This window comes from Bacillus sp. JAS24-2 (assembly GCF_008274905.1).
GTDB lineage: Bacteria > Bacillota > Bacilli > Bacillales > Bacillaceae_G > Bacillus_A > Bacillus_A cereus.
Window position 1 is genome coordinate 415,344 of sequence record NZ_CP031068.1, and the last position, 57,671, is coordinate 473,014.

Here is a 57,671-nt window from a genome sequence, read left to right on the forward strand (position 1 = left end):
TAATGAATTACCACTTACACCTAATAAAAAGATTGATGTTAAGAAGTTAGCTCAGTTAGAAGAAAAGTATGAACCGGTTCGGCTACAAGAATATGTTGCACCTTCTAATAAAGCAGAAAAACAAATAGCGAACGCCTGGGCGGAAGTATTAGGAATTTCAAAAGTTGGAGTGCATGATGATTTCTTTACAATTGGTGGACATTCATTAAAAGTATTACGAGTCTTAACATTGTTAAAAGAAGATTTCTCACATTTAACAATTCAAGATTTCTTTAAAGAAAGAACGATATATGGATTAGCTCGAATTGAGCGAGAAGTAAAAGTAGAGAAAGAAGAAGTATTTCGTGAATATAAAGTGATTCACGAGCCAGATACTATCACGTATGCAAACGTTTTGGAAGAAACCCAGATTTCAAATGTCTTTTTAACAGGAGCTACTGGTTATTTAGGATCACACATATTATATGAATTGTTGAGAGATACATCTGCTACTATTTATTGTTTAGTAAGACCAACCAAAGATGTGCAGCAAAGAATTATAGATACATTAACAGGCTACTTTAATGATATATGTGAAGAATGGTTACAGCGTATACAGGCCGTAGCTGGTGATCTGGGAGAAGAGTATCTTGGGATGAGCGAAGAAGAATTTATGTTCATCAGTTCTAAGATGGATACGATAATTCATTGCGGTGCAGATGTAAGACATTTTGGAGATGTAAAACAATTTGAAAATATAAATGTCCAAGGAACTAGCCGTATGCTAGCATTAGCGGAGAAAGGTGCTACATTCCATTTTATTTCTACAATTGGTATCCCGTTAGAATTAGCGGTAGATCAATGGGATACATACATGAAAACTGGTGATTTTAATTACAGTGTAGACTTAGAGAATGTATATTCAAATAGTAAACTACAAGCGGAAAACATTGTTCGTGAAGCAATGAAAAATGGTTTGCGCGGAAATATTTATCGTGCAGGTAATTTAGCATGTCATTCAGAAACAGGTTCGTTCCAACAAAATATTGAAGGAAACGCATTTTATCGTCTTATTAAAACAATGCTATTAATTGGGAAAGCACCAAATGTGAAGTGGAAAGTTGATTTCACACCAATTGATTTTGCTAGTAAATCAATTGTATCGTATTTACAAGATGCGCAAATTGTAGGAGAGACGTTACATATTTGTCATCCACATCAAATTGAGTTTGAACAATTTATACAGCTAATTGGAGAGTGTGGATACAATCTTGAAATGGTTCCACTTTCAGAATATGTAAATACCGGACTTGCATTAGCGAAGGGAAATGAAGTAATAGCAGAGTTAATTGCTTCTCAAGTTGCAGGAGATGGAGCACAGCAATCTGAAATTGTAATGGGTACGCGTAGAACGAATGAATGGATTAAGAAAAAAGAATTGATAGTACCAGCAATTAATAAAGAATTTATACAGCAGTTATTAGCTCATGGTGAAAAAGTTGGTTATTTTCCAAAAATAATGAAATGATTATGCATGCTTTTGTTTGTTCAATAAAATAAATCATGCTACAATGAAAACGAATTAAGGACCGGGGAGCCAATTGGCTGAGAGGATGTAAGTAAACATCGACCCTCAACCTGATCTGGATAATGCCAGCGTAGGGAGTTACTTAAAGTGATGTAGCATATGTTATTCTGTAATAACTTGCATACAAGGCTTTCCTACGCAGTAGGAAAGCCTTTTCTTATTTTTGAAATTTAATTTTATAAGGGGGATTTTATTATGTCACAACAAGTTACAATGTCATTTTCAGTAGTACCACAAGCGAAAACGAAAGATGTATATTCTGTTGTCGATAAAGCAATTGAAGTTGTGCAACAATCGGGAGTTCGTTATGAAGTAGGGGCAATGGAAACAACTTTGGAAGGAGAATTAGATGTACTTCTTGATGTCGTTAAACGTGCGCAACAAGCTTGCGTCGATGCTGGAGCAGAAGAGGTGATTACTTCTATTAAAATCCATTATCGTCCAAGCACTGGTGTAACGATAGATGAAAAGGTTTGGAAGTACCGTGATGAATATGCAAAACCAGAAGCAATCTAAACTTATTACAACTATTTGGCTTATCCTTCTCATTGCGATATGGGAAGGATCTGTTTCATTATTTAAAATCGAACCGTGGATTTTACCAAAGCCTTCTGCCATTGTTCAAGAATTAATTGGGATGAAAGATTTACTATTACCAAATACGATGCAAACACTGCAGGAAGTTATAATTGGACTATTCTTTGCAATTTTATTGGGGACGAGTATCGCAATTATTATGGACGTTATACCGTTATTTCGTATTTTAATAAATCCATTGCTCGTTATTTCGCAAACAATTCCAATTGTTGTACTTGCACCGCTATTTATTATTTGGTTTGGATATGGGATGTTGCCGAAAGTAATGGTCGTAATACTCGTTTGTTTCTTCCCAATTGCGCTTAGTATTTTAGAAGGTTTTCAAACAGTAGATAAAAATATGCTGAAACTGTTACAAACAATGAAGGCGACGAAATGGCAAGTTTACCAGAAGGTAAAATTTCCAGCAGTGCTCCCATACTTTTTCTCAGGTTTAAAAATTGCAGTTACATATAGCGTAATGGGGGCAATTATCGGAGAATGGCTCGGTGCAAGTGAAGGATTAGGCGTTATGCTTACGAGGGCTACAAAATCCTTTTTGACTGCCCGAGTATTTGGTGTTGCAGCAATCATCGTTATGGTCACATTATGCCTGTATTTTATCGTAGAGTTTATGGCAAGAATAACAGCACCATGGATATATAGAAAGGACGGCAGAAAATGAAAAAAGGTTTGAAAGTTATGTTAGCTGCCTTAGTAGCGGTAGGTGTGGCTGGATGTAATCCGGCGAAGAAAGAAGAAAGTGCAAGTAAAGATCAAAAAGTAAAAGTAGTATTAGATTGGTTTCCAAATACGAATCATACTGGCTTGTATGTAGCGAAAACGAAAGATTATTACAAAAAGCAAGGATTAGATGTAGAAATTATTCAACCAGGTGACAATGTAACAGCAGAGCAAATGATAGCATCAGGAAAAGCAGACTTCGCAATAAGTGCACAAGAAAATGTAACGTTAGCTCGTGTAGAAGGAATTCCTGTTGTATCTGTAGGAGCGATTATTCAGCATAACACTTCAGCGTTTGCATCGCTTAAGAAAGACAATATGACGTCACCAAAAGATTTTGAAGGTAAACGTTACGGCGGCTGGGGAGGACCAGCAGAAGAAGCGACATTAAAGACGATTATGGATAAACATCAAGCTGATTTTAATAAAGTTGAAAAAATCATCTTAGGACAAACAGATTTCTTTAAATCAATTGGCCGTGATGCAGATTTCGAATGGATTTATTACGGTTGGGATGGTATTGAAGCGAAGCGTCAAGGAAAAGAGTTAAATACGATTATGGTGAAGGACTTAGATCCAGCGCTTGATTTCTATAGTCCTGTTATTATTACGAGTGAAAAACATACGAAGCAAGATAAAGACTTTGTGAAAAAGTTTATGAGTGCAACGACAGAAGGTTATAATTTTGCAATTAAGGAACCGAAAGAGGCTGCTGATATTTTAATTAAAGCTGTTCCAGATGTGAATAAAGATTTAGTTCAAGAAAGCCAAAAATGGTTAAGTACGAAGTATCAAGATGATGCTAAAGCATGGGGAGTACAGAAGGAAGAAATTTGGACGAATTACATGAATTTCTTATATGACAACAAAGTTATTAAAAAGAAAATCGATGTAAAAGATGCTTTTACAAATGAATTCCTTCCAAGTGAAAAATGAGCGGATTACAAATAAAAAATATAGTGAAATCTTTCGACGGAAAGAATGTATTAGAGAATATTAGTGCCTCTATACAAGAGGGAGAGTTTGTTTCCTTTGTAGGACCGAGTGGTTGCGGGAAAAGCACATTATTAAACATGATTGCAAATGTTGAAAAACCAACAAGCGGGAACGTAACGTATAACGATAAGCAAGTACAAGAGCAAGATGTTGTTAGTTATATGCCACAACAAGATTTATTACTACCGTGGCGATCAGCTTTGCAAAATATCGTTCTTCCGTTAGAAATTGAAGGAAAGCCGAAAAAACAAAGGCTGACAGAAGGAATGGAAGCATTAAAGCAGTTCGAACTAGATGAATATGCAAACCATTATCCAGATGAATTGTCTGGTGGTATGCGTCAAAGAATTAGTTTTCTGCGCACATATTTATGTGAAAAGCCAATTATGCTGCTTGATGAGCCTTTTGGTAAATTAGATGCATTTACAAAAATGGAAGTACATAGCTGGCTTTTAAACTCTTGGCATCAAGAGAAGCAAACAATCGTTATGGTTACACATGACTTAGATGAGGCAATCTTGCTTTCAGATCGCGTATTTATTTTATCTCAAAGACCAGCGTCAATAGTTGGCGAGGTACAAGTGAAATTACCTAGGCCGAGAACGATGGATATGTTAACATCACTCGAATTAAAAAAGGATAAAGAAGAGATTTTAGGTGTGTTAGCTCCTTATATGAAAAAATAGAAAAAGCTGATGTTTTAATTTTAGACGAACCGACTAATCATTTGGATGTAGAAACTAAGATGGCTTTACAGGAAGCGTTACAACAATACAAAGGAACAGTTTTAATTGTCTCACATGAACCTTCTTTCTATGAATCGTGGATAACAAAAGTATGGAATATAGAAGATTGGAATGCTGAACAATATGAATAAAGAAAAGGCATTAGCTTTTATGAGCTAATGCCTTTTCTTTATGATTAACATGATTTTCGAGAACTCTTACATGAGAATTGTATGAAGAAGCACTCTTATGGTGCGCTTATAAGCGTGCTTTTTCTTTTGTTATATTTATAATACGAAAGCCTTTCCCTAACAGGTGACTATCTTTCTTTATATATATAGATAGTTCAAAATGGAATAAAAATAATTCCTTTATGTAAAGGATAATATGGATATTATAGGAAGACAATAGAAATTAAAGGAAATTCATGTAAAATTCAAATGAACTCCATATAAACTTCATATTAGAAATTAAATATAATTATAATAGGTTATTGTGATATTTTTGATTTTTCATAAAATTAAAAGTTTGAATTTAGGAGGTATTGCTCAAACCTAAATTCAAACTTTATTGAAGTAATTAATGGATATTACGTCTAGTTTTCGCTAATGACGGCATTTAAAAGTTCGGCAGGATTACCTGTTCCTGCACCGCCAATTGTAATAGATCCACCAGGAGGAATTTCACCATTCCATCCTGCGTTCGTAATTACATAATGATTATTTGTTTTACTACTAATTTTAGAATCCCAAACTTGTGTTAAATTGCCGCTATAATCAAATTCTAATTTCCAATTTTTAATAGGAGTCGTTCCATTATTTTTGATTATAATCGAGAAGTTATAACCGCTGCCCCAATTCGAAGTGACTGAAAATGTAGCAGTACCATTTCCATCAGGAGGTGTCGTATTAGCTTCATCCGTTTTGACAGTAAGAGCGGTAGGTTGTGATTTATTTCCAGCAGCATCTTTGGCAATTACCGAAAATTTGTATTCCGTATTAGGTTTTAAGTTTTTAATTGTAATGCTATTTGTTGTTGTACTCCATTTCTCTTCTCCAGCAGTAATTTCATATTCCGTAACTCCTACGTTATCAGTAGATACAGTCCAGTTTAATTGAACTGAGTTTGAATTTTTATTCGTAACTACAATGTTTTTAACATTCGTTGGTGGCTCAGTATCTTTTTGACTAATAGGTCCACCAAGTAATTCTTTTACTAGCGTATCAAGTAATTTCGGACCACTGCAACTATATTTTGGACTTGTACGGCAATCTCCGCTTAGTTCCCAAAACATTGCTCCACTTAAACCTTTCGTCTTTATATAGTCTGTTTTGTATTTCATAGATTCATTGTCATCGTAGCTAATAAATGTGCCTGTAGTTGCATTATATAAGTAAGGTACTTTAGCTGTGTCATTCCAGTAGCGTACAAAACCATTTTTATTAACGTAATTGGCTGCTAAATCACCGTAATCATACACACCTGTGTCACCGGTAGAGTAATCATCCCAAGTACCTTTAGAAGCAAGTTTCCCATCACTACCTGGTTTGCAAGGTTGATATTGTCCGTTATTTTCTTTGCCACAACTTTTCCAGCCACGTCCGTAAAAGGGTACGCCTAATACTAGTTTATCGACTGGAACACCTTCATTTGTATAAACATTTATAGCACCATCTACGTAAAAATTCGTATTTGCTGCTGGGTCATTTGGATCCTTATATAGAGCTGCATTATGATTAGAAGTAGCTTCCCATCCGCCGTGGAAATCATATGTCATAATATTAATCCAATCGAGTATTTGAGAAATTTTCTTTAGTTCTGTATGATCAGCGTAGCGTTGACTTGCACCTGAAGCGATTGTTAGTAAATATTGTTTGCCATCTTCAGCACCTGCTTTATTCAAAGCATTTCGGACGTCTTGAAGAAGGAGAGTGAAATTTTGTTTATCTTCAGGACGATAACTACCACCAGGAATCGTTTCAACGCCCGGATATTCCCAGTCTAAATCTACGCCATCAAACCCATATGCGCGAAGAAAAGCTACTGTAGATTCAGCAAATACTTTTCTTGTTTTTTCATCAGCGGCCATATCAGAAAAGCGGTTAGACCAAGTCCAGCCACCAACGGAAATAATTGTTTTTAAGTGAGGATATTTAGCTTTTAATCGTTTTAGTTCCCCGAAATTTCCGCAACGGGCATATTTATCGCAATCTTCCCAAGTTGTCCCTGAGCCAGGATACGATTTGGTAACATCAGCCCATGGTTCACCGAGTACGAGAGTACCATTAGGAACCTCTTTATTTTGCAATGGTACACCAGATTCTTTACAGTTCCACGTTTGTTTATTTGGATTATCAGGATGAGTAGAAGGGTTTCCATGTTTTCCGTTCCAACAAATATCCGCGAAAGCATAGTTAAGGTGAGTAAGTTTTGATGCATCAATGTCAGCAACTTGATAATTACGTCCGTAAACGCCCCACGAAGGAAAGTATCCAACAATTTTTTGACTTTGCTTTTGTGAATCTGCTAATGCGAGATTTGGATTAATAAAATTTGTGAGAAAAAGAGGTAAGAAAAGTAGTAGAGATAGTAATAACAGTGTGAATTTTTGAGACCTCATAGCCATTTCTCCTTTCAAAATAAAAGATATATTTAAAGGCATACGCCAATAAATCAAAATGAATCTAGACGTATAAAACGTCTAGATAAAATGATCAGACATCACGAAGTCTATACAAGGGAGCTGGGGGTGATTAAATCGTAACAAATGTAAGATTTAGTGTAAACGCTTTATTAAATTGAAAAAGACTTTCTCAATACAAAAAGGCTTGAATACAAACTGTATATGAAAACGAAAGATCGGTATGGGAGGAAAAAGCTCATTATAAATAAATTTGAGAAAAAATTGTATGGAGCCAATTATTAAAGGCATAGAAAGATAAGGAAATATCATGTAAAATAATAGTAAAAATATGTAAAGGAGGGAATGGTGTGGATGTGTTTTTGAACATTGCTGAAGAAAAAATTCGACAAGCAATACGGAATGGTGATCTTGATTATCTTCCGGGAAAAGGAAAACCACTACAATTAGAAGATCTTTCAATGGTACCTCCAGAACTTAGAATGAGTTATAAAATTTTAAAAAATGCGGGAATGATTCCACCAGAAATGGAACTACAAAAAGATATATTAAAAATAGAGGATCTAATTGCTTGCTGTTATGATGAAGAAGAGAGAAAGAGATTACGAGAAGAGTTAACAGCAAAAACGCTTCGTTTTCAGCAGGTAATGGAAAAGAGAAAGATTAAAGATAGTTCAGCTTTTCGTATGTATCAAGACAAAGTATTTCGTAAATTACGCTAAGAGGGATAAGATGACTACATTTAAAACGATAGAAGAATTAGCGACCTATATCGAAGAACAACAATTGGTACTTCTGTTTATTAAAACGGAAAATTGTGGTGTTTGTGATGTTATGCTAAGAAAAGTAAATTGCGTATTAGAGAATTATGATTACGTAGAGAAAATAGAGATATTACTACAAGACATGCAGGAGATTGCGGGGCGATATGGAGTATTTACAGGGCCAACAATTTTATTATTTCATAATGGAAAAGAAATTCTTCGTGAATCACGCTTCATTTCACTTGAAAATCTAGAGAGAACCATTCAATTATTCGAGGAATAAGGGAGGCTTTTAAATGGAATTTATTATTGTCATACTATTATTTGTTGTAGTTGGAACAATCGTAACAGCAGTTCGATCGAACAAAAAGAAGGTAAATCTTACAAAACAAAATAACATTCATAATTCATCTAACAGCTCATCACCGTTATTTTTCTTTGCTGGATCTGATAATGATAGCTCGCATGATGGCGGCTCACATGATTGTGGAGGATCTTTTGGGGGAGATAGCGGAGGAAGCTGTGGTGGCGGTGGTGATTGATAAAAATGCGCCTTATATAGGCGTATTTCTTTTTAAACAAACGTTTGATTAGTCGGCTTACATATGCATAAACACAGTTAAACAAACGTTTGTTTAATATTTTTAACATACTAAGGGGAATGGAAATGAAAAGGGAACCGAAAGTGAAAAATAAGGGGAAAGTAGTGTTATTTTTATTAGCTGCGGGAGGCGTATTTCTTGTTAAATTAGCATTTAAATTTGGAACCATACATATGATTCGAACTTGGTTTGAAAGTACGTTTTCTTAAATAAGGAATATAGCCTCTTGCGATAGAGGTTTTTGATTTGTTATTATTAGACTGAACGGTCGGTTTAAAGAGGTGTGAATATGAGAAGAAGCGCAGAAGAGATAAAGAAAGAAATTGCATATAAAGCAGAAAGTCTATTTTCACAGAAGGGCTACGCAGCTACATCTATGGAAGAGATTTGTGAAATTACAGAGCGAAGTAAAGGAAGTATTTATTATCACTTTAAAAGTAAAGAAGAATTATTTTTATTTGTAGTGAAACAGCATACGTATGATTGGATTGAAAAATGGAATGAAAAAGAGAAGTTGTATAGCACTAGTACTGAAAAACTATATGGTCTCGCGGAATATCATGTAGAGGACATACAGCAACCAATTTCAAATGCAATAGAGGAATTCTCTATGAGCCAAGTTGTAAGTAAAGAGATTCTGGATGAACTGTTAGCTTTAACTAGAGAATCATATGTTATGTTTGAGAAATTAATTGAAGTAGGTATACAGTCTGGAGAGTTCCGTGAAGATAATACTCGTGATCTTATGTATATTGTAAACGGATTATTATCAGGACTTGGAGTGCTTTACTACGAATTAGATTATAAAGAGCTGAAACGTATTTATAAAAAGGCAATAGATGTATTGTTAAAAGGAATGGCAGCTGAATAATAGGTCAGTTGCTTTTCTTACAAAATAAATTAGACCGAACGGTCGGTTTATGAAAGGGGAATGAAAATGAACGCTTTATTTAAAAACCGAGCATTTATGCTCGTTATGGCGTCTGATATTTTACAACAATTTGCAATTTGGATCAGAAATATGGCTCTTTTGTATTTTATAATGGAGCGAACGAATAATGATCCAGTTTCTGTTTCATTGTTATCAGTTATGGAATATGCACCTATTTTTATTTTCTCGTTTATCGGTGGTGCGCTAGCTGATCGCTGGAATCCGAAAAGAACAATGGTCGCTGGAGATGTATTAAGTGTACTGTCTATTATAGGAATTGTCTTGTTGTTAAAGCTGGATTATTGGCAGGCTATATTTTTTGCAACACTCATTTCCGCGATTGTAGGTCAGTTTTCTCAGCCCTCATCTTCGCGTATATTTAAGCGCTATGTAAAAGAAGGAGAGGTAGCAAATGCGATTGCATTTAACCAAACATTACAGTCATTATTTCTGATTTTTGGACCAGTGGTAGGATCGCTTGTGTATACACAACTTGGTTTATTTACATCACTATATAGCTTAATCATTTTATTTTTGTTATCTGCTATCGCCCTTTCATTCTTACCAAAATGGGTTGAAAAAGAGCAGGTGGCGAGAGACTCATTAAAAAATGATATAAAAGAAGGTTGGAAGTATGTTCTTCATACGAAAAATTTACGTATGATTACGATCACTTTTACAATTATGGGTTTAGCTGTTGGATTAACGAATCCATTAGAAGTATTCCTTGTAATTGAACGTTTAGGTATGGAAAAAGAAGCTGTTCAATATTTAGCGGCAGCTGACGGAATAGGTATGTTACTCGGTGGTATTGTTGCTGCAGTTTTCGCTTCAAAAGTGAATCCGAAAAAGATGTTTGTATTCGGTATGGGTATATTAGCCATTTCATTTTTAGTAGAAGGGCTATCTACATCATTTTGGATTACTAGTTTCATGAGATTTGGAACAGGTATTTGTTTAGCTTGTGTTAATATTGTTGTCGGTACGCTTATGATTCAACTTGTACCAGAAAATATGGTTGGAAGAGTAAATGGAACGATTTTACCACTGTTTATGGGGGCAATGCTAATTGGAACTTCATTAGCTGGAGGATTAAAGGAACTAACTTCACTAGTTACTGTGTTTTGTATAGCGATGGCACTTATTTTATTAGCGATAGGGCCAGTTGTACGTATGCAAATAAAGAAAGAAGATATCGCTAACAAAGAGGCACTAACAAATTCATTAGCTTCAAAATAACTATTGTAAGGGAGCAATATTGCTCCTTTTTTCTTTGAGGAACTTTTGACAACTATATGAGCCAATTATATACTGATGTTGTAAAAACGATTTTACAGGTTAGGAGCAATGGTGTGAAAAATCAAATCTATGAATTACGCACTGAAAATAATATTTCACAAGGCGCATTAGCTGATAAATGTAAGGTTTCTAGACAAACGATAAATGCAATTGAGAATAATAAATATGATCCAAGCTTAGCGTTAGCGTTCCGTTTAGCTGAAGTATTAGGAACAACTGTTGATAAATTATTTTTGTACAAGCAGTAGAGTCGTTCATTATAAGGCGCACCTTTAAAAATAAAAAAGATCCTCTTCTTATGAGAAGAGGATCTTTTCTTATAGCGTTTTAGTCTTTGGACTAGGTGGTGTAACGGATGTATTATTTTCTGGAACTCTAGTTAGTAAGAATCCTCCGATAATAAATAGAACAATAATACTAAGAACACCAGCGTTTGTTTTTCCTGTTAATTGCGTTGTAACACCGACTAATACCGGACCCATAATTGCGGCAAACTTCCCAAATATATTATAAAATCCGAAGAATTCATTAGCAGATTCTTTTGGTACTAGTTTTGCAAAGTATGAACGACTTAGTGCTTGAATACCACCTTGAGATGTAGCAACTAACATTGCTAAAATCCAAAAATCAAGTGTCGTTTTTAAAAAATAAGCATATGTGCAAATAATGATATAAATAATGATACCGACATATAGCATTTTTTTGCCAGTAAATGTTTCAGATAATTTTCCGTATAGTAAAGCAAATGGACAAGCGACAATTTGTGTTACAAATAATATGATTAATAGATTCGTTGCACTAATACCGAGATCGGTTCCGTAAGCAGTAGACATAGTAATAATTGTATCGACTCCGTCAATATAGAAAAAGTAAGCGATTAGAAACATAAATACAGTTTTATATTCTTTAATATTTTTAAAAGTATCAGCAAGACGTTTGAAGCTCATTCTAATAGGTCTTGGATGACGCTCAATATAGTGTGTTTGCTCTACGTTTTTTAGCATTGGAATTGTAAATAACCCCCACCAAAGAGCTGTTATTGCAAAGGAAATTTGACTAGCAATGCCGACCGATAAGGGAATAGTTCCTTTTTGAGAAAGAATAATAAGAGCGATACAACCGATAAAAGGAATTGTACTCCCGATATAACCTAATGCAAATCCTCTTGTAGAAATTCGGTCCATTCTATCTTCAGAAGTGACGTCTACTAAAAATGCATCATAGAAAATGTTTGCTCCAGCAAAGCCGATTAAGGCGAGCATATAGCACCCTAGCAATAAGTACCACTGAGAGGTTGGAACGACTGCTAACATACTTGTAAATACGATACCGAGTCCAAAGAAGAATGTGAAAAAACGTTTTTTAAATCCTTTATAATCAGCAACTGTGCCAAGAATAGGAGCAAGTATAGAAATTAAAAGTGTTGCGAATGAGTTTGCATATCCCCAATATGCTGTTGAAGTTGCCCCAGATAGTCCAGCTTCTTTTGCAGCTGCTTTAAAGTAAATTGGAAATAATGCAGTTGTAATGACGAGCGAGTATACAGAGTTCGCCCAATCGTATAATATCCAGCTTTTTTCTTGTCTGGACATTTTTTTCATATAATGTTCCCCCTTAAATTTGTTTTACTAACAGTGTACAAAAATAAAAATTATAAAAAGAGAAACAGTGATGAATTTTACATAACTTTTACATATATACACAGTTCTTTACAATTGGAGTAAATCCTCTACAATTGCTCCGTCTGTTTCACCTAAGTGTAAACCGAGTAGTCTAGCGATAGTTGGACCTTCATCAATAAGTCTCATATACGGGACGGTAAAGCCACTTTTTATTCCTTTCCCAGCAGCGATAAAAATTGTTTCATAGTTAGGTTTTGTTGGAGAGTATCCATGCGTACCAAATGTATATTTTTTACTAGGCGTAACATCTTTTTCAGTAATTTCTTTTATAAAATCTCCTGTATAGTTTTCAGTGAAATAATACCCTTCTCGTGCTTCTAACATGAATAAACAATTACCGTCTGCACCGCAGTCTTTGGCAGCTTCATCATGAAGTATAAATTCAATTCCGTTTTGTTTATTTTGAAGTAGTTCTTCAAGGAGTAGTTGTACCTCCCGGATTGTATCCGTATCATTTTTGTCCTTTACATATACATAGGCAGAGCCGTCGCAACTTTGGCAATAGGCTTTCCAGTCTACTAATTTTCCTTTTTTATTAAGAGATATAAGTCTTCTTTGATGGAATAGCACATTTAATTGGATGGATTTGTTTTCACTTAAAGCGCTATGATCACCAAGGGCAATAATTGTACTTTCTTCGTATAGGTCACTTTCTTTTAGTGCTTGAATAATTTTCCCTAGACGTTCGTCGTGTCTCTGGATAGCAGCTGTTGTTTCGTTAGATTCAAAGCCGTGATAGTGTCTTTGTGTGTCTAGATCGGTGAAATGTACGAACATGACATTAGGCTTTTTCGTCTGGATTGTATGCACAGCAGAGGCGAGGACGAAATCATCCAGCTCTGGTTGTGATAAACCATTTCTTATATGGCCGAAACGACGATTTAAATCTAATTGGTATAGTGGGCTACCGCTAAATAAGGAAACTAACACTTGATTTTGCCAAGGTCTATTGGGGAAAATTTCTGGTAAATTGTAATCGATGTTCGCTCTTCCAGTAACAGGCCATAGAAGGGCAGCTGTCGTTAAATTTGCTTTGCGCGCTTCATCATACAATGTTGTTCCTTTTATTGATTTTCGGTACCAATGCCAATCAGGTGATTCACGCCCTGGTTGAAGTAACGTATTGCTAACAACACCGTGCTTGTTAGGGTAATTACCAGTTACGATTGTTGAGTGGCTTGGATATGTTACAGAAGGATAAATTGGTTCTACTTTTTCGACAACCGTGCCCTTTTTTATTAGAGATTGGAAATGAGGTAGTTTTTGTAGTATAGGAAAATCTAAAGCTGATAAACAGTCGAATGATAAAATGATGACGTGGTTTGTTAATGCTTTATCCATAAAGTTCCCTCCTGATTATATAAAACCTATTATTATATATTACTATTAACACCTAGTAATAAATATATATATTTAGGTGAAAGTTTATTATTTATTTTCAGAAAAATTAAACATATAATTAAGTATAAGGGAATCTATGGAGGGAGGGAACACTATGGATTGGTTAGATGGATTTGGTATTTTTTACATCATTGGCGGAATCACGATTATCCTTGTATTTACTATTTCATATTTACTAAAGAAACGGTTTCCAGACAAACAGTTTGATATTATATTTGCACTTAGTTTAATACTTCTTTGCTTAGCGTCCTTTCCCGTTACAATGATGGTTATTGGTGGGTGGGAAGGAATGGGATATGGATTTATTGGTTTCTTCGTCCTAATTGGTACACTTATCGGTATGATTGCACATCAACTTGTGAAAATTACGCGGAAAAGCTACGTATAAAACTGCAAAAAATGAAAAGGATATATAAAAATAAGAAAATTAGCTATTGTTTTAAAAAAGAATTTGTATTATGATAATCAACAAATTTATTTCGTTATAACGATGAAAAAGGACTAGTACATGTTCAACCTTTTTAGCAGAGAGAGAATCCGTCAGGCTGAAAGATTCTTAAAAAGGCAATATGGAACCTGCCTTTGAGTTCTGCATATGCAGCGGGAATTTCCCGTTATCAAAAAGAGAGCATGCGCAATTTTTGTGCATGAATCAGGGTGGTAACGCCGGCAAAGCTCGGTCCCTATTTAGGGACGCGGGCTTTTTTGTATTTTCTAGAAGGAGGAAGACTGACTATGGCAAAAGAACAAGTGCAAGCCATTACGAAGATGGAAGAGGACTTTGCGCAGTGGTATACCGATATTGTAAAAAAAGCCGAACTTGTTGATTATTCAAGTGTAAAAGGGTGCATGATTTTACGTCCGTATGGTTATGCCTTATGGGAGAATATGCAGAAGGTGATGGATGAGAAGTTAAAAGGAACTGGCCATGAAAATGTATATATGCCAATGTTTATCCCAGAGAGTTTATTGCAAAAAGAGAAGGATCATGTTGAAGGATTTGCTCCTGAAGTAGCATGGGTTACGCATGGTGGAGATGAAAAGTTAGCGGAAAGACTTTGTGTACGTCCTACATCTGAAACTTTGTTCTGTGAGCACTTTTCAAAAATTGTGCAATCCTATAATGATTTGCCAAAGTTATATAATCAGTGGTGTTCAGTAGTTCGTTGGGAGAAGACAACTAGGCCATTCCTTCGTACGACTGAATTTTTATGGCAAGAGGGTCATACAATCCATGAAACGGCAGAAGAATCGCAGACTGAAACATTAAATATTTTAAACTTATATGCTTCTTTTTGTGAGGATTATTTAGCGATACCAGTTATTAAAGGGCAAAAAACAGAAAAGGAGAAGTTTGCTGGAGCAAAGGCAACTTATACAATTGAAAGTTTAATGCATGATGGAAAAGCGCTTCAAACAGGAACCTCTCATAACTTTGGAACGAATTTCTCTGAAGCATTTGATATTAAGTTTTTAGATCGTAACGGTAAGTGGCAATATGTGCACCAAACATCTTGGGGTGTATCAACAAGAATGATAGGCGGGCTAATAATGGTTCATAGTGATAATAATGGACTTGTAATGCCACCAAAAGTCGCTCCAGTGCAAGTTGTTATTGTACCGATTGCTCAGCATAAAGAAGGAGTTTTAGCAAAAGCAACAGAGTTACAAGGACATATTCAAAAGGTTGCACGAGTAAAAATAGATGCTAGTAATAAAACACCAGGCTGGAAATTTAATGAGTATGAAATGAAGGGGATTCCAATTCGATTAGAAGTTGGCCCTAAAGATATTGAAAAGAATCAAGTTGTACTTGTAAGAAGAGACACGAAGGAAAAAGAGTTTGTACCAATGGATCAATTAGAAGAACGTATTCCAGCATTACTTGAAGAAATTCATATTGCTTTATTTGATAAAGCAAAAGCATTTCGCGATGAGAATACGTATGTTGCGACAAATTTCGAAGAGATGAAAAAAATAGCTGACGAAAAGCAAGGCTTTATTAAGGCAATGTGGTGCGGGGAATTAGCTTGTGAAGAAAAACTAAAAGAAGAAGTTGGAGTATCTTCACGTTGTATGCCTTTTGAGCAAGAGCATTTAGCTGATGAATGTATTTGTTGTGGTAAAGAAGCTAAACAAATGGTGTATTGGGGAAAAGCGTATTAATACTTTTTCTGATAGGTGATAAAAAGGACTTTGGGCTGCATAATAAAATGCAATCCAAAGTCCTTTTTAGTTTTATAAAGTATTTCATGTATTCTTTAGATGGAAGTATGTTGCTCTTATTTTACGTTTTTACGACGAATAAACAGTAACATACCAATTAGGAATATTGAAAGACCCATTAAAATAGATATAGGGTAATGCGTTGCGGTATTCGGTAATTTATCACCTTGTTTTTTCGTATTATCTTTTACATTACCCCCTTGAGAACCGTTGCCCTCCTGAGAATTGCTATCGCCTTTAACACGATTGCCACCTTGAGAGCCATTACCGCCGTGTGAGCCACTGCCACCAGAACCATCGCCACCAGAACGGTTACCACCAGAACGGTTACCACCAGAACCGTTACCGCCAGAACCGCTGCCACCAGAGCCGTTGCTACCAGAACGGTTACCACCAGAACCGTTACCGCCAGAACCGCTGCCACCAGAGCCGTTGCTACCAGAGCCAGAGCCACCAGAACCGTTATCGCCGGAACCACTGCCACCAGAGTCATTGCCACCAGAACCACTGCCACCGGAACCATTACCGCCGGAACCGTTGCCGCCAGAGCCGCCAGAACCACTGCCGCTAGAACCGTTGCCACCAGAACCGTTACCGCCAGAACCACTGCCACCAGAGTCATTGCCACCAGAACCGTTACCGCCAGAACCACTGCCACCGGAACCATTACCGCCGGAACCGTTGCCGCCATCGCCACCAGAACCACTGCCGCTAGAACCGTTGCCACCAGAACCATTACCGCCGGAACCGTTGCCGCCATCGCCACCAGAACCACTGCCGCTAGAACCGTTGCCACCAGAACCGTTATCGCCGGAACCATTGCCGCCAGAGCCACTGCCATCAGAACCGTTACCGCCGGAACCATTGCCGCCAGAGCCATCGCCACCAGAACCGTTTTCACCAGAACCGTTTTCACCAGAGCCGCTGCCACCGGAACCACTATCGTCCTGAGAACCGTTATTTCCTGGAGGTTTATTATTATCCTTTGAGTTTCCTTCTGCAAAATGATCGCTATTTTGTACAATAGCGTTTGTTAATGGTTGGAAGTTTTCAGTTGCAGCATTACCGATATTTAAACCGCTAAAAAAAGATAGAGAGAGTGTTGATGCTAAAATGAAGATTTTCGTCATGGTTTTCCTCCTAAGAAATGAATGTTCCATCTAAAATACATCCCTTTGTAATATTTCTTAGGAAAAAGAGTTTTATGCAAAAAAAACTATATATAGAAAAAGGTAGTATATTTGTCAAAGCAGAAAAGAGTTAATGTAGATTTCCTACAAATAGGTGGAGAATTTACATTCATAACGGTAGAGGAAGTGGCAGTAGATGAAAGAGTATATAGCGTTTGATATTGGCGGTACGCAAATTAAGTATGGCATTATTTCAGAAGCAGGGAGAGTATTAAAGCGTAAAACAGTTGCAACAGAAATTCACTTAGGCGGAGAACAAATTATTCAAAAACTCATTCTTTTATCAAAAAAATTAATGAATGAACATACTATTGCCGGAATTGGTATTAGCACTGCGGGAATTGTTGATATTAATAAGGGAATTGTGACGGGAGGCGCGGATCATATTCCGGGATATAGTACTATTCCTATTATTGATAGATTGCAAGAGATATTAAAAGTTCCAGTATCGATTGACAATGATGTGAATTGTGCAGCGTTTGGAGAAAAGTGGAATGGTAGTGTAAGAGAGAAAGAGAACTTTATTATGCTCACCATTGGAACAGGAGTTGGGGGAGCAATTTTTATAGATGGAGAATTGTACCGAGGACATTCATTTAGTGCTGGTGAATGGGGGAATATGCTAATAGAAGGAAAAACGTTTGAAGAGGTTGCTTCGATTTCAGGATTAATTCGGCTTGTAAGAAAATATAAAGGCAAAGGCGAGTGGAATGGGAGAACAATTTTTGAGTTGTATGATAAAGGAGATAGAGAAGTTGCTCAAGCAGTTGGGATTTTCTTTAAACATTTGGCAATCGGAATTAGTAATCTTGCTTATATTTTTAATCCAGAAACAATTATTATTGGGGGAGGAATTACCGATAGAGGAAATGAGTTTTTAAAAGAAGTAAAAGAAGAGGTCAGTAAATACTTAAATCAAGAGATTTATAATAATTGTGAGATTGAACTTGCACAAAACGGTAATTGTGCAGGAATGATTGGTGCTATTTACCACTTATTACATCATCATAAGTAAATTATATGAATGTTTTCATATAACTGAGAATTTATCCTTTTTATCAATAGGTAAATAATGCTACAATATAAGAGAAGAATACAATATTTTCCGATATGGAAAATGCTTTGTAGAAAGGGAGAAACTTCATGCCTATTATTTTAGAAAAAGGTCAAAAGATCGATTTAACGAAAGGACAACCAAAAGTAGCAAAACTACAGGTTGGCTTAGGCTGGGATCCAATTGGGCAATCAGGTGGATTTCTGTCTTCATTATTTGGAAGTAAACCAAATATAGATTGTGATGCATCTGTTGTTATGTTAGAAGGAGATCGTTTTTTAAACAAAAATGATTTAGTTTACTTCGGAAACAAACTTTCTACTTGTGGTAGTATTATTCATTCAGGAGATAATTTAACAGGTGAAGGCGAAGGTGACGATGAAACAATCTTTGTAGAATTACATAAAGTCCCAAGTCGTATTAACCGTTTAGTATTCGTTGTAAATATTTATGACTGTGTAAACAGACGTCAAGACTTTGGTATGATTCGTAACGCTTATATTCGTATTCAAAATCCTCATACAGGTGAGGAATTAGCACGTTATAATTTATCAGAAAACTATGCTAGTAAAACAACTTTAATTGCAGGAGAAATGTATCGCTACGAAAATGAGTGGAAGTTTTCAGCAGTTGGAGAAGGCACGCAAGATAAAAACTTAAGTGAGATTGTATCACGTTATCAATAGGATAAACTAAGGAGGAATTTTTAAATGGCATCTATTTCTTTAAAAAAGGGACAAAAGGTAGATTTAACAAAAACAAATCCAGGTTTATCAAAGGTACTTGTAGGGCTTGGCTGGGATACAAATCGTTATGATGGACAAGCTGATTTCGATTTAGATGTTAGTATCTTTTTAGTAGGTGCGAACGGTAAAGTTTCAGGAGCAGAAGATTTCGTTTTCTATAATAATCCCAAAGGTGCGAATGGTGCTGTAGAGCATTTAGGAGATAACCGAACTGGTGAAGGCGAAGGCGATGATGAAGCGATTAAAATCGATTTAAAAAATGTTCCTGCTCACATCGAACGTATTTGTTTCACAATTACAATTTATGATGGAGAAGGCCGCAGCCAAAACTTTGGTCAAGTTTCTAACTCATTCGTACGTATTCTCGATGAAGAAAAGAATGCAGAGTTAATTCGTTACGATTTAGGAGAAGATTTCTCTATTGAAACAGCGGTAGTAGTAGGTGAATTATACCGCCATGCAGGTGATTGGAAGTTCAATGCAATCGGAAGTGGATTCCAAGGTGGGTTAGCGTCTCTATGTAATAACTTTGGTTTAGATGTAGAGTAATAGATTCAATTTATATATCCATTGGTGAAATGCATGTTTACTGATGGGTATATTTTTAAAGATAAAAATATAGAGGTGAATATAAATGGCTATTCAGTTACAAAAAGGACAGAAGATTGATTTAGGTAAGACGAGTCCTGGTTTAACAAAAGCAGTAATTGGTCTTGGATGGGATATTAAATCTTATGATGGCGGAGACGATTTCGATTTAGATGCATCTGCTTTTTTATTAGATGCGAACGGGAAATGTACGAAGGAAACTGATTTTATCTTCTATAATAATTTAAAGTCTCCTTGTGGATCAGTTTTACATACTGGCGATAACAGAACAGGTGAAGGCGAAGGCGACGATGAGCAACTTGTTGTAGATTTGAAAAAGGTTCCAGCAGACGTTCATAAAATTGCTATTACAGTTACAATTTATGATGCGGAAGGCCGTAATCAAAACTTTGGACAAGTAGGAAACGCATTCGTTCGTTTAGCGAATGAAGAGACGAACGAAGAAGTTCTTCGTTTTGATTTAGGGGAAGACTTCTCTATCGAAACAGCAGTTGTCTTTTGTGAATTATACCGTCATAATGGACAGTGGAAGTTTAATGCAGTAGGAAGTGGATTCCAAGGTGGTTTAGGTGCGCTTGTAAGAGCGTATGGCTTGGATGCATAGAAAGGAAACGATATTCGTTTCCTTTTTTTGACCTTTCTATAAATCTAGCAAAGAATAGGGGATAAAGGTAAGATGAGTATTTTGCAAGGAATCCTTGATACGTATGCTCAGTTTTTCGACTTGGACATGTGGATTAAAGTGTTGCAAGATCCAGTATCTTGGGGATTAATTGGTACACTTGTTGTACTTGAAGGGTTGTTATCTGCTGATAACGCACTTGTGTTAGCGGTAATGGTAAAACACCTTCCTGAAGAGAAACGTAAAAAAGCATTATTCTATGGACTTATTGGAGCTTATATATTCCGCTTTATTGCAATTGGAATCGGAATGTTCTTGATTAAATTATGGTGGGTAAAACTTCTTGGTGCACTTTACCTTGCTTGGTTATCAGTAAAATACTTTATTGATAAGCGTAAAGGTGCAGGTGAAGAAGAGGAAGCTCATGGTATGAACCAAAACAGTATTTTCTTCAGAATGTTCGGTGTCTTCTGGGGAACAGTTGCAATGGTCGAATTAATGGATATCGCATTCTCTGTAGATAGTGTACTTGCTGCATTTGGTGTATCTAATGAAGTTTGGATTTTATTATTAGGCGGAATGCTAGGTATTTTAATGATGCGTGGTATTGCCGGTGTATTCTTGAAATTATTAGAGCGTATTCCAGAGCTTGAAACGACAGCATACATTTTAATCTTAATTATTGCATCGAAAATGTTACTGTCTTTAATCGAGATTGAGATTAGTCATACACTATTCTTTATTATTTTAGTTGTAGCATTTGGAGCAACATTTATAATTCACTACATGAAGAATTCTGGACAAGCTAAAGAAGAAGTTGCAGCTACTAAAGAAGATAATAAATAATTGAAATGGGTTTGCTCGTTTTGCGAGCGCCCATTTTTTATAACAAAAAATAGTTTATAATAGAAGAAGGACTTAGAAAAAACGTAACTGTTTTTGGAGGTGAACTGTTGTGTTTTCACGTTTTACACTTCAACCATATGCATTAAAAGATGAATCAGATTTAAAGCAATTTGAAACGCTTTTAGAAAAACGTCCACAATATGAACTGACAGAGAATGAGATGAAATTTAGTTATATAGCATGTCGAATCCTTGGCGTTCCTAATGATGTAGATGAATATTTTAATGAACTGTTTGATTATAGTGAAGCGAAAGGAATCGAAGTTTTACACGAACAAAATTTAAACAAAGTGATTGATTCGGAAAAGCTTCGTCATATTCAAGAAGTGTTCGGATTACATCAAGAAGCACCAAATGGTCTGACAGTAAATAGGTTAGTTGCACACTTATCTGGGAAACAACTTTTACCGAAAGTAGACAATCCTGATTTACAGCATTACATACATACGACGTTTATTTCACTATTGAAATTATATGAGAAACAACATAATCAGTCGTTAAAGACAGAAGGCTTCCGTCGTTTCTTAATCGACATAATTAAACTAAGCGAAAATTATGTAGCGAAGTGGTTTTCTACGATTAATTATAAGAAACAGATGCCGCGTATCGTTTGGTATGGTGATGCACAGGAAAGCCGTATATATTTCTTATACTTTCTTATTATGCTCGGTTGTGATGTGCTTTATTATCACCCAGAAGGAAAAGATGGATTTGAGAATGTTGATGAAGAGGGAAGGACCTTTATTGTGTCTCATCCAGGCCGTATTTCTCTTGAACCATTTCCAGATCGCCGCCGCGAGCGTGTGGCAACAGTAGCGTATCAAGCTTCAAAAGAAATTGAGCAAGTACTTCACCACGATAATTCACTGCTGTACAAGCCGTGGCAATTCCGTTCCTATACGCCTGTAGCTCGTACACTAAAAACAACATATGATGAGCTCTTTTTAATTACGAAAGAAAAGGCGTTTGTACGCCCGACATTCTTTGTTGAAAATAAACATATTTATATCCCTTCTTTATTTGCGAAAATATCAGGCGTTTCAAAGAATGATAAAGAGTATTTTCAACGATTAAAGGCTGTTACATCATTTGATAACAGTATACTAGTTAATACATTCCCATTTACGAAAGAGCAAAAAGCAAACTTCCAATATCATTATCGAGATGCATTAGACCGTGGGGGGAAATTACATCCTGATCTAATTATGAATAGCCATTGGTGGCCGCATAAGCGTTTACCGGAAGGTTTACAACATGGGATTGCAGAAGCGATTATCCATACGTGTGAAAGTGAAATGTGCAAACCAATTGCGAAAGAGACAAAACAAGATGTAGCGCTATATGTTTTCGCGCAACTTTCTCAAATACCACCGAATATTTTAGAACAGCTTGAGAAATTTGATTATTCACAAGATGTGCCGAAAATTGTTATATTTAATAATGAGAAGAGTGGAGAGTTAACTCGTTCTGATGCTGTTTTATTACTATTTTTAAATCAAATTGGAGTAGATGTATTCCATTTCAATCCAACGGGAAGAAACGATATTGAACCGTATATTGAAGCGGGGGCATTTGATTCCCATTGGCTTGAAGAGGTTAATTTCGATCTTGAGTTTCATGGTTCATCAGCCTATAAAAATTTATCACAAACAATAAAAGGACTATTTCGTCCATTTTTATAAGGAAAGGGAGAATACCATATGAATAACCCAGTCGTACTAGATCCGAAAACAGAATTAAATGAGCAAACAGCACAAGATGTTCGCTTGCAACTTAGACAAGATGTGGATGTACAACGTATTTATAATGCGGTAGATATTAAAGATCAATTAGAATTAATTGAACTTGGAAAAGAACCTTCTATGGAAATTTCACGTTTTGCTGATCAAATTTTACATACAATGTCATTATCAAAGATAGAAGATTCTGGTGAATTATTAAAACAGCTTGGTAAAATTATGGACAGATTTGATAGCAAAGACTTTGCGGAAGAGAAAAGTGGTTTCTTCTCACGTATGTTCAAAAAAGCGGATAAAATGATTGAACAAATCTTTAGCAAGTATCAAACGATGGGCCGTGAAATTGATAAAGTGTATGTGGAAATTACGAAGTACCAAGATGAGATGAAAAAATCAATTGGTACGTTAGATGGCTTGTATGAGCAAAACTTAAAATATTATTTAGACTTAGAGAAGTATGTAGTAGCAGGAGAAATGCTATTAGAGCGTTTAAATACAGAATTAGTTCCGATGTATGAAGAGCGTGTGCGTAATAATGATCAATTAGCAGGTATTGAATTAGAGTCGCTTAAAAACTCGGTTGAAATTTTAGAGCAACGTATTGATGATTTAGAAAAAGCGCGTATGGTTGCACTACTTACAGCACCACAAATTCGTATGATTCAACGTGGTAATAATAAATTAATTGGTAAAATTAATACAGCATTTATTACAACGATTCCGATCTTTAAAAATGGTATCATTCAAGCGGTAAATGCGAAGCGTCAAAAGCTTGTTGCAGATTCTATGGCTGAACTGGATCGCCGTACAAATGAATTACTTAAGAAAAATGCACAAAATATCGCAACGCAAAGTGTAGAAGTAGCGAGATTATCAGGTTCTTCTAGTATTAAGATGGAAACACTTGAGGAAACTTGGAACATTATTTCAAGAGGTATGCAAGAAACACAACAAATTGAAGAACAAAACAAACGTGAGCGTGAAGAAAGCCGCAAGCGTATGGCTACATTAACTGAAAACATTAAAAAAGAATTACAAGGATAAAGTGAAACTTTAATCAGTGGGGTTTTGTTCATCCCCACCGATTATTAGCCTTCACCAATTGGACATTTAGGGGCAGTTAATCTACCACCTAACTTCTTTGCTCAAACTGAATTTTGAGGTGGGAGTTTTACTGCACGGAAAATAGTAGGGTAAATGAAAAGGCAATGAGGAATAGTCCTCATTGCCTTTTAGTTTCTCTTCACTAATTTAATAATCTCATTCACAATAAGTGGAATGATACTTAATAAGAGAACAAATCCCCAATCTCGCATCGTTAATGCATGTACACCGAATATATTTGCAAGGGGCGGGATGGAGATGATACAAACTTGCATAAGAACACCGATAAGAAGGGAGAAGACTAAATATTTATTGGTAAAGATCCCAATTGAAAAAATTGATTTCGTTCTTGAACGCAAGTTAAATGAATGAACGAGCTGAGAAAAACTAAGAACGACAAATGCCATCGTTTGAGCGTGTAATAGAGCATCGTCATCAATTCGTTCTGGGAAAAGAGGGAATAAATTTGTATCTCCAGTATAGAATTTTGCTCCGGCGATAAAAGCTATTAGCGTTAACAGTCCAATGATAACCCCATTGAAAATCAGAAAAGGAATGCTACCACTAAATAAACTTTCTTTCGCATGTCGTGGTTTTTCCTTCATCACATCTGGATCTTCAGGATCAACCCCAAGTGATAATGCAGGAAGTGTATCTGTAATTAAATTCACCCACAAAATGTGAATAGGTCGTAGAGGTGTTGCCCAGCCAAGTAAAATGGCTAAAAATAAAGCGATAATTTCTCCGAAGTTACAAGAGAGTAGGAAGAGGATTGATTTTTTTATGTTACGATAAATATTTCTACCTTCCTCAACAGCCTTCACAATAGATGAGAAATTATCATCTGTTAACACGACATCTGCTGCCCCTTTTGCAACGTCTGTTCCTGTAATGCCCATCGCTACGCCAACATCCGCTTGCTTTAAAGATGGAGCGTCATTGACACCATCACCAGTCATAGAAACGATATTTCCCTTTGCACGCAATGCCTTTACAATTTTTACTTTATGTTCTGGAGAGACTCTGGCGAATACATTTAAATGATTAATTTTGCTTGCTAGCTCTGTATCTGAAATGTTATCTAATTCAGTTCCAATCATAATTTCAGATATTTCTTCAGCAATACCAAGTTCTTTGGCAATTGCAAAGGCGGTATCTTTATGGTCACCAGTAATCATAACTGTGCGAATACCGGCTTTTTTACATTCTTTAATTGAATCTTTCACTTCAGTTCGCGGTGGATCAATCATACCGACAAGACCAATAAAGATAAGGTTTTCTTCAAGATGATTTATATCCATATCGTTTGAATCGTATTGTTTAAATGCGAATGAAAGTACTCTTAAAGCTTCTTGAGACATTGATCCGGCAGCTTCTAATATTTGATTTTTATCAGAATCAGTTAAAATCTCGATTTTGCCGTTTTTAAAAATATGGGTACATCGAGGTAAGAGCTTATCAATAGCGCCTTTCGTCATGCTATAGTAGCTTCCATCGTATGTATGTACGGTTGACATCATTTTACGATCTGAATCGAAAGGTACTTCGTTAACACGTTCATGTATTTTTTCTAAATAATCTTTTTGCATGTTAAAAGTGGTTCCAGCAACGAGAAGTGCAATTTCAGTCGGGTCTCCCGTTTGTGATTCGTTATTATAAGACGCATCATTACATAGCACCATATTTTCTAACAATAGACGTTGCGCATTATTATTTACATTTAAACTTTCTAAGCGATCGTATGTGTTATCACTATAAAAGTGAGTAACGGTCATTTTATTTTGCGTTAACGTACCTGTTTTATCTGAACAAATAATTGTGACAGAACCGAGGGCTTCAACAGCTGGTAGTTTCCGAATGATAACGTTTTGTTTAATCATACGTTGCACACCAATTGCAAGAACGATGGAAACGATAGCTGGCAAGCCTTCTGGAATAGCTGCAACGGCTAAACTAATAGCAGTCATAAACATTTCTAACGTATCCCGGCCTTGTAAAAAACCGATGAGAAACATAATGATACAAATAGCTACAGCGACAAAGCCTAAATATTTTCCGACTTGTGCTAAGCTTTTTTGAAGTGGTGTCATATCATCGTCTGCTTCATGTAAAAGGGTAGCAATCTTACCAATTTGTGAGTTCATTCCAGTTTCAACAGCAACACCGACGCCTCTTCCGTATGTTACAAGAGTAGACATAAAGGCCATGTTTTTTTGATCGCCGAGTGGTACTTGTTCATCACTTTGCATGGAAGGGTGGTAGATTGCATCTTTATCAACAGGGACAGATTCACCAGTTAGAGCAGATTCTTCAACTTTTAAATTTGCGGTTTCAATAAGGCGTAAATCGCATGGGATATATCGTCCGGCATCGAGCATAACGATATCCCCTGGAACGACGTGTTCAGATGGAATTTCTTTTAGTTCACCATGTCTCTTGACGATAGCTTTAGGTGTTGCCATCTTTTTTAGTGCCTCTAAAGCTTGTTCTGCTTTAGATTCTTGGACAACACCGATAACAGCATTTAAAACTACAACAAGCGCGATAATACTGGCATCCGCCCATTCACCTACAAAGGCAGAAATAAGGGCAGCAATAATAAGGACATATACGAGGACGTCATTAATTTGGGCGAAAATACGCTGCCATAAAGTGCGTTTTTGTTTTGTAGCTAATTCATTAGAACCGTATTGCTTTAAACGTTCACTTACAATTTCATCTGTTAAACCGTGTTGTTCGTTTGTTTCTAGGTCAATTAATGTTTGATCTTTCGTCTTACTGTACCAATTGCTCATAAGTAAGCACCTCCAGTAAAAACAGTTAGCAATGGTAGTGTTGCTATTATTTGTGAGTAGTATGTATGGAGAAAAAATCTAAGATGAGGTTCTACTTCTATTGTACAATATTTTACAGTTGGTTGAGGGAAAGAGATGAGTTGTCATGAATTTGTTGGAAATAAAAAAGAGCCTCATATAAGAGAGGCTTTTTTACTTTTTAATTAATGTACCTAATTCTTCTGTAATAGCTTGCATTTCACTAATGCTGAATGTTTCACGTTTCATAACATGATCATAAATGTCACGTAAATCTTCGTACATTTCTTCGTTAAAACTAGCAGCTCTCATCGCTCCAGCATTAACCATACGTAATTTTTCTTTAATAGCTTCGACCATATATTCAACGTTTTCTTCTGACTTTACGGATAAATCCACCGAAGTGTCCCCCTTTAAAATAACATAAGGCTATCTTAACATTTTTTATCATTTTCGTTAATGAATCTTTTCAATCCCATTAAATTAGTAGGGATTTCCTTTATATTTAATAATTGGTTGTTTATACTATAAGTATATATTAAGAAATGCACCAAGAAGGGAAGAAACAAAAGTATGGTTCAAGTATTGTTTGTTTGTCTTGGGAACATTTGCCGTTCTCCGATGGCAGAAGCGATTTTTCGAAATCTTGTCGTAAAAGAGGGACTTGAAGAGAAAATTGTCATTGATTCTGCAGGAACTGGAGATTGGCATGTTGGCCATCCGCCACATAAAGGAACACAAAAAATTTTAAAAGAAAATGCAGTCACTTTTGAAGGAATTAAAGCAAGGCAAGTAGAAAAAGAAGACTTAACAAAGTTTGATTATATTATTGCCATGGACAACAAGAATATAGCAGATTTAAAAAGTTTAGGTAAAACTGGAGGCTATATTGGTAGGCTGTCCGACTTTGTTCCAGACGGTGGCTGGACAGACGTTCCTGACCCTTACTATACAGGGAATTTCCAAGAAGTATATGACCTTGTAACAGAAGGGTGTGCAAAGCTATTAGCTTTCATTCGAAATGAACAAGGAATATGAGGAAGCTTAGAAAGAAATACTTTCTAACATAAGAAATGAAAGGGTGAAGGAATATGGCAAAGAAAAATAATATTGCTCGAAACATTGCGATTGGTGTAGCGGCAGGTGTAGCTGTATCCATGTTAAAGAAAGAAAACCGTGAAAAAGTAAAAAATACAGCAGAAAAAGCAAAAACAAAGATGATTGAAATTGGTGAAAATGCAAAGATTAAAGAAAAAGTGCAAACTGTTACAGATAAAGGACGCGAACTTGCTGATTTCAATGTGGTAAAAGCGAAAGTAGCAGAAATTAAAAAATTAACGCCATCTGTTGTAGAGACGTTAAAAGAAACGAAAGAAATTTTTAGTAAGAAAAAAGTTGAGCCAGAAGAAAAGCCAGAAACGATTGAAATTCAAGCTGTATCTCCAAAGGTAGATGAGCTGAAAGCAGAAGAAGAGCCAGTAGTTGCTGAAGATGGTGGTATGAAAGAAGCGCGTGAATTATTTATGAAAGACTCAAATGCAGTGGAAAAAAAAACTGAAGCGTACATTGAGTTAAAGCAAGATAAAGAAGAGAAGAAAAGCGTTTAAACATATATGAGAAAAATTTTAGAAAAGGTGAGAAGAAATCGTACTTATTCGTTTGGTAAAGATTTATATGACCGGACGATGCGCGATGATGTAGCGGGCTTGGCAGCACAGCTCGCTTATTTCTTCTTGCTTGCAATTTTTCCTGGGCTCGTTTTCTTAATTACGCTTCTTGGATTTATTCCCATTCAAACAGAGGATGTGCTTAGTTTATTAGAGGTTTATGTACCAGATGATGCAATGAACTTAATTGAGGTAAATGTAGATAAAGTTGTAAACCAGCAAAATGGTGGTTTATTATCATTTGGTTTATTATCCATGTTATGGTTTGCCTCAAATGGTGTTAATGCGGTTATGAATGCTTTTAACCGCGCTTATGACGTGAAGGAAACACGTTCTTTTATTACAACAAGAGCGTTATCAATTGTGTTTACATTAGCTATTATTTTTATGATTGTCTTTGCGTTAATTGTTCCGGTATTCGGACAAGTTATTGGAGCAGCAGTGTTTAAAGCACTCGGTTTATCAGATAGTTTTTCTTTCGTGTGGAGCATTACACGATTAGTAGCGAGTTTCTTCGTGCTATTTGCTTTGTTTAGTTTCTTATATACATTTGCCCCAGATCGAAAGTTAAAAAGAAGAGAAGTTATTTCAGGGGCGTTATTTGCTACTGTAGGATGGATTGTGGTATCGTACTCATTTGCTTATTATGTAGATAAGTTTGCGAATTACGCCAATACATATGGTGGTCTCGGTGGTATCATTATTTTAATGTTATGGTTTTACTTAACTGGATGGGTAATTTTACTTGGCGGTGAAATTAATGGTTTACTCCACCATTATAGAACCGGTGACAATAATTCCCGTAATGAATAATGAGCTCTTGTTCCATAATAAAAAGGAACAGGGGGGATATTTCATGAGTAATAATAAAAAGAACCATAATAATAAAAGTAATAATAAACAAAAGAGCAGTTCGCATCCAAAGCATAAAACGAGTAGCAGTGCGAACGGTCATAATAGCTATCATTAAAAAAAACGGGTCCTCTATGAGGGACCCGTTTTATTTGCTGCCTTTTAATAATCGTAAGCCATTCAAAATGACAAGAATCGTACTTCCTTCATGGCCAATAACACCGAATGGAAGAGCTAAAAATTGCAAGAAGTTTGAACAAATTAGCATGGCAATAACGGCTAGCGAAAAGATTACGTTTTGCTTCACAATACGGTTCATTCGTTTTGATAAACGAATTGCTTGGGAAAGACGAGATAGTTCGTTCTTCATCAGTACAACATCCGCAGTTTCTAAAGCTACATCTGTTCCTTCTCCCATTGCGACACCAATGCTAGCAGTAGCTAGTGCAGGTGCATCATTTATACCGTCTCCGACCATTGCTACTGTACCGTATTTTTCTTTTAACTTTTTAATCGTTTCAACTTTTGTTTCTGGTAAACATGATGCGTAATATTCCTTTATATTACTTTCAGAGGCAATTGCTTTTGCCGTTTCTTCATTATCTCCAGTAATCATAATTGCTTCGACACCAATGCTTTGTAATTCACGAATAGCAGCTATTGTTTCTTGGCGAAGCGTATCTTTTAAAGCGATAAGTCCAAGAATGCCTCCCTCATCACTAATATAAACGACAGTTTTACCTTCCTTTTCAAGTGAGGCAGAAATACCATTATGAAATGTTTTTGTTTCTTCACCGATAAAATCAGCTTTACCTATTTTATAAGCGTTGTTTTCGAATATTCCTTTTAGCCCAAAACCAGTTACATCTTCAACCTTTTCAGGTTTTTTTAATGTAATGTCGTACGCATGTTGTGCATATTTAACAATAGATGCAGCCAAAGGATGTGTAGAGTGACTTTCAATGGATGCTGTAATAGAAAGTACTTCTTTTTCTGTCATATTTTCTCGAACATATACATCTGTTACGGTAGGTTTTCCTTCTGTTAATGTTCCTGTTTTATCAAAGGCGATTGCTTTTACTGAAGCGAGGCGTTCTAAATGTATGCCACCTTTAAAGAGAATTCCATTTCTTGCTCCGTTAGAAATTGCAGATAACGTTGCTGGTGTAATGGCAGCAACGAGTGCACAAGGAGATGCGACTACAAGTAAGATCATAGCGCGATAAAACGTTTCATTCCAGCTCCAGTCAAGTAAGAAATGAGGAACGAACATCATAAGCGCAACAACGAGTAGTACACCTTTTACGTATGTTCCTTCAAACTTTTCGATGAATAGTTGTGATGGTGATTTTTCACTTTGTGCACTTTGGACGAGACGGATAATTTTTTGGAATAATGTTTGATCGCTTGGCTTCGTAATTTTAACTTCGATAGCACCACGTAAATTTACAGTACCTGCAAATACTTCATCGCCATGTCTTTTCTCATTTGGAATAGGTTCTCCCGTGATTGCTGCTTCATCAATATTTGTTTCACCGTTATGAATCGTACCGTCAGCGGGAACACGTTCACCTGGTTTAATTAAAATAATGTCGTTAATTTGTAACTCTCCAACAGGAACACGTTCCTCCGTTCCGTTGGAAATGCGTAATGCTTCTTCGGGTTGTAAGTCAAGAAGAGCGGAAATTTCTTTTTGGCTCTTACTTAATGTATAAGATTCCATAGCACCGCTGAGCGCAAAGATAAAGATTAAGATAGCCCCTTCTGCCCAGTAGCCAATAATTGCAGCACCAATAGCTGCAAAGAGCATTAGCATTTCAACATTTAGCTCTTTTTCTTCAATCGTATCTTCAATGCCTTCTTTCGCTTTTGCATATCCACCAACTATATAAGCAAGGATATAGCAAGTAATACCTACATTCATTACATCGTTCTTTGTGAATAACCAGCCAACTAAAATAAAAATACCAGATGCTACTGCAAATACAAGTTCATAATGTTTTTTTAATGTGTCCCATAAAGAGGGATGAGAAATTGTTTCTTTTGACTGTAACGTTTTTACTTCTGAGTTCATTACTACCCGCTCCTTCCGCGTTCTTATTGAGAAAAATAATCAAAATCGAAACCCCTATAAAACGACGAAAGCTGCCATCCATAATGGATAGCAGCATTTCTGTTGAATCTGTTTTTAATAGTTCTTATGTTGTAATTATTCTATAGTATATCATATGTTTTTATGAGATGGTACGGTTTTGTTTCAAGTATAAACGGAAAACTTGTGTTTTCGCAACTCCTCTGGTATATATGAATATTGTTCATAAAAAGATCGGAAAGGAAGACAACAAGTGAAGACAGAGAAAATTTTTACCCATCCGATTGGCGTATTTATTGCTGCAATAGTAGCAACTTTTTTATGGGGAAGCGCATTTCCTTTTATTAAATTAAGTTATGTTGAACTTGGAATTCAACCACAAGAAGTTGGAGAGCAAATATTATTTGCCGGTTATCGTTTCTTTTTATCTGGAGTCATGCTCTTATTATTCTTTAAAGTGTTAGGAAAAGATATGAGCTTCAAAAAAGGAACAGGGAAACAGTTAATACAAATTGGTTTATTCCAAACGTTTCTTCAATATATCTGTTTTTACATTGGAATGAGTTATAGTTCAGGAATTGAAGGAGCTATCATTTCAGGAACATCATCATTCTTTCAAATTTTACTCGCCCATTTTTTATATAAAGATGATGCTCTCAATATGCGAAAATTAATTGGGGTATCTATTGGTTTTTGTGGCGTCATTTTAGTAAATGTGCCGAGTGATGGTAGCTTATCATTTCATTTTGGGATCGGAAGCTTATTACTTCTTAGTGCAGCAATGCTGTATTCATATGGAAACATATTAGCAAAAGAAGGTAGTAAAACATTAGATATTGGTTATATGACAGCATACCAAATGATTTTTGGTTCTACAGGATTATTATGTATAGGGGCTTTACAAGTTGGAGTCATGCCATTTACATTTAGTCTACATGCACTACTTATGCTAATTTATTTATCTTTCTTATCTGCAGCTGGTTTTTGCATTTGGAATACAATTATGAAGTATAACAAGGTTGGAAAAGTATCTATGTATATGTTCTTTATACCCGTATTTGGTGTGTTATTATCGAGCATGATTTTAGGTGAAGCAATTCATTCATTTGTGCTACTCGGTTTAGCATGTGTAGCCGCGGGAATCATTGTGGTAAATAGGACACCAGCTAAGCAAAAAATGGAGCAAGAAAAACAAGTAGCATAGAGAGCAGAAAAGCGATTACAATGGAAGAACAGTACTGTTCTTCTTTTTTTATAGAAAAAGGATAATAGACTAAGTGTAACGAAAAAAGATACAAAAAGCATTTATTGAGGAGAAAATATTATGAATCTACTTTACGTGGTGTTAATTGGGCAAATATTTCTTTTTTTTATTGGTGCAATTTATGCAATGGGGCAGACAAAAAGAACGAAAGATAATATGCCGTTACCTTTAGCAATTCGTCTTATTCTTAGTTTTTCTTTAACAGGTAGTGCAATTTGCATATGGTTACAAGATCCATCTGTAGAGTATAGTACGTGGGTTGCACTTGGTATGACTTTATCAACTGTGGGAGATTTGTTTATGGCTGGGCTGATTCCAATTGGTCATCGATTAATTGGAGGGATGGTTACTTTCGCTGTTGCTCATTGTTTTTATGTAAAAGCATTTTTGCAAACAGGAATTTCATGGAATGGTTTTTGGATTGGCTTACTCGTATATGGGCTCTTTCTAATTGTAGGATGGTTCTTCTTTATCCGAAATGATAAACAGGATAAGTTGTTTACGATAGGAGCTCTAATTTACGGATTGTGGGTTGGAGGAATGGCTTGCTTTGCATTCGCCTTATATTATGAAAATACAGGGATATGGTGGATACCAGCGTTTGGTGGCTTACTGTTTGTAATTTCTGATTTCATTATTGGCGTGACAGATATCGGAGGGCGTAAATTGAAGTATGAGCCACTTTGGATTTGGTTTACATATGTAGCTGCTCAAATGTGTATTATATATGTGGGATTATAAAAAGATACTCTCAAAATAGTGGATAGACTATTTTGAGAGTATCTTTTTTGCTTGTTAATTTGATCAGTATTTTTATTTTAAAATTCTAATATTGTAATTTTATAATTCAGAATTTTGTAGAAAATCATCGGTCGTATTATTTATAATAAAAGTAAAAAGATGATGAGTTGGTGAAATGATGCAAAAGAAAAAACGTTGGCGTGAATTCTTTGGAACTATTGCAATTGCATGTTTATTGGTGTTTTTGGCGAAATTTTTTGTGTTTTTTCCGACGACTGTAAAAGGAGCATCTATGAGGCCAACGTTGCAAGATGGAGATAAGGTGATTGTTAATAAGTTAGCAAAACAATTTGAAAGCTATGGGAGAGAAGATATTATTGTTGTGAAAACAGATAATTTTTATGTCAAAAGAGTGATTGGATTGCCTGGAGATATAATTGAGATGAGAAATGATCAATTATATGTAAATTCTGAAGTGAAAGATGAAGAGTATTTGGATAGTAATAAAAAACAAGCAGAAAAAAAACTTATGAATTTAACAGAGGACTTTGGACCGATTACAGTTCCTAAAAATAAGATTTTTGTTATGGGAGATAATCGCTTAATAAGTAAAGATAGTAGAAATGGTTTAGGTTTTATTGATAGAGAAGATGTGTTAGGAAAGTTAGCAGGCATTTATTATCCGTTTGAACATATGAAAATAATAAAGTAAAAAAACCAAGCAAATTTTAGTTTGCTTGGTTTTTTTGTTAAACAGTAGGAGATTCGTTTGATACAAAGATATCTTCATGTTTCTTTGTAGTACTTAAAGCAAATTTATGTTGTAGTAATTGTAGTTTAAATAACGCCAAAGGATCATGATATGTTTCTGGATTGCTTCTTAGCGTCGCTAATGTTTGCTCGTCTTCCTGTATCTCAAGTTGAGCTGCATCTACATTTTGTTTCAATATATTAAGTGGATCTTTGAAGAACATCATGATATCACGTTCTAATGCACCTTCAAATACTTCAAATTGAAGGAAGAATTGTTTGGAAATTGTGTGAGCAATTTCTGTATAGTCTTCTGTTTCAATATATTGTTTATATTTGTTGGCGAGCATAGATTGGTTTTTTTGCATATTACCAAATAATTTTCCGGCACTTTTTAAGAAAAACTGTGTCGGTGTAAAGCGTAATAAAATATTGATGTTCGTTACTGTAATTCGATTTGTCATTCGTGCAACATCTCGATTCCAATCATCTAATAATTTGAAATCGCAAGGAAGTTTCATACGTTCTTCTTTATATAATTTATTAAACGTTTCACTCATTTCATCTAAATAAGCTTGAGCTTGAATAAATTCATTATGTGCTGTTTCAATCCATTCTTGAATAGACCCAGTAAATTTAGGAAGAAGTACCTGTTGTACATGCTTTTGAACACGTTCATTCATTGCAGCATTTAATTCTTCATGAACTAGTTTGAAATCACTATCTTCTTGAACAAGATCAGAGCAACTCTGTAATAATTCAGGAATTTGAGAATGTATATCTCGTGTAATTTCTTCTTTCGTTAAAAGATAGGATTCGGTAATAGAGCGAATTTTATCTTTTTCAAGAGCAGTAAGGTTATTAATAAATCCAGTAAGTTTCACTGAGATGTGTTTATTCCAGCGTACGGATTTTACTAATGTATTTTCTAATTCCACACGTTCATTTATGAGATAAGCAATTGTCTTTTGTGTAAACCATATTAGCTTTTCTATACGTTCTTTTTCTATATCGCGCTTTGCAAGATTAGAGAGAATAGATTCTGTTACATCTCCAAGTTGCTGGCTACTCTCTTGCGAAGGAGAGTATGGGAAGAATTGTGCATCTGGAAAATGTAATTTAAGTTTACTAATTAGTTTTTCATTAGTAGTCGTATTATTTGTGTGTAATACGAAGTGAATTTGTAAGTTTGGTACTTGTTCACGTAAATAAATTAATGTATCAATTTCTTTACTATGCAATGGTGAAGAAGAATTTAATACGTAAACAAGACTATCTGCTGCTTGTAAGTATTCAAAGTATGCATTGTTTTTATCCAATTGCTCTTGAATGGATGGTGTAAGAAGAAATGTAAACTTATTTTTTCTTAAAAACCTACTTGGTAGCTTAATTTCTATACATTTTTTCTCAAGTTCTGACTGAGCAGATGTAGCCGTTATTTGATGGAATTCATCAAGGTTAGGGATATTTCGTATATCTAACTCGGTAAATTCTGTTATTTCAGTTTGACTAGCGTCTTTAAATAGAATAGGAGTTGTTAAAGTTTCAGTTAAGATGTTCTCTCCCAATATTGAATTAACAAATGATGTTTTATCATGGTCACTAGTTCCAGCTATTAGTAGTGGTGTGACATTTAAATCACATAGTTCATGGACTAGTAGCGTAAATTGATGACTTAAATCTACATCATTTTTCTCAGCCCATACAGCGATTGTTTCGAATAAATGAGAAACTGTTTCCATATTTACATCTGCTTCAGCTGATGTATTAGAAAGTAAGGATCCAGCACTTTTTACGAGTAATGATTCTAAAGTTGTAGGTGAGACTTCATTCCATGCTAACACTGCTGCAGAGACAACTAGAGAATCTTTTGCTTTCGTTAAACTAAACCAATTTGTTAATAAATTTGGTACAAGTCCGTTTAATTCATGCATAAAATGATTTCCGGTAATTAATGCAAAGTATGTTTCTTGATAGCGAGTAGAAATTTCATTCCAATCGTCATTATTGTCTGTTTCAATATGCAAGAATAAATGATTAATACTTTGAATCCAAGGAAGGTATAAGGATTCATGTTGATAGCTATTCCAAAGAGCAATAACAAGCTCTTTAAATTGAGCTTGATCAACAGCATATAGAGCTTTTAAAGACTCATAGAAATATTCAGGCTTAATATTTTTTGTAAATCCTTTGTTTATGTAATTTATTAACGTATCAAACCAGTGTAAAGATTGTGTTCGAATACCTTCTTGAACAGCTAGTTCGATAGCGTTGTTCCAATCTTCTTGTTTTTCATAGAAAGAACGTGCAATTGCAGTAATATTTGGATAATCCGGTTGGAATGCAACAGCTTCACTAATCGTCTTAAAAGCGAGTCCTAAACGATCTTGTTCGATATAAAGAGAAAGAAGTTGTAAGGAAACCTCCATCGTAAGAGTTGTATCTTCCGTTTGAATAGATTGATAAATTTCTTCTGCCTTTGGTAAGAATCCTAGTTCAAAATAAGCATCTGCAATATTTTTTGTCGCCCAAAGTGCAAGAGCATTATTTACTTTTTCCCATTTAAATATAGCTGCTTCAAAATCTTTATTTTGATAATAAAATTCACCTTGAGCAAATCGAATATTAGAAATGTTGGAGAATTCATTTTTAGATTCATTTATATATGCTTCACCGAGTACTTCGGATGCAGGAGTAGAAGTTTCTTCTGTTAAAAATGTTTTATAGTAAACTTTTTGAATAAATTGATTTTCAATGGTCATGTTCGTTCCCCCCTGTATAATTTAGAAAAATGATGTCGTATGTAAAAGGGTGTATGTTCTTTTAATAGGTAGAAGTTGCATTATATAGACCAAACTATGTTTTTGCTAGATATATCATTTTTCTTGAGAGTTAAACCGTTGCGAAAAGTAACTTTCCTTTATTGTAACAAAAAAACACGCATATGAATTTTTATTTTTTATCGGGTTATTTGCGGGCAGTAAGAATCTAATCTCAAAATTGTTGAATGTAAGTAAGTTATGTGGGAGTCGGGATGTCTGTAGAAGCAAGATTGGCATAGGTTAATAATTAGTAGAGGATGAACAAAACTCCCACTGATTAAAGTTTCACTTTATCTCTGTTAAAGGAAAGAATAGAAGTAGAGTTCATTATAAAAACAATGTATAGTGAATATGTATACCATGTTTGCCTTAAAGATAGAAAGGGTACAATGTGGAATAACGATCGTGCATAGGATGTGTCTTCCGAATGGAACAACATATTGGCGAGTTAATCGCGCATTATGGCTATTTTGGAATTGTTATAGCTTTGGCTGGTGGTATTGTCGGATTACCGATACCAGACGAGTTTTTATTGACCTTTGTTGGTTATAATGTTTCAAAAGGAGTTATGTCAGGAACTGCTGCTTTTTTAAGTGGGATGGCTGGTGCGATGTTAGGGATCACGTTAAGCTACATATTAGGTTTAAAACTTGGGCTCCCTGTTTTAAAGAAATATGGACCGAAAATTAGAATTAAAGAACATCACATTGAAAAAACACATATTTTATTTGAAAAATATGGGCCATTTCTTTTAATGATTGGTTATTTTATACCGGGAGTACGTCATTTAACGGCATATTTTGCTGGAGTATCAAATTTGACATTTTGGCGTTTTTGTTTGTACGCTTATGGTGGTGCGCTCATTTGGATAAGTGTTTTTATTGGGCTTGGCTGGAAGTTAGGCGAGAAGTGGCGCTTCGTTGAGTATAGTTTACATCATTATGGAATATGGATTTTATTAATTTCAGCAGTTGTTACATGTGTTGTATGGTTGTACATAAAGAAAAAGAAAAACCGCTAATAGCGGTTTTTTTAGCTGAAAGCAATAAATAATACACCAGCTGTAATAAAGACTACACCAACACCGGTCATAAAGTTTAACTTTTCACCGAGGATAATCATAGCGAGAATGATAGAAAATACGACGCTTAATTTATCGACAGGAGCTACTTGTGAAACCTTTCCTGTTTTGAGGGCAAGAAAATAAAATAGCCATGACGAAGCACCTGCAACCCCACTTAATGTGATAAATAGCAGTGCTTTTTTATTTAGCAGTACGTCGCCGATATTTTGAAATTTACCTTGTATGATAATAACGCCTATCATAAATAATGCCATAATAATAGATCGAATTGTTGTTGCAACGTTTGCATCGATTCCGTCTAAACCAAACTTTCCAAAAATAGATACAAGGGCAGCAGCAATTGCTGATAATAGTGCAAATAAGAGCCACGAACTCATAGTAAAATTCCTCCAATCTTACAGTATTATACATGAAAATGATTCTCATGTATAAAGTTGAAGCAATTGAGCTTTATAGGAAGTGCGACTTCAACTTAACTTCTTGCTCCACCTGAATTTTAAGGTGGGAGTTTTACTGCCTACAAATAGTGGGCTAAATAACGAAATAATCCCCACCTTATATTTTTAATAAGGTGGGGATTATTATACTACTCTGCAATTTCCTCATATAAAAAGTACGTTACATTATAAATATGTTCTACTTCATCGTCTGTCATAAACAGTAATTCGTCACGCTCAATCCCTTTTTTCTTTTCAATAAACTCAATCATATTTTTGCGTTCTTCTCTCTTCATCAATTTTATTTCTCCTCTCAATCTGTTTTAATACAGTTTATTTAAGTTACTGCTATTATATAACAGAATCTTTAGAAAGTTCCACCTATTTTATTGTTTTTTCAAAAAGAACTTTTCGACAAAACAAGCCCACCTAAGGGGGGGCTTGTTTTATTTTATAGTCGTAAAAACTCAGGCTCCGTCGTACCGGCACCATCAATGTAATAAATTGTGTCGGGATTGATTTTTATCAATACGTAATTAGGATCTTCAGGACCGAGTAACCAACGTTTTAAGCTATTATTCCAAAACTTATTTTTTAATGTTGAGTCTTCCTCGATTGAAGCTAACCCTTCAACTTCAATATAATCTTCATCTAATTTTTTTCCTTCACGTCCAAGTAGTACATGTACATTTGGATTTTTTTCGATATCTGTTATCTTTTTTGATTTTCGATCTGTTGCAACATATAGTACAAAATCTTCATGGAAAAACATCATAAAGGCGCTATGAGGTTTCTCGTTACGTACTGTAGATAATACACCAGTACGTTGTCCTTGAATAATAGTTGCGATTTTTTCTTTTAAGTGCATAATTTTAACCCCTTTTCACAATTTATAATTCTGTCTGTTTAAACAAGATAATTTAAATATCTTTCATACTGTTTTCTTTAAGTCGATTTTTTAAACGTAATCGTGATGAAATCGGACAAGTTAGGAGAAGAATAATAATAATATTGAGGAGAAATACATACGATGGAAGGATGAAAAGCATGTTTAATAAAATATTTCTTATAGTAGCACTTATAGGTGTACCACTATCTGTACTTGGCAAAACACTTCATTGGCCAGAAACAATTATGTTCGCTGTGTATTGTATTACGATTATCGCATTAGCTGGTTTTATGGGGAGAGCCACAGAGAGTTTAGCAATTGTTTCTGGTCCTAGAATAGGCGGATTATTAAATGCTACTTTCGGTAATGCTGTTGAACTTATCATTTCAATTTTTGCACTTCAAGCAGGGTTAATTGAAGTGGTGTTAGCTTCTTTAACCGGTTCTGTACTTGGAAATTTATTATTGGTAGGAGGGTTATCTTTCTTTGTTGGAGGTCTTAAATACAAAAGACAAAGTTTTAATGTATATGATGCAAGGCATAATTCAGCTTTATTAATATTTGCTGTTGTTGTGGCCTTTGTTATTCCAGAGATCTTTTCAATGAAGATGGACGCTGGCAAGACGTATCAATTAAGTATAGGTGTTTCTATTATTATGATTATCATGTACCTTGCTGCATTACTATTTAAGTTAGTTACGCACCGTGGTGTATATCAACATAAAAGTGACGAAGTAGCGCATGAAGAAGAGCCAGAGTGGTCGAAAGGGAAGGCGCTCCTTATTTTAGCGATAGCAACACTGGCAGTAGCTTATGTGTCAGAGGCACTCGTACATACTTTTGAAACTGTTGCAAAGTCATTTGGTTGGTCAGAGTTATTTATAGGGGTTATTATCGTTGCGATTGTTGGGAATGCAGCGGAACATGCGTCTGCAATTATTATGGCTTATAAAAATAAAGTAAATATTGCAGTCGAAATTGCAATAGGCTCTACATTACAAATCGCCATGTTTGTTGCTCCTGTATTAGTATTGCTATCTATGTTCTTCGCGCAAAGGATGCCTTTAGTATTTACTATACCAGAACTTGTGTCTATGATTACAGCCGTTTTCTTAACGATTGCGATTTCCAATGATGGAGATACAAACTGGTTTGAAGGTGGCACTTTACTAGCGGCGTATGTCATTATGGGAATTGGTTTTTATTTATTATGAAAAATAGGCATAACAATTGCGCTCAGAGAAAACAATAAACGAAGTAGTATATATACCTACATAGGAAGGAGCCAGACAGGTGAAACGAGTATACAGCATATGTCTTTCAACTATGGTCTCGTTTATTTTATTATTTCCTAACATGAGTTTTGCAAAGACAACAGTAGGAACAAAAATGCCTTCATCTGTTTTAAATATTTCAAAAGACAATACATTTCCAAATGATGCGCAAGATTTGCCACGTTTACAACCAAGTAAATTTGCTCAAGAGCTATTGAAAACGGCTAATATTAAAATTGAAAATCCAGACTTAATTCGGATGTTTAATGAAACGACAATTTCAAATGCGCCGCTTGCAGTAGGGTATCGGGCAAAAATTTATTTGGGTCAATGGGCTTTACATTATGAATCAGTAGACACATCGATTAATTGGGAATATAAACAAGTGAATCGAAATGTGTATGATAATCGCGGAGGAGACCGTTTATATCCACTTCGCTATAAGCAAGAAACACAAAAGACGGTTGAAGGCGATTTAACAGCAGATATGAAAGATGCTGCAGATGTGAAAAAAATGATGCTTCTCAAAGCACTTGAAAAAGTACAATTACCCCTTTCGTTTAAAACGACCATTGGTTATGGTACTGGACATGAGCGTGTGTATAATATTAGTCCGAGTCAACTCGGATATTTATACGCTTATACACCAGCAGTAAATGAAAAAGGAAAAGTAACATTTGGAGAAGTGTATCTTGTATTAAAGGGAAATCAAAAAAGACTTGTTGTGAAAAATATTACTTCTCAAGGAATTGGAGCTGCTATTCCAATTCATGATCATTTGTATTTTAAATTCATTTCTTCTTCCCACTCGCAATAACATGAAAAAACGTCAGCTTATAAGCTGACGTTTTTTTATAATGTAATGTTTGCTGTTTTTGATAAGAAATCTTCTGTCGGATAGTAGCTGTTTTTTACAAGAACATTTGGTCCAAGACATTTTACTGCAGGACAGTGACAGCTTAATGATTTTGCTGTTTTTGAAGCGCTCCATTTTTCATACGCTTCTTGTAATGTGTTTGTTTGTATGTTTCCTAGAAGTGGAACATCACCAAAATCAGTAACGATAATATTGCCATCAAAAATATTTACATTTAAGCGTGAACGACCATCTGGATCGTTACGAACAGTTACATTTTTGCTCTCTTGTAACTTTTTAAATGTGGCAATGTCTCGCTCGTCATCGCTACAAGCATAGAAAGGTAAAGTTCCAAATAACATCCATACATTTTCATCGCGAATTTCTAGTAAATGCTCAATCGCATCACGAATTTCAGCTTTTGTTAAAATCTCTAGATTACTCGCGAAGTCACTTGGATACATTGGATGAACTTCATGACGTTTACAGCCCATCTCTTCGACGATTTGGCGGTGAATATGTTCAATATGTGGTAGAGTTCTTTTGTTTAACATTGTTTCGGCAGATACAAGTACACCTGCATCTGATAGAGCCTTACTATTTGTAATCATTCTTTCGAATAATTTTGCACGTTGTTCGTAAGTAGGCTTACGCTCCATCATTGCAAATCCGCCTTCAACGAAGTCATCAATTGTTCCCCAGTTATGAGAGATATGCAATACGTCTAAATAAGGAATAATCTGTTCGTAACGTGCTAAATCTATAGTTAAGTTAGAGTTGATTTGAGTGCGAACGCCTCGTTCATGGGCATATTTTAAGAGTGGTGTTACATAGTTGTCGACGGATTTTTTTGAAAGCATAGGTTCTCCGCCAGTAATACTTAAAGAACGTAAATGAGGAATCTCATCTAATCGTTTTAATAAAAGATCCATCGGAAGCGGATTTGGGTCTTTCGGCTGTAACGTGTAACCAACAGCGCAATGCTCACAGCGCATATTGCATAACGTCGTCGTTGTAAATTCAACATTTGTTAATAGTAGTTTGCCGTACTCTTCAAGGTCCATATACGCTTCCCATGGATCGTAAGAAGGAGTAATCGGCTTCATTTTTTGTGATATCGTCATATGAAATACTCCTTTGACTATTGAAATAACAATTTGTCCATTCTCTATAATAGAAGAATATGTGCTTTTTATAAAGTGAAACTTTTTAGCATGAAAAGAGAGAGGGCTTACATTATAGTGGATGACTGTGACAAAATTGATGAAATTTCATGCCCATAGCAATCGTTTTTGCGGTATAATAAAAGCAACTCGAATTAAAAGGAGAGTGCCTTCATGGGAAAAGCAATTCAAGATAAAGATACACAATTAGTATATTTAAAAGAACGTTTAAATATGTTCATTGAAGTAATTGATACAATTGAACCCGAAGAAGTAGAATTAGAAGATGTAGATCGTCTTCTTGCAATGTTAGATGAATTAGAATTAAAATGTGAGCAATTTAAAAAAGACGAATAATATATTAAAAAGGCTACCAATTCCAATTTGGTAGCCTTTTTCTGTTCGGGTAATAGAAGGACGATAGAAAAAGAGGTATAATCAAGTTGTGAAAAATTTCATTTATGCTCTAATAGCGTGAAATAAATAGCTAAAGAGCATAACAATTGAATTTTCAGCTCATAACGTTTTGGTAGCGTTCACAATTGAGGGGGAAGTAACAATGGAAAAGCTTCAAGAAAGCATGTATCAACTAATTGTTGAAACGTCAACGAACTTACCGAAAGATGTTCGTCGTGCGATTCAACAAGCGAAAGAGCGAGAAAATGCAGGGACTCGTTCTGCGATGGCACTTGGCACAATTACAAATAATATTAAAATGGCTGATGATAACATCTCGCCGATTTGCCAAGATACAGGGATGCCAACGTTTAAAATTTATACACCAGTTGGTGTGAATCAATTAAAGTTGAAGGAAGCTATCTATAATGCGCTTGAGCGGGCGACAAAAGATGGTAAACTTCGTCCCAATTCTGTTGATTCTCTTTTTGGAGATAATAGTGGAAATAATTTAGGACCAGGTACGCCGGTGATTAAGTTTGAACAATGGGAAAAAGATTATATTGATGCACGTTTAATCCTAAAAGGTGGTGGCTGTGAGAATAAAAATATTCAATATAGCTTACCGTGTGAACTAGAAGGACTTGGACGAGCTGGCCGTGATTTAGAAGGGATTCGTAAATGCCTTCTTCATGCAGTATATCAAGCACAAGGGCAAGGATGTAGCGCTGGTGTAATTGGTGTTGGTATCGGGGGAGACCGCACATCAGGTTATGAATTAGCAAAAAATCAATTATTCCGTACATTAGATGATGTCAATCCAGTACCAGAGTTACAACATCTTGAAGAGTACGTATTAGAAAATGCGAACAAGCTTGGCATTGGTACGATGGGATTTGGCGGAGAAACAACTTTACTTGGTTGTAAAATTGGCGTCTATAATCGTTTGCCAGCTAGTTTCTATGTATCTGTTGCGTATAATTGCTGGGCATATCGTCGCCTTGGTGTGAAAATCCATCCTGAAACAGGAGACATTATGGATTGGCTATATCAAGAAGGGGAAGATACACTTCAGCATGAAGTACAAGAAAAAACAGAGCAACGTGAGATTGTATTAGAAGCACCAATTACAGAAGAGCAAATTCGTGAACTTCGCGTTGGTGATGTTGTAACAATTAATGGCATGATGTATACAGGTCGTGACGCAATCCATAAGCATTTAATGGATAATGATTGTCCAGTAGATTTAAATGGACAAATTATTTACCACTGTGGTCCAGTTGTTGTGAAAGATGACAATGACAATTGGCAAATTAAAGCGGCAGGTCCAACGACAAGTATTCGTGAAGAACCGTACCAAGGCGATATTATGAAGAAATTCGGTATTCGCGCTGTCATTGGAAAAGGCGGTATGGGTGCGAAAACATTAGCGGCTTTAGAAGAACATGGCGGTGTATATTTAAATGCAATCGGTGGTGCAGCGCAATATTATGCTGAATGTATTAAAGAAGTGAAAGATGTTGATTTCTTACAATTTGGTATTCCAGAAGCAATGTGGCATTTACGTATCGACGGGTTTAAAGCAGTTGTAACGATGGACTCTCATGGTAATAGCTTACATGCAGATGTTGATAAAACATCACTTGAAAAATTAGCTAGCTTTAAAGAGCCAGTATTTAAGTAAATAAAAAATGCATCTCGAATGATTCGAGATGCATTTTTTTGGTATATATAGAAAAACATGTTCAGCATGAAAGAATGCGTTGCAACAGAAACTACAAGTACGATTATATATGGAAAGGAGACTATTTATGAAATATAAATGGTTATATATCGGTCTCATTTTTTCAATTATGATGGCACTTGTTCCAGTTTCAGCACTGGCTTATACAAATACTCCACATAACTGGGGAATCCCGCGTCCTAAAAATGAAACAGTACCAGATGCAGGAAAGTTATATACAGATTTACTACAAAAAAATGGCGGGTTTTATTTAGGAGATACGAAGAAAAAAGATATTTATTTAACATTTGATAATGGATATGAGAATGGATACACAGGGAAAATATTAGATGTATTAAAAGAGAAAAAAGTACCAGCAACTTTCTTTGTAACGGGGCATTACATTAAAACACAAAAAGATTTATTGTTAAGAATGAAGGATGAAGGACACATTATTGGAAACCATTCTTGGAGTCATCCTGATTTTACAGCGGTAAATGATGAGAAACTTCGTGAAGAATTAACGAGTGTAACGGAAGAAATTAAAAAAGTAACTGGGCAAAAAGAAGTGAAATATGTACGTCCTCCGCGCGGTGTATTTAGTGAAAGAACGTTAGCTCTTACGAAAGAAATGGGCTATTATAATGTATTTTGGTCACTTGCATTTTTGGATTGGAAAGTGGATCAGCAAAGAGGATGGCAATATGCGCATAATAATGTTATGACGATGATTCATCCAGGATCTATTTTATTACTTCATGCAATATCAAAAGATAATGCAGAAGCACTTGCAAAAATCATTGATGATTTGCGCGAGAAAGGGTATCATTTTAAAAGTCTAGATGACTTAGTAAAAGGCAATCAACCGTAAGCATGTATGCTTACGGTTTTCTCATGCTATAATGATGTGTAAAAAGGATGGGGAAACGTATGTGGAGCGAGCATGTTACGTTAGAGTATCCGTATCATTTTGAAGAAGTATTAAAACGTTTATCTTTTGATCCTCTTAACGTCATTCAATTAGATGAGAAAGTTATTTATATCCCGCTTTGTATAGACGAGGAACAGGTTGTTGTTCGCTTACAAGGGATTGGTACTGTTCAAAATCCACAGTTTTGGATTTCTAGTCAGACAGGAGATCCAGAGAAAGTCATGAAACGAATGAGAGCCATTTTTCATTGGAATGAACCGTTTCAAGATATACAAAATCATTTTTTAAACACATCATTACGTCCACTATTTGAAACATATGCTTATACTCCAATTATTTTAGAATTTGATTATTTTGCTTGTCTGCTTCGCTGTATCATTCACCAACAAATAAATTTGAAATTTGCTACTGTGTTAACAGAACAATTTGTGAAACGGTATGGAACAGAGAAGAACGGTGTATTCTTTTTCCCCACTCCGGAAATAGTAGCAAATATTTCAATAGAAGAATTGAGAGAGCAGAAGTTTAGTCAGCGAAAGGCTGAATATATAGTAGGATTAGGTCGAAGTATTGTCAGTGGTACATTAAATTTAGCGAGTATAGAAAATGGGACGGAAGAAGACATTTCAGCACAATTGTTGCCAATTAGGGGAATTGGTGCATGGACAGTGCAAAACTTTTTAATGTTTGGGCTTGGACGGAAAAATATGTTCCCGAAAGCGGACATTGGGATTCAGCGTGCAGTGCAAGGTATATTTCAATTAGATGATAAACCTGATGATGCATTTTTAGAAAAATTGAAACAAGAGTGTGAACCATACTGCAGTTATGCAGCGTTATATTTATGGAAAAGTATAGAGTAGAGGTGTAATAATGATACAAAAGCAACATGAGAGTAAGTTGGAAGTTGGTCAAACGTTTCCTGTGACAATTAAACGTCTTGGGATTAACGGAGAAGGCGTTGGTTATTTTAAGAGACAAGTTGTTTTCATTCCAGGGGCATTACCAGGAGAAGAAGTTGTTGCAGAAACAACGAAAATTCAGCGTGGCTTCGCTGAAGCGAAAGTGAAAAAAGTTCGTAAAGCTTCACCGCATCGTGTGAAAGCACCGTGTCCAGTATATGAGGAGTGTGGCGGTTGTCAGCTGCAACATTTAGATTATAAAGAACAATTGAATCAAAAGCGTGATATCGTTGTACAAGCATTTGAGAAGTACATGAAAAATAGTATGGAAGAGAAAATTCGTCCAACGCTTGGCATGGAAAATCCATGGCATTATCGTAATAAGAGTCAATTACAAGTGGGGCGTAAAGACGAAAAGGTTATTACAGGGCTATATAAACAAAACTCACATCAGTTAATTGATATCGCTCACTGTATGATTCAACATAAAGCAACGAATGAAGCGACAAAAGTTGTAAGACGTATTTTAGAAAAATTAAATGTTTCTATTTACAATGAGAAAAAACAAAAAGGTTTAGTACGCACAATTGTAACACGTACTGCAGTTCAAACAGGTGAAGTACAAGTTACACTTATTACAACAAAAGAAGAATTACCAAATAAAGAACAATTTATTGCAGAAGTACAAAAACAGATGCCAGCGGTTAAATCAATTATGCAAAATGTAAACTGGCGTAAAACATCTGTTATTTTTGGCGACAAAACATTTAAATTAGCTGGAAAAGAAGTAATTCAAGAAACACTTGGTGATTTATCATTTGAATTATCAGCACGTGCGTTCTTCCAGTTGAATCCAGAGCAAACCGTTGTTTTATATAATGAAGCAAAAAAAGCCGCTGCGTTAACAGGCGATGAGAAAATTGTAGATGCGTATTGTGGCGTTGGTACAATCGGTCTTTGGCTTGCAAATGATGCAGCGGAAGTACGTGGTATGGATGTAATTCCAGAAGCGATTGCAGATGCAAGAAAAAATGCAAAGCGTCACGGATTTACAAATACGAAATATGAAGCAGGTAAAGCTGAACAATGGTTACCGAAATGGGTAAAAGAAGGATGGCGTCCAGATGTAATTGTTGTCGACCCACCACGTACAGGTTGCGATGATAAATTACTGGAAACAATTTTAAAAGTGAAGCCGAAACAAGTTGTGTACGTGTCTTGTAATCCTTCTTCATTAGCACGTGATGTACAAGCATTAATGAAGAGCTATGAAGTGGAGTATGTGCAACCAGTTGATATGTTCCCGCATACAGCTCACGTAGAAAATGTAGTGAAGCTTGTTAGAAAGTAAAGTTTATTAATATTCCCTCATGGTATGAGGGAATATTTTCTATGAAGGAGAATATTATGCATAATTATAAATTAACAATTCAGTACGATGGCGCACGTTTTAAAGGATGGCAACGTCTCGGTAATAACGATAATACAATTCAAGGAAAAATCGAAAGTGTCATATCTGAAATGGTCGGAAAAGAAATTGAAATTATCGGTTGTAGTAGAACAGACGCTGGTGTACATGCTTTGAATCAAGTTGCTAACTTTCAAAGTGATGAGAAGTTAGTGGAACATAAAGTGAAAAAATATTTAAATCAATATTTACCTAATGATATTAGCATTACGAATGTGGAAGAAGTACATGATCGTTTCCATGCTCGTTACAATTCTAAAGCAAAAACATATCTGTATAAAATTTGGAATGAAGAGCATACAAATCCATTTATGCGTAAATACAGCATGCATGTGAATAAAAAATTAAATGTGAAAAGCATGAAAGCAGCTGCGAAACATTTAGTTGGTTCACATGACTTTACTGCTTTTTCAAATGCGAAATCAAAGAAAAAATCTATGGTTCGAGAAGTATATACACTTGATGTGATGGAAGAGGCAGGGTTTGTACAAATTAGAGTAAGTGGTAACGGCTTCCTTCATAATATGGTAAGAAAAATTGTCGGGGCATTAATTGAAGTTGGATTAGGACAATTAGACGCTGAAGCAATTCCAAACATTTTAGAGGAAAAGCAGCGCAATCAAATTAATTGTCTTGCTGAGGCAAGTGGGTTGTATTTAGAGAATGTTGAGTTTTAATGGCAAATAAAAAAATCGGGCTAAGTAGCTCGATTTTTTTAGTATTACGAAGATTTCTCGTTTTTTATACGTAGCTTCAAATTCCAAAAAGCAGCAAGCATAATAGCTGTAAAGGAGCCGCTAATTGTTCCTAATAGCTTTGCATAAGGAAAGCTACTCATATCACCATTAATGAATAACATTATACATAGAACAGCAGGGAGAAGGTATAAGTAGTGTAATAACTTTAATTTTTTATCATTACTCATATATATAGCCCTTTCTAGCATGTTATATGTTTATTATAACATATTTTACCAAGTTATTTTTTGCACTTGGAGACATGTTTATTTCATATGTGTAAATGCAGTTTTTTAATTCGATATTGTAAGTTTTGCCTACTTAATCCTAAAAATTTTGCAGCTTGTGAGATGTTGCCATGATGTTCTTTAAGAATTTGGTTAATGTAGTTCTTTTCCATTTTTTCTATTGTGTGTTTTAAAGTTTTAGGTGCATCAGTATTGTGATTAGTTAGTGCATGTTGCATATTGAATTCTGTTTTTATTCGTTCACGAAAGCGAGTAGGCATATGAAACGCTGTAATGATGGTTTCATCTTCTATCAAGTTCATGGAACCTTCAATTATATGTTCCAACTCCCGTACGTTTCCAGGCCAATCGTATGCATAGAAAAATTCTCTTACATTTACATCTACATCGGTTACATTGAGCCCAAATTGAGTATTATATTTTTCAATAAAGTGCTGAACAAGATCTGGAATATCTTCTTTTCTTTCACGTAAAGGCGGAAGACATAAAGTAACGACGCTTAATCGATAATATAAGTCTTCTCTTAATCGATTATGTGCGATGGCTTCGAAAGGATCTTCATTGATAGTTGCTATAATACGAACATCAATTTCTTTTTCGTGTGTGCCTCCGATTCTTCGTATTGTTTTTTCTTGTATAGCTCGTAGTAACTTCGCTTGAAGTGCTGGACTTAATGAGTTGATTTCATCTAATAACAAAGTTCCTCCGTTCGCTTCTTCGAATAAGCCTGATTTATCTATTGCTCCTGTAAAGGCACCTCGATTTGTGCCAAATAGTAGGCTTTCCATTAAGGTATCAGGTATAGCGGCACAGTTTTGTGAAATAAAGGGTTTGGTTGAACGCTGACTTTCATTATGGATGCTTTGTGCAAATAGTTCTTTACCAGTGCCTGTTTCCCCTACGAGAAGTATGGAGGAAGATGTACGAATTACTCTTTTTCCTTCTGTAATGATTGATTGAATGGCTTCAGAATCACCAATTATGTGATCAAAGGTAAATTTAGTGCTTTGTTTTCGAGAAGGACTTATTTTTATCGTTTGTTTTAAGTTACTAATTTCTTTTGATATTTCAATAGCGCCTTTAATTTTTCCATTTTCTATTATAGGGAAAGTATCGTTAATCGTTGTAATTTCTTGTCCTTTATTGTTAAAATACGTTTGTTTTATATTTTTCTTTGTTTTTCCAAATTTTAATGCCTCTATAAGAGTACTATTTTTATTTTCTTCAAATGCAAATATTTCTAAAGGACTTTTATATAATACATCTAAGCGATCCATTGATTCAATTTCCATCATTTTGCGGTTATAGACAATCGTTTTACTTTCCTCATTAATAATATGAATCCCGATATCGAGTTCATTGAGTAAAGTTTCATATAGCATATTCATTTCAATAATTTGTTTGAAATTAATTTCTTCTGTATGCATGTAACATCTTCTCCTCATTTCACCCTATGAAGACTGACTTTTTATAATTTTATTAAAATTCTTATAAAATCGCAAAAAATTTTTGCTATTTTTCGTTTAAAACTTTTTAAATGATCGAAAAATTTTGCGGTTGTGCACATTTTTTTGTATGAAACTCTCATTTAATACATGAATTAGAGACTTGGTACGTATTTTGCATAAATAATATTCGAAATCTCTAGAGGGGAGAATATGACTTTTTACAGGATATACAACGTTTTGGTGTCAATTAATAAGAGGGAGGAATTTATAAAGTGAAGACAGTTATAGAAGGTGTGTATAGTCCTTGTTATGGAAAAGTAGAGAAGTTATTTGTGACGGAAAGTTCTTACGTATACGAGTGGGAGAAATTAGCATTAATTGAAACAATAGATAAACAGAAAGTAGAAATTAAGATAGGGATCAGTGGTTATATTGAATCATTAGAAGTAGTAGAAGGACAAGCTATTGCTGATCAAAAATTATTAATAACAGTAAGGGATGACCTTTTAGTAACAGGCAGTGATTAATGTAAGTGACGTGTATTTTTGCTCTTTTAAATCATTATTTTTACACTGAATACTTTTAAAAACGCTTACATTAAATGGGTTGGCAAAGTGAAAAGGGGGGATTTATATGATGGATCAAAACCAAGGATTAAAAAGAGAATTGAAAAGTAGGCACATATTTATGATTGCACTCGGTGGAGTTATTGGTACAGGACTTTTTTTAGGGTCAGGTTATACGATTCATGAGGCTGGACCTGGAGGAGCAATTGTAGCGTATCTTGTCGGTGGATTTGTAATGTATTTAACGATGCTCTGTCTTGGAGAATTAGCTGTTGCGATGCCTGACGCAGGGTCTTATCAAACGTATGCGACAAAGCATATTTCCCCTGCAGCAGGTTATGTAGTGGGATGGATGTCGTGGTTAAACTGGTCTGCTACGATAGGTATTGAATTAATTGCAGTTAGTATTTTGATGAAACGTTGGTTTCCTGATGTACCGTCATGGATTTGGTGTGTAGTGTTCGCGGTACTGCTCTTTGCTATTAATGCGTTATCTTCAAGAAGTTTTGCGGAAGTGGAATTTTGGTTTGCAAGTATTAAAGTAATTACAATTATTGCATTTATTATTTTAGGCGGGGCGGCAATGTTTGGTTTTCTAGATATGAAAGGAAATGAACCAGCACCGATGTTCTCTAGCTTTACTGATTACGGGGGACTGTTTCCGAATGGATTATCAGCTATTTTAATTACGATGATTGCAGTTAATTTTTCTTTCCAAGGAACAGAACTAGTTGGTATTGCAGCAGGTGAGAGTGAAAATCCAGAGAAAACGATCCCGAAGGCAATTAACAATACAGTTTGGCGTATACTTGTTTTCTTTGTACTATCTATTTTTATTCTTGCTGGACTATTCCCTTGGCAGCAAGCAGGAGTAATAGAAAGTCCATTTGTAGTTGTATTTGATAAAATTGGTATTCCTTATGCAGCTGATATTATAAATTTCGTTATTATTACAGCAGTTCTATCCGTTGCGAATTCAGGATTATATGCAACTTCTCGTATGCTATGGTCTATGTCTAATCAAGGAATGATTAGTCCGATTTTTGGTAAGTTATCTAAAAACGGTGTTCCTATTTATGCATTGATTGTAAGCACAATTGTAGGTTGTCTCTCATTATTATCAGGTATTTATGCGGAAGATACAGTTTATTTATGGCTGCTTTCTATCGCTGGATTTGGAGCGATACTAGTTTGGGCATCTATTGCTCTATCTAACTTATTAGCTAGAAGGTCATACATAAAGCAGGGCGGGGATGTCAAAGACCTGAAATTTAAAACACCGCTGTATCCATTCGTACCACTGCTTGCGTTAGTATTAAATGTAACAGTAATCGTTGGCATGGCCTTTATTCCAGAACAAAGAATGGCATTGTATTGTGGTATTCCATTTATGATTGTTTGTTTACTGTTTTATCGTGCTACAAGAAATAAGGGAAGTAATGTAGAGCATATTGAAAAGACAAATATAACGGAAGTAGAGAGTTTATAATAGTGATCAATTAGGAGACTGTAAAATTGTAAACAGTCTCTTTTTTTGTGAAAATAAAGCTGGAAACATACTATGTATGCAAAGGGGAATTAGCGATGAATCGAGAAATTTCGCAGTTGTTAAAACAAATAGATTCAAGGAAAGAGGAATTGTTAGAACTTACAAAAACATTAATTCGTTTTGAAACACCAGCACCGCCAGCGAGAAATACAAATGAAGCGCAAGAATTTGTTGCAGAGTTTTTAAGAAAACGAAATTTTAGTATTAATAAATGGGATGTATATCCGAATGATCCGAACGTTGTTGGGGTAAAAAAAGGAATAAAAAGTGACTCATATAAAAGTCTTATTATTAATGGGCATATGGATGTAGCTGAAGTGTCAGCAGATGAGGCGTGGGAAACAGATCCATTTGATCCATTTATAAAAGATGGCTGGTTAGTTGGACGTGGCGCAGCAGATATGAAAGGTGGGCTGGCTGGAGCGCTATTTGCCATTCAACTTTTACAAGAAGCTGGTATTGAATTACCTGGAGATTTAATCTTCCAATCAGTAATAGGGGAAGAAGTTGGAGAGGCAGGAACACTTCAATGCTGCAGGCGAGGTTACGATGCTGATTTTGCAGTCGTAGTGGATACGAGTGATTTGCATATGCAAGGGCAAGGTGGTGTCATTACTGGATGGATTACAGTGAAAAGTCCGCAAACGTTTCATGATGCAACGCGCAGACAAATGATCCATGCTGGAGGACGTTTATTTGGAGCGAGTGCGATTGAAAAAATGATGAAAATTGTGCAGAGCTTACAAGAATTAGAGCGTCACTGGGCAGTCATGAAAACATATGAAGGCTATCCATCTGGAACAACAACAATTAATCCAGCTGTTATTGAGGGGGGAAGGCATGCGGCGTTTATTGCGGATGAGTGCCAGTTATGGATAACAGTGCACTTCTATCCGAACGAAACACATGAACAAATAATAAAAGAAATTGAAGAATATATTGGAAAGGTAGCAGCTGCCGATCCATGGTTAAGTGAAAATCCGCCACAATTTAAGTGGGGCGGAGAATCAATGATTGTAGATCGTGGTGAAATTTTCCCTTCATTAGAAGTAGATAGGGAACATGCAGCTGTAAAAAAACTTAGCTCAGTACACGAGTCTATTTTATCAAAAAATGCAATTTTAGATATGTCTGCAACGGTAACTGATGGCGGTTGGTTTAGTGAGTTTCATATTCCAGCGATTATATATGGACCAGGTACATTAGAAGAAGCACATTCTGTAAATGAGAAAGTTGAAATTGAACAGTTAATTGAATTTACAAAAGTAATAACAGCATTTATATATGAATGGTGCCACACGAAAAAATAGATTTGTATAGTAAAATCATACGAGTATGTATACTTGTACGATTTTTTAGTGAACTATTTCAGAGGTGAAAATAAACAACTGAAATAGTTCTTTATTTTGCTATGTCTTTCGTTTTATTTCAAGTAATTTCTCTTTTGCTAATTCAACGGCGATCGCATCATCTAAATAGCCAATTGGAAAGAGATAGTCGGGAATAATATCTGTCGATAAAATGAAATACAGTAATGCGCTTCCAAGAACTGCACGTTCTTCTTTTGAAATGGTTTCATTGCAAAATTGTTGATACATATCTGTTAATTGTTCAATAAAAGGACCAGCACTATCAATTTGCTCTAATTTGCTTGCGAAACTGTCATGAATACGTTTTTCGCCTTCTGTTGTCTGGGCATAGCGTTCGTAATTTTCGAGTTCTTGTTTTACGCGAGTTGTAGTGTAATCGAAATCGAATAAGTTAGAGGATTGCAGCGTTTGCTGAATGGTATCAAGAGATGTGTACATATCTGTTTTTTCTTTATTAATGTGAGGAGAATCAGGGTACATTTCATCAAATAACAATTGGGGTGGAACTTGAAGACATTCTGCAAATTTTTGTAGATGTTTTTGTTTTGGCGGTTGTTTACCATTAATAATTCTTGAGACTGTTGCAGGATCAATATTTGTAAGTATTCCTAGTTGGCGCATAGATAAGGCGCGTTCTTTTAAAAGTTTTTTTATTAATTTGCCAAGCCGATCATTCGGGTTTTCATTAGCCATAGTGTAGGCACTCCTTTTTTAGTGTTGAAAAAATATTGAGCATTTATTACAAGTATATGAAACAGACAGGCACAGTTGCTCAACATTTTCATAATATGCATTGAAAAGTGAGAAAAAGGGGTGACTATTTATGAGTACGGTAGGCTTATTTTCAATTTTTTTAATCGGGATCGCTTCTAATTTAGATAATGCAGGTGTTGGAATTGCATATGGCATTCGTAAAATTCGTATTTCGTGGTTTAACAATTTTATCATCGCATTCTTTGGATTTTTATTTACTTTACTAGCTGGATTTTTTGGAAACTGGATTGCGTTATTTATTTCAGAGTTTACAGCAAATCTGATTGGAGCAATCGTTTTAGCGATAATCGGTGTGTTTATTTTATGTCAGCCTTTCTTGGGCCAAAAAAATACTGCAGGTTCTAAAGATGATAATGTACTTATGGGAATTTTACGTGATCCGGAAAAAGCAGATTTTGATGGTTCTAAAACAATTAGTTTCTCAGAAGCAATTGTTTTAGGAGTTGCGTTGTCTATTAATAATATTGCAGGTGGATTTGATGCAGGGGTAACAAATTTAAATCTTTGGCTTACAGCGACTATTTCTGGGGTGTTTAGTTTTATTTGTATTAGTGGTTTTGCGTATGTAGGAAAACGATTTTTAGCAGAATACTTAGGGAAATGGGCGACAGTTATCGCAGGAGTGTTATTAATTCTTATTGGGATCGATCAGTTGTTGTAAGGAGAGTAGAAAACAAGGTTCGAGTATTTCCTTGGAAATACAGCAAGAGATTGCATATATCGACGTACTTTTCTCCATACTAATACGGATTTCTTTTAAGAAAGGGGGATTTGTATGGGACGCGGGAAAGCATTTGATCATAAGAAAAAAGGGCATGATCATCAACCACCTAAAGGTGCGTTCATTCATAAAGATGTAAATGAACATACTTTGGAAGAGGAAGAGCTACCAGTAAATATTGAGGCGTATAAAAATAGTTTAAAAAAACATTAAAAGCACCTACATAGGTGCTTTTTTACCGTATATCTTCAATTAATTGTTCGGATTCTTCATGCATACTGTACTCACTTAATACTTGAATGCAAAGCCACTTTAATTCCTCAATCGTATGCTCAAGTTCTTCAGGAAGCACATGATAAATGTCTTCAAGTCCCATCCCGAAATGAATAAGTTCAAGTACTTGATCATCGATGTTCCGATCCATTAATAATTCAAGTACTTCTAAATTGAATATGTATCGGTGAGCTTCGTCGAGTGAAACAACTTTTAACTTCAAGCTTTCTACAATACTCAATATAAAAAGAAGGATTGTTTTTTCAAGAACAGGTTGTTTTCCCATTTGAAATATTAGTTTCATCTTTCACACCTCCACATATAGCGCTAGGTTGTACTATATTATTCAGGAGGGGGGAACAAATATGCATGATATAGAGAAACTTTCAGCACTGTTTTTGTAAGAGGATTGATAACTGACAAAAGTGAGGTTTTGGCGAAATAAAAAATCCTGCTAGTATAGCAGGATAACTCGCGATTAAAAAATGCTCCAACCTTCTTGAGCAGAAAGAAGTTCAAGGATTTTAAAACCGGCAATACTATTTCCGTTTGCATCTAAAGCTGGTCCGAAAATACCGATTCCCATGTCTCCTTTTACGCAGCCAAAAATACCACCGGCTACACCACTTTTTGCAGGAATACCAACACGAATTGCAAATTCACCAGATTCGTTATACATACCACATGTGACCATAAATGTTTTGCAAATTTTTGTAATATGCTTAGGGATAATTTGTTTTTTCTTATATGGATCATATCCATCCATTGCAAAAATTAAGCCGATACGTGCTAAATCGATGCAGTTTACTTCAACTGCGCATTGACGAGTATATAAATCCATAAGTTCTTCAATATCACAATCGATAATTCCGTTTTGTTTCATATAATAACAAAGTGAACGGTTTAGGTAAGCTGTCTCTAGTTCTGAATCGGCAACTTTAGAGGAATAATTAATAGTAGGATTGTCTGTTATTTCACGTACAAAATGAAGAATACGTTCCATTTTTTCCTCGTTATCTTTTCCTGCTAACATGCTTGTAATAGCTAAAGCTCCTGCATTTATCATTGGATTAAGGGGTTTGGACGGACTTGTCGTTTCTAACTTAATAATAGAATTAAATGGGTCACCCGTTGGTTCCATTCCAACTTTAGAAAATACATATTCTTCACCACGGTCTAAAAGGGCAAGGGCAAGTGTAATTACTTTGGAAATACTTTGAAGAGTAAATAGTGTTTGTGAGTTGCCTGCATGGATATATTCTGTTTCTTTATGGAAAATGGCAATCCCTAAATCGTCTGGATTTGCATTTCCTAGTTCGGGGATATAAGTAGCAAGTTTTCCTTTTTTCGTATATGGTTTTACTTGTTCTAACAACTGTTGTAAGTTGTTTGTTTCAATGCACTGCATAGTACCAACGCTCCTATTTTGAATTAACTAAGTTTACTTTTCCCGATATGCTCGGAAATAAATAATAACATGAAAAAGTGGAATGATAAAACGAAAGTTCAATGTGCTATAATAGGTCTTTCGTTTCGAGTATTCTGTATTTTAAAAAGGAGAATTTTCCTTTTATATAACAGTTTGGAAATAGGAGATTTATCCATAAAAAGTTCAGAAATAAAAACTACACATCTATACAACTATATGTTATTATGGTTATGTAATAGAAAGCGTTTTCTAAAGCGTACTTATAATGATAACGATTTCATAAATTTAATTAGGGGGAATTAAAATGTT

59 protein-coding genes, 2 pseudogenes, 1 riboswitch and 1 other annotated feature (2 of these 63 cut by a window edge) are annotated in these 57,671 nt (G+C 35.3%); of the genes and pseudogenes, 44 read left to right on the forward strand and 17 right to left on the reverse strand.

Annotation, left to right across the window (positions count from 1 at the left end):
• From DN407_RS02215 to DN407_RS02240, 6 genes and pseudogenes are all read left to right on the forward strand, one after another.
• Window positions 1–1,507, forward strand: partial view of a non-ribosomal peptide synthetase family protein gene (locus DN407_RS02215; RefSeq protein WP_149215972.1) — the end only. 2,075 nt of this gene lie to the left of the window's left edge; 1,507 of the gene's 3,582 nt are visible here — the last part of the coding sequence; the start codon falls outside the window, past its left edge; it ends in the stop codon at window positions 1,505–1,507.
• Between the two features lie 52 nt (window positions 1,508–1,559).
• Window positions 1,560–1,661: riboswitch (TPP riboswitch) on the forward strand.
• 101 nt (window positions 1,662–1,762) lie between these two features.
• The gene (locus DN407_RS02220; RefSeq protein WP_000082906.1) at window positions 1,763–2,083 is read left to right on the forward strand and encodes an MTH1187 family thiamine-binding protein; all 321 of its coding nucleotides are present in this window, start codon (window positions 1,763–1,765) and stop codon (window positions 2,081–2,083) included.
• Window positions 2,055–2,828 (forward strand): ABC transporter permease, encoded by a 774-nt coding sequence (locus DN407_RS02225; RefSeq protein WP_001057166.1) that lies wholly within the window; start codon window positions 2,055–2,057, stop codon window positions 2,826–2,828. The genes DN407_RS02220 and DN407_RS02225 overlap by 29 nt, the downstream gene beginning before the upstream one ends.
• Complete coding sequence (locus DN407_RS02230) at window positions 2,825–3,823, forward strand: ABC transporter substrate-binding protein (protein WP_000715568.1); 999 nt, start codon at window positions 2,825–2,827, stop codon at window positions 3,821–3,823. Before DN407_RS02225 ends, DN407_RS02230 begins: the two co-directional genes overlap by 4 nt.
• Window positions 3,820–4,569 (forward strand): ABC transporter ATP-binding protein, encoded by a 750-nt coding sequence (locus DN407_RS02235; protein ID WP_097796286.1) that lies wholly within the window; start codon window positions 3,820–3,822, stop codon window positions 4,567–4,569. Before DN407_RS02230 ends, DN407_RS02235 begins: the two co-directional genes overlap by 4 nt.
• Window positions 4,566–4,760: pseudogene (locus tag DN407_RS02240) on the forward strand (P-loop NTPase family protein); the annotation flags it as partial. The gene DN407_RS02235 and the pseudogene DN407_RS02240, both read left to right, overlap by 4 nt.
• A 443-nt stretch (window positions 4,761–5,203) precedes the next feature.
• Here the strand turns inward: DN407_RS02240 and DN407_RS02245 are convergent.
• A complete protein-coding gene (locus DN407_RS02245; RefSeq protein WP_149215973.1) occupies window positions 5,204–7,228 on the reverse strand; it encodes a glycosyl hydrolase family 18 protein in 2,025 nt (674 codons plus the stop codon).
• A 371-nt stretch (window positions 7,229–7,599) separates the two neighbouring features.
• On the opposite strand from DN407_RS02245, the gene DN407_RS02255 reads away from it, so the two are divergent.
• The 7 genes from DN407_RS02255 to DN407_RS02285 all read left to right on the forward strand — a co-directional run bounded on the left by DN407_RS02255 (window position 7,600) and on the right by DN407_RS02285 (window position 11,093).
• On the forward strand, window positions 7,600–7,971 hold the full coding sequence (locus tag DN407_RS02255; protein WP_000382380.1) for a DnaJ family domain-containing protein: 372 nt from the start codon (window positions 7,600–7,602) through the stop codon (window positions 7,969–7,971).
• 10 nt (window positions 7,972–7,981) lie between these two features.
• Entirely contained in the window at window positions 7,982–8,296 is a 315-nt protein-coding gene (locus DN407_RS02260) for a thioredoxin family protein (RefSeq protein ID WP_000206517.1), read from the forward strand.
• 13 nt (window positions 8,297–8,309) lie between these two features.
• Window positions 8,310–8,555: a hypothetical protein gene (locus tag DN407_RS02265; protein WP_000394369.1), complete on the forward strand. Its 246-nt coding sequence runs from the start codon at window positions 8,310–8,312 to the stop codon at window positions 8,553–8,555.
• 125 nt (window positions 8,556–8,680) lie between these two features.
• Window positions 8,681–8,824, forward strand: a complete 144-nt coding sequence (locus DN407_RS02270; protein ID WP_000817981.1) for a hypothetical protein — start codon at window positions 8,681–8,683, stop codon at window positions 8,822–8,824.
• Window positions 8,825–8,904: 80 nt separating this feature from the next.
• Window positions 8,905–9,486 carry a TetR/AcrR family transcriptional regulator gene (locus DN407_RS02275; protein ID WP_001254434.1) on the forward strand — a complete coding sequence of 194 codons (582 nt, stop codon included), beginning with the start codon at window positions 8,905–8,907 and terminating at the stop codon, window positions 9,484–9,486.
• Window positions 9,487–9,552: 66 nt separating this feature from the next.
• Window positions 9,553–10,785, forward strand: coding sequence for an MFS transporter (locus tag DN407_RS02280; protein WP_000992567.1), 1,233 nt, complete (start codon window positions 9,553–9,555; stop codon window positions 10,783–10,785).
• A 56-nt stretch (window positions 10,786–10,841) separates the two neighbouring features.
• Complete coding sequence (locus tag DN407_RS02285) at window positions 10,842–11,093, forward strand: helix-turn-helix transcriptional regulator (protein ID WP_002023181.1); 252 nt, start codon at window positions 10,842–10,844, stop codon at window positions 11,091–11,093.
• Between the two features lie 69 nt (window positions 11,094–11,162).
• Here the strand turns inward: DN407_RS02285 and DN407_RS02290 are convergent, their stop codons facing one another.
• A complete protein-coding gene (locus tag DN407_RS02290) occupies window positions 11,163–12,446 on the reverse strand; it encodes an MFS transporter (protein WP_000738812.1) in 1,284 nt (427 codons plus the stop codon).
• 108 nt (window positions 12,447–12,554) lie between these two features.
• A complete protein-coding gene (locus tag DN407_RS02295) occupies window positions 12,555–13,868 on the reverse strand; it encodes an alkaline phosphatase family protein (protein ID WP_149215974.1) in 1,314 nt (437 codons plus the stop codon).
• A gap of 154 nt (window positions 13,869–14,022) precedes the next feature.
• On the opposite strand from DN407_RS02295, the gene DN407_RS02300 reads away from it, so the two are divergent.
• Both DN407_RS02300 and proS read left to right on the forward strand, forming a co-directional pair.
• Window positions 14,023–14,316 (forward strand): YesK-like family protein, encoded by a 294-nt coding sequence (locus DN407_RS02300; protein ID WP_000383858.1) that lies wholly within the window; start codon window positions 14,023–14,025, stop codon window positions 14,314–14,316.
• Window positions 14,317–14,409: 93 nt separating this feature from the next.
• Window positions 14,410–14,616, forward strand: a binding site (T-box leader).
• A 47-nt stretch (window positions 14,617–14,663) separates the two neighbouring features.
• Window positions 14,664–16,094, forward strand: coding sequence for a proline--tRNA ligase (gene proS / locus DN407_RS02305; protein WP_097856519.1), 1,431 nt, complete (start codon window positions 14,664–14,666; stop codon window positions 16,092–16,094).
• A gap of 116 nt (window positions 16,095–16,210) precedes the next feature.
• On the opposite strand, the gene DN407_RS02310 is transcribed toward proS, so the two are convergent.
• The gene (locus DN407_RS02310) at window positions 16,211–17,284 is read right to left on the reverse strand and encodes an LPXTG cell wall anchor domain-containing protein (RefSeq protein ID WP_149216742.1); all 1,074 of its coding nucleotides are present in this window, start codon (window positions 17,282–17,284) and stop codon (window positions 16,211–16,213) included.
• 196 nt (window positions 17,285–17,480) lie between these two features.
• Here DN407_RS02310 and DN407_RS02315 point away from each other — a divergent pair, with 196 nt between their 5' ends.
• The 7 genes from DN407_RS02315 (at window position 17,481) to DN407_RS02345 (ending at window position 24,063) form a co-directional block, all read left to right on the forward strand.
• A complete protein-coding gene (locus DN407_RS02315; RefSeq protein WP_000666107.1) occupies window positions 17,481–18,359 on the forward strand; it encodes an ROK family protein in 879 nt (292 codons plus the stop codon).
• A 128-nt stretch (window positions 18,360–18,487) separates the two neighbouring features.
• Window positions 18,488–19,084 (forward strand): TerD family protein, encoded by a 597-nt coding sequence (locus DN407_RS02320; protein WP_001121578.1) that lies wholly within the window; start codon window positions 18,488–18,490, stop codon window positions 19,082–19,084.
• A 24-nt stretch (window positions 19,085–19,108) separates the two neighbouring features.
• Window positions 19,109–19,693, forward strand: a complete 585-nt coding sequence (locus DN407_RS02325; protein WP_000146720.1) for a TerD family protein — start codon at window positions 19,109–19,111, stop codon at window positions 19,691–19,693.
• A gap of 85 nt (window positions 19,694–19,778) precedes the next feature.
• Window positions 19,779–20,357, forward strand: coding sequence for a TerD family protein (locus DN407_RS02330; RefSeq protein WP_001007532.1), 579 nt, complete (start codon window positions 19,779–19,781; stop codon window positions 20,355–20,357).
• 72 nt (window positions 20,358–20,429) lie between these two features.
• Complete coding sequence (locus DN407_RS02335) at window positions 20,430–21,221, forward strand: TerC family protein (protein WP_000025688.1); 792 nt, start codon at window positions 20,430–20,432, stop codon at window positions 21,219–21,221.
• 109 nt (window positions 21,222–21,330) lie between these two features.
• Entirely contained in the window at window positions 21,331–22,962 is a 1,632-nt protein-coding gene (locus tag DN407_RS02340) for a YceG family protein (protein ID WP_000492865.1), read from the forward strand.
• Between the two features lie 18 nt (window positions 22,963–22,980).
• Entirely contained in the window at window positions 22,981–24,063 is a 1,083-nt protein-coding gene (locus DN407_RS02345; protein ID WP_149215975.1) for a toxic anion resistance protein, read from the forward strand.
• Between the two features lie 188 nt (window positions 24,064–24,251).
• Here DN407_RS02345 and DN407_RS02350 read toward each other — a convergent pair whose 3' ends face one another.
• A complete protein-coding gene (locus DN407_RS02350) occupies window positions 24,252–26,918 on the reverse strand; it encodes a cation-translocating P-type ATPase (RefSeq protein WP_149215976.1) in 2,667 nt (888 codons plus the stop codon).
• Between the two features lie 192 nt (window positions 26,919–27,110).
• On the reverse strand, window positions 27,111–27,335 hold the full coding sequence (locus tag DN407_RS02355) for a DUF1128 domain-containing protein (RefSeq protein WP_000366196.1): 225 nt from the start codon (window positions 27,333–27,335) through the stop codon (window positions 27,111–27,113).
• Window positions 27,336–27,509: 174 nt separating this feature from the next.
• Between DN407_RS02355 and DN407_RS02360 the strand changes: the two genes are divergently transcribed.
• Genes DN407_RS02360 through DN407_RS02370 form a run of 3 tightly spaced genes read left to right on the forward strand, consistent with a single transcriptional unit; the run spans window position 27,510 to window position 29,416 of the window.
• Complete coding sequence (locus DN407_RS02360) at window positions 27,510–27,974, forward strand: low molecular weight protein-tyrosine-phosphatase (RefSeq protein WP_000250916.1); 465 nt, start codon at window positions 27,510–27,512, stop codon at window positions 27,972–27,974.
• A 53-nt stretch (window positions 27,975–28,027) separates the two neighbouring features.
• On the forward strand, window positions 28,028–28,543 hold the full coding sequence (locus tag DN407_RS02365; protein ID WP_001085388.1) for a DUF4075 domain-containing protein: 516 nt from the start codon (window positions 28,028–28,030) through the stop codon (window positions 28,541–28,543).
• A 6-nt stretch (window positions 28,544–28,549) separates the two neighbouring features.
• Window positions 28,550–29,416, forward strand: coding sequence for a YihY/virulence factor BrkB family protein (locus tag DN407_RS02370; RefSeq protein ID WP_001226536.1), 867 nt, complete (start codon window positions 28,550–28,552; stop codon window positions 29,414–29,416).
• A 187-nt stretch (window positions 29,417–29,603) separates the two neighbouring features.
• On the opposite strand, the gene DN407_RS02375 is transcribed toward DN407_RS02370, so the two are convergent.
• Window positions 29,604–31,529: a heavy metal translocating P-type ATPase gene (locus DN407_RS02375; protein ID WP_001083773.1), complete on the reverse strand. Its 1,926-nt coding sequence runs from the start codon at window positions 31,527–31,529 to the stop codon at window positions 29,604–29,606.
• A gap of 271 nt (window positions 31,530–31,800) precedes the next feature.
• Between DN407_RS02375 and DN407_RS02380 the strand changes: the two genes are divergently transcribed.
• The 3 genes from DN407_RS02380 to lepB all read left to right on the forward strand — a co-directional run bounded on the left by DN407_RS02380 (window position 31,801) and on the right by lepB (window position 34,264).
• Window positions 31,801–32,751 (forward strand): DMT family transporter, encoded by a 951-nt coding sequence (locus DN407_RS02380; RefSeq protein WP_000845729.1) that lies wholly within the window; start codon window positions 31,801–31,803, stop codon window positions 32,749–32,751.
• Between the two features lie 120 nt (window positions 32,752–32,871).
• Window positions 32,872–33,552, forward strand: a complete 681-nt coding sequence (locus DN407_RS02385; RefSeq protein ID WP_001051073.1) for a lysoplasmalogenase — start codon at window positions 32,872–32,874, stop codon at window positions 33,550–33,552.
• A gap of 175 nt (window positions 33,553–33,727) precedes the next feature.
• Entirely contained in the window at window positions 33,728–34,264 is a 537-nt protein-coding gene (lepB, locus tag DN407_RS02390) for a signal peptidase I (protein WP_000983302.1), read from the forward strand.
• 37 nt (window positions 34,265–34,301) lie between these two features.
• On the opposite strand, the gene DN407_RS02395 is transcribed toward lepB, so the two are convergent.
• Entirely contained in the window at window positions 34,302–37,064 is a 2,763-nt protein-coding gene (locus DN407_RS02395) for a tetratricopeptide repeat protein (protein ID WP_149215977.1), read from the reverse strand.
• Window positions 37,065–37,551: 487 nt separating this feature from the next.
• Here DN407_RS02395 and DN407_RS02400 point away from each other — a divergent pair, with 487 nt between their 5' ends.
• Window positions 37,552–38,145, forward strand: a complete 594-nt coding sequence (locus tag DN407_RS02400) for a DedA family protein (RefSeq protein ID WP_000434873.1) — start codon at window positions 37,552–37,554, stop codon at window positions 38,143–38,145.
• Between the two features lie 11 nt (window positions 38,146–38,156).
• On the opposite strand, the gene DN407_RS02405 is transcribed toward DN407_RS02400, so the two are convergent.
• The 3 genes from DN407_RS02405 to DN407_RS02415 all read right to left on the reverse strand — a co-directional run bounded on the left by DN407_RS02405 (window position 38,157) and on the right by DN407_RS02415 (window position 39,513).
• The gene (locus DN407_RS02405) at window positions 38,157–38,585 is read right to left on the reverse strand and encodes an EamA family transporter (RefSeq protein WP_000100296.1); all 429 of its coding nucleotides are present in this window, start codon (window positions 38,583–38,585) and stop codon (window positions 38,157–38,159) included.
• 209 nt (window positions 38,586–38,794) lie between these two features.
• Window positions 38,795–38,941 (reverse strand): BH0509 family protein, encoded by a 147-nt coding sequence (locus tag DN407_RS02410; protein ID WP_000817786.1) that lies wholly within the window; start codon window positions 38,939–38,941, stop codon window positions 38,795–38,797.
• Between the two features lie 155 nt (window positions 38,942–39,096).
• Window positions 39,097–39,513 carry a pyridoxamine 5'-phosphate oxidase family protein gene (locus DN407_RS02415; RefSeq protein ID WP_000550211.1) on the reverse strand — a complete coding sequence of 139 codons (417 nt, stop codon included), beginning with the start codon at window positions 39,511–39,513 and terminating at the stop codon, window positions 39,097–39,099.
• A gap of 179 nt (window positions 39,514–39,692) precedes the next feature.
• Between DN407_RS02415 and cax the strand changes: the two genes are divergently transcribed.
• Window positions 39,693–40,748 carry a calcium/proton exchanger gene (gene cax / locus DN407_RS02420; protein WP_000482133.1) on the forward strand — a complete coding sequence of 352 codons (1,056 nt, stop codon included), beginning with the start codon at window positions 39,693–39,695 and terminating at the stop codon, window positions 40,746–40,748.
• A 79-nt stretch (window positions 40,749–40,827) separates the two neighbouring features.
• Window positions 40,828–41,625: a YfkD famly protein gene (locus tag DN407_RS02425; RefSeq protein WP_002102695.1), complete on the forward strand. Its 798-nt coding sequence runs from the start codon at window positions 40,828–40,830 to the stop codon at window positions 41,623–41,625.
• A gap of 35 nt (window positions 41,626–41,660) precedes the next feature.
• On the opposite strand, the gene yfkAB is transcribed toward DN407_RS02425, so the two are convergent.
• Window positions 41,661–42,788, reverse strand: coding sequence for a radical SAM/CxCxxxxC motif protein YfkAB (yfkAB, locus tag DN407_RS02430; RefSeq protein ID WP_000156023.1), 1,128 nt, complete (start codon window positions 42,786–42,788; stop codon window positions 41,661–41,663).
• A gap of 213 nt (window positions 42,789–43,001) precedes the next feature.
• Here yfkAB and DN407_RS02435 point away from each other — a divergent pair, with 213 nt between their 5' ends.
• The 6 genes from DN407_RS02435 to truA all read left to right on the forward strand — a co-directional run bounded on the left by DN407_RS02435 (window position 43,002) and on the right by truA (window position 48,924).
• Entirely contained in the window at window positions 43,002–43,184 is a 183-nt protein-coding gene (locus DN407_RS02435) for an SE1561 family protein (RefSeq protein WP_000513558.1), read from the forward strand.
• 202 nt (window positions 43,185–43,386) lie between these two features.
• Complete coding sequence (gene fumA, locus DN407_RS02440; protein WP_000413520.1) at window positions 43,387–44,907, forward strand: class I fumarate hydratase; 1,521 nt, start codon at window positions 43,387–43,389, stop codon at window positions 44,905–44,907.
• A gap of 127 nt (window positions 44,908–45,034) precedes the next feature.
• The gene (gene pdaA, locus DN407_RS02445) at window positions 45,035–45,817 is read left to right on the forward strand and encodes a delta-lactam-biosynthetic de-N-acetylase (protein WP_000875956.1); all 783 of its coding nucleotides are present in this window, start codon (window positions 45,035–45,037) and stop codon (window positions 45,815–45,817) included.
• A gap of 59 nt (window positions 45,818–45,876) precedes the next feature.
• Window positions 45,877–46,740, forward strand: coding sequence for a DNA-3-methyladenine glycosylase family protein (locus DN407_RS02450; RefSeq protein WP_000269421.1), 864 nt, complete (start codon window positions 45,877–45,879; stop codon window positions 46,738–46,740).
• A gap of 10 nt (window positions 46,741–46,750) precedes the next feature.
• The gene (gene rlmD, locus DN407_RS02455) at window positions 46,751–48,130 is read left to right on the forward strand and encodes a 23S rRNA (uracil(1939)-C(5))-methyltransferase RlmD (protein ID WP_000615200.1); all 1,380 of its coding nucleotides are present in this window, start codon (window positions 46,751–46,753) and stop codon (window positions 48,128–48,130) included.
• 56 nt (window positions 48,131–48,186) lie between these two features.
• Window positions 48,187–48,924: a tRNA pseudouridine(38-40) synthase TruA gene (gene truA / locus DN407_RS02460; RefSeq protein WP_000553118.1), complete on the forward strand. Its 738-nt coding sequence runs from the start codon at window positions 48,187–48,189 to the stop codon at window positions 48,922–48,924.
• Between the two features lie 44 nt (window positions 48,925–48,968).
• On the opposite strand, the gene DN407_RS02465 is transcribed toward truA, so the two are convergent.
• Together DN407_RS02465 and DN407_RS02470 are read right to left on the reverse strand one after the other, a co-directional pair.
• Window positions 48,969–49,172 (reverse strand): hypothetical protein, encoded by a 204-nt coding sequence (locus tag DN407_RS02465; protein WP_149215978.1) that lies wholly within the window; start codon window positions 49,170–49,172, stop codon window positions 48,969–48,971.
• An 83-nt stretch (window positions 49,173–49,255) separates the two neighbouring features.
• The gene (locus DN407_RS02470; RefSeq protein ID WP_000556689.1) at window positions 49,256–50,659 is read right to left on the reverse strand and encodes a sigma-54 interaction domain-containing protein; all 1,404 of its coding nucleotides are present in this window, start codon (window positions 50,657–50,659) and stop codon (window positions 49,256–49,258) included.
• Between the two features lie 293 nt (window positions 50,660–50,952).
• On the opposite strand from DN407_RS02470, the gene DN407_RS02475 reads away from it, so the two are divergent.
• The 3 genes from DN407_RS02475 (at window position 50,953) to DN407_RS02485 (ending at window position 54,105) form a co-directional block, all read left to right on the forward strand.
• Window positions 50,953–51,207, forward strand: coding sequence for a biotin/lipoyl attachment domain-containing protein (locus DN407_RS02475; RefSeq protein WP_000859489.1), 255 nt, complete (start codon window positions 50,953–50,955; stop codon window positions 51,205–51,207).
• Between the two features lie 106 nt (window positions 51,208–51,313).
• On the forward strand, window positions 51,314–52,735 hold the full coding sequence (locus DN407_RS02480) for an amino acid permease (protein ID WP_097856042.1): 1,422 nt from the start codon (window positions 51,314–51,316) through the stop codon (window positions 52,733–52,735).
• Window positions 52,736–52,830: 95 nt separating this feature from the next.
• Complete coding sequence (locus DN407_RS02485) at window positions 52,831–54,105, forward strand: acetylornithine deacetylase (protein WP_001078357.1); 1,275 nt, start codon at window positions 52,831–52,833, stop codon at window positions 54,103–54,105.
• 99 nt (window positions 54,106–54,204) lie between these two features.
• On the opposite strand, the gene DN407_RS02490 is transcribed toward DN407_RS02485, so the two are convergent.
• The gene (locus DN407_RS02490) at window positions 54,205–54,858 is read right to left on the reverse strand and encodes a DUF1232 domain-containing protein (RefSeq protein WP_001262772.1); all 654 of its coding nucleotides are present in this window, start codon (window positions 54,856–54,858) and stop codon (window positions 54,205–54,207) included.
• A 130-nt stretch (window positions 54,859–54,988) separates the two neighbouring features.
• Between DN407_RS02490 and ytaF the strand changes: the two genes are divergently transcribed.
• Window positions 54,989–55,600, forward strand: a complete 612-nt coding sequence (ytaF, locus tag DN407_RS02495; RefSeq protein WP_149215979.1) for a sporulation membrane protein YtaF — start codon at window positions 54,989–54,991, stop codon at window positions 55,598–55,600.
• A gap of 114 nt (window positions 55,601–55,714) precedes the next feature.
• Window positions 55,715–55,873, forward strand: a complete 159-nt coding sequence (locus tag DN407_RS31480) for a hypothetical protein (RefSeq protein WP_000532409.1) — start codon at window positions 55,715–55,717, stop codon at window positions 55,871–55,873.
• A gap of 22 nt (window positions 55,874–55,895) precedes the next feature.
• On the opposite strand, the gene DN407_RS02500 is transcribed toward DN407_RS31480, so the two are convergent.
• Together DN407_RS02500 and glsA are read right to left on the reverse strand one after the other, a co-directional pair.
• The gene (locus DN407_RS02500) at window positions 55,896–56,237 is read right to left on the reverse strand and encodes a DUF3969 family protein (RefSeq protein WP_000766604.1); all 342 of its coding nucleotides are present in this window, start codon (window positions 56,235–56,237) and stop codon (window positions 55,896–55,898) included.
• Between the two features lie 174 nt (window positions 56,238–56,411).
• Window positions 56,412–57,341: a glutaminase A gene (gene glsA / locus DN407_RS02505; RefSeq protein ID WP_001149850.1), complete on the reverse strand. Its 930-nt coding sequence runs from the start codon at window positions 57,339–57,341 to the stop codon at window positions 56,412–56,414.
• A 69-nt stretch (window positions 57,342–57,410) separates the two neighbouring features.
• Here glsA and DN407_RS32710 point away from each other — a divergent pair.
• Both DN407_RS32710 and nagE read left to right on the forward strand, forming a co-directional pair.
• Window positions 57,411–57,525 (forward strand): annotated as a pseudogene (locus DN407_RS32710) (transcriptional regulator).
• A 141-nt stretch (window positions 57,526–57,666) separates the two neighbouring features.
• Window positions 57,667–57,671: the start of an N-acetylglucosamine-specific PTS transporter subunit IIBC gene (gene nagE / locus DN407_RS02515; RefSeq protein WP_000938900.1), read on the forward strand. Its footprint extends 1,498 nt past the window's final position; 5 of the gene's 1,503 nt are visible here — the first part of the coding sequence; it begins with the start codon at window positions 57,667–57,669; its stop codon lies beyond the right edge, outside the window.

Excerpts from the sequence above, each read along its gene's own strand:
- DN407_RS02220 (WP_000082906.1), top strand. The coding sequence starts at position 1,763 with ATGTCACAACAAGTTACAATGTCATTTTCAGTAGTACCACAAGCGAAA.
- DN407_RS02225 (WP_001057166.1), top strand. The coding sequence starts at position 2,055 with ATGAATATGCAAAACCAGAAGCAATCTAAACTTATTACAACTATTTGG.
- DN407_RS02230 (WP_000715568.1), top strand. The coding sequence starts at position 2,825 with ATGAAAAAAGGTTTGAAAGTTATGTTAGCTGCCTTAGTAGCGGTAGGT.
- DN407_RS02235 (WP_097796286.1), top strand. The coding sequence starts at position 3,820 with ATGAGCGGATTACAAATAAAAAATATAGTGAAATCTTTCGACGGAAAG.
- DN407_RS02245 (WP_149215973.1), bottom strand. The coding sequence starts at position 7,228 with ATGAGGTCTCAAAAATTCACACTGTTATTACTATCTCTACTACTTTTC.
- DN407_RS02260 (WP_000206517.1), top strand. The coding sequence starts at position 7,982 with ATGACTACATTTAAAACGATAGAAGAATTAGCGACCTATATCGAAGAA.
- DN407_RS02265 (WP_000394369.1), top strand. The coding sequence starts at position 8,310 with ATGGAATTTATTATTGTCATACTATTATTTGTTGTAGTTGGAACAATC.
- DN407_RS02270 (WP_000817981.1), top strand. The coding sequence starts at position 8,681 with ATGAAAAGGGAACCGAAAGTGAAAAATAAGGGGAAAGTAGTGTTATTT.
- DN407_RS02275 (WP_001254434.1), top strand. The coding sequence starts at position 8,905 with ATGAGAAGAAGCGCAGAAGAGATAAAGAAAGAAATTGCATATAAAGCA.
- DN407_RS02280 (WP_000992567.1), top strand. The coding sequence starts at position 9,553 with ATGAACGCTTTATTTAAAAACCGAGCATTTATGCTCGTTATGGCGTCT.
- DN407_RS02285 (WP_002023181.1), top strand. The coding sequence starts at position 10,842 with ATGAGCCAATTATATACTGATGTTGTAAAAACGATTTTACAGGTTAGG.
- DN407_RS02290 (WP_000738812.1), bottom strand. The coding sequence starts at position 12,446 with ATGAAAAAAATGTCCAGACAAGAAAAAAGCTGGATATTATACGATTGG.
- DN407_RS02295 (WP_149215974.1), bottom strand. The coding sequence starts at position 13,868 with ATGGATAAAGCATTAACAAACCACGTCATCATTTTATCATTCGACTGT.
- DN407_RS02300 (WP_000383858.1), top strand. The coding sequence starts at position 14,023 with ATGGATTGGTTAGATGGATTTGGTATTTTTTACATCATTGGCGGAATC.
- proS (WP_097856519.1), top strand. The coding sequence starts at position 14,664 with ATGGCAAAAGAACAAGTGCAAGCCATTACGAAGATGGAAGAGGACTTT.
- DN407_RS02310 (WP_149216742.1), bottom strand. The coding sequence starts at position 17,284 with ATGACGAAAATCTTCATTTTAGCATCAACACTCTCTCTATCTTTTTTT.
- DN407_RS02315 (WP_000666107.1), top strand. The coding sequence starts at position 17,481 with ATGAAAGAGTATATAGCGTTTGATATTGGCGGTACGCAAATTAAGTAT.
- DN407_RS02320 (WP_001121578.1), top strand. The coding sequence starts at position 18,488 with ATGCCTATTATTTTAGAAAAAGGTCAAAAGATCGATTTAACGAAAGGA.
- DN407_RS02325 (WP_000146720.1), top strand. The coding sequence starts at position 19,109 with ATGGCATCTATTTCTTTAAAAAAGGGACAAAAGGTAGATTTAACAAAA.
- DN407_RS02330 (WP_001007532.1), top strand. The coding sequence starts at position 19,779 with ATGGCTATTCAGTTACAAAAAGGACAGAAGATTGATTTAGGTAAGACG.
- DN407_RS02335 (WP_000025688.1), top strand. The coding sequence starts at position 20,430 with ATGAGTATTTTGCAAGGAATCCTTGATACGTATGCTCAGTTTTTCGAC.
- DN407_RS02345 (WP_149215975.1), top strand. The coding sequence starts at position 22,981 with ATGAATAACCCAGTCGTACTAGATCCGAAAACAGAATTAAATGAGCAA.
- DN407_RS02350 (WP_149215976.1), bottom strand. The coding sequence starts at position 26,918 with ATGAGCAATTGGTACAGTAAGACGAAAGATCAAACATTAATTGACCTA.
- DN407_RS02360 (WP_000250916.1), top strand. The coding sequence starts at position 27,510 with ATGGTTCAAGTATTGTTTGTTTGTCTTGGGAACATTTGCCGTTCTCCG.
- DN407_RS02365 (WP_001085388.1), top strand. The coding sequence starts at position 28,028 with ATGGCAAAGAAAAATAATATTGCTCGAAACATTGCGATTGGTGTAGCG.
- DN407_RS02370 (WP_001226536.1), top strand. The coding sequence starts at position 28,550 with ATGAGAAAAATTTTAGAAAAGGTGAGAAGAAATCGTACTTATTCGTTT.
- DN407_RS02375 (WP_001083773.1), bottom strand. The coding sequence starts at position 31,529 with ATGAACTCAGAAGTAAAAACGTTACAGTCAAAAGAAACAATTTCTCAT.
- DN407_RS02385 (WP_001051073.1), top strand. The coding sequence starts at position 32,872 with ATGAATCTACTTTACGTGGTGTTAATTGGGCAAATATTTCTTTTTTTT.
- lepB (WP_000983302.1), top strand. The coding sequence starts at position 33,728 with ATGATGCAAAAGAAAAAACGTTGGCGTGAATTCTTTGGAACTATTGCA.
- DN407_RS02395 (WP_149215977.1), bottom strand. The coding sequence starts at position 37,064 with ATGACCATTGAAAATCAATTTATTCAAAAAGTTTACTATAAAACATTT.
- DN407_RS02400 (WP_000434873.1), top strand. The coding sequence starts at position 37,552 with ATGGAACAACATATTGGCGAGTTAATCGCGCATTATGGCTATTTTGGA.
- DN407_RS02405 (WP_000100296.1), bottom strand. The coding sequence starts at position 38,585 with ATGAGTTCGTGGCTCTTATTTGCACTATTATCAGCAATTGCTGCTGCC.
- DN407_RS02410 (WP_000817786.1), bottom strand. The coding sequence starts at position 38,941 with ATGAAGAGAGAAGAACGCAAAAATATGATTGAGTTTATTGAAAAGAAA.
- DN407_RS02415 (WP_000550211.1), bottom strand. The coding sequence starts at position 39,513 with ATGCACTTAAAAGAAAAAATCGCAACTATTATTCAAGGACAACGTACT.
- cax (WP_000482133.1), top strand. The coding sequence starts at position 39,693 with ATGTTTAATAAAATATTTCTTATAGTAGCACTTATAGGTGTACCACTA.
- yfkAB (WP_000156023.1), bottom strand. The coding sequence starts at position 42,788 with ATGACGATATCACAAAAAATGAAGCCGATTACTCCTTCTTACGATCCA.
- DN407_RS02435 (WP_000513558.1), top strand. The coding sequence starts at position 43,002 with ATGGGAAAAGCAATTCAAGATAAAGATACACAATTAGTATATTTAAAA.
- fumA (WP_000413520.1), top strand. The coding sequence starts at position 43,387 with ATGGAAAAGCTTCAAGAAAGCATGTATCAACTAATTGTTGAAACGTCA.
- pdaA (WP_000875956.1), top strand. The coding sequence starts at position 45,035 with ATGAAATATAAATGGTTATATATCGGTCTCATTTTTTCAATTATGATG.
- DN407_RS02450 (WP_000269421.1), top strand. The coding sequence starts at position 45,877 with ATGTGGAGCGAGCATGTTACGTTAGAGTATCCGTATCATTTTGAAGAA.
- rlmD (WP_000615200.1), top strand. The coding sequence starts at position 46,751 with ATGATACAAAAGCAACATGAGAGTAAGTTGGAAGTTGGTCAAACGTTT.
- truA (WP_000553118.1), top strand. The coding sequence starts at position 48,187 with ATGCATAATTATAAATTAACAATTCAGTACGATGGCGCACGTTTTAAA.
- DN407_RS02465 (WP_149215978.1), bottom strand. The coding sequence starts at position 49,172 with ATGAGTAATGATAAAAAATTAAAGTTATTACACTACTTATACCTTCTC.
- DN407_RS02470 (WP_000556689.1), bottom strand. The coding sequence starts at position 50,659 with ATGCATACAGAAGAAATTAATTTCAAACAAATTATTGAAATGAATATG.
- DN407_RS02480 (WP_097856042.1), top strand. The coding sequence starts at position 51,314 with ATGATGGATCAAAACCAAGGATTAAAAAGAGAATTGAAAAGTAGGCAC.
- DN407_RS02485 (WP_001078357.1), top strand. The coding sequence starts at position 52,831 with ATGAATCGAGAAATTTCGCAGTTGTTAAAACAAATAGATTCAAGGAAA.
- DN407_RS02490 (WP_001262772.1), bottom strand. The coding sequence starts at position 54,858 with ATGGCTAATGAAAACCCGAATGATCGGCTTGGCAAATTAATAAAAAAA.
- ytaF (WP_149215979.1), top strand. The coding sequence starts at position 54,989 with ATGAGTACGGTAGGCTTATTTTCAATTTTTTTAATCGGGATCGCTTCT.
- DN407_RS31480 (WP_000532409.1), top strand. The coding sequence starts at position 55,715 with ATGGGACGCGGGAAAGCATTTGATCATAAGAAAAAAGGGCATGATCAT.
- DN407_RS02500 (WP_000766604.1), bottom strand. The coding sequence starts at position 56,237 with ATGAAACTAATATTTCAAATGGGAAAACAACCTGTTCTTGAAAAAACA.
- glsA (WP_001149850.1), bottom strand. The coding sequence starts at position 57,341 with ATGCAGTGCATTGAAACAAACAACTTACAACAGTTGTTAGAACAAGTA.